Below are 57,481 nucleotides of genomic sequence, written 5' to 3' on the forward strand. Positions count from 1 at the left end.
TTGATGGGGTAAGGCTCCCAGTAGACGACTGGGTTGATAGGCCGGATCTGGAAGCACGGTAACGTGTGGAGGTGACCGGTACTAATAGGCCGAGGGCTTGTCCTCAGTTGCTCGCGTCCACTGTGTTAGTTCTGAGACAACGAACAGTTGTCGGCTTTGAGCAGAACAGACAATTGAAGAGTGTGCTTGTTCGCTCGAAACCATTAGGGTTTCGGTGGTTATAGCGTAGGGGAAACGCCCGGTTACATTCCGAACCCGGAAGCTAAGCCTTACAGCGCCGATGGTACTGCAGGGGGGACCCTGTGGGAGAGTAGGACGCCGCCGAACAATCTTTGGAAGGACCCCTGGTCACCAGCGTTCAGCTGGGACCAGGGGTCCTTTTTTGTTTTGTGCACTGCGCGCCGGTGACCCGGCTGCGCGAGAATGACTTGCGGTACCGAAGACAGGAGTCACCATGTCCACCAACTCTCCCGACGACCGACCGGAGCGCGACCAGCGGCGACGGGAGGGGGACCGGAGCGACCGCGGTGGTCAGCGCGGGGACCGTGGCGACCGTGGCGGGTTCCGCCGGAGCGACCGTGGTGACCGAGCCGACCGCGGAGAGCGTGGCGGCTTCCGGCGTGACGACAGGCGTGATGACCGCCGTGACGACAGCCGGCGGGACGACAGCCGTGGTGGCGGCTTCGGCCGGCGCGACGACCGGGACCGAGGACCGCGCAGGGACGACCGTGATCGCGGCGGGTTCCGGCGTGACGACCGTGGTGACCGTCCTGCTTTCCGGCGTGACGACCGTGGTGACCGTCCTGCCTTCCGACGTGACGACCGAGGAGAGCGCCGGGACGACCGGGGCGATCGCGGCGACCGCGGTGGGTTCCGGCGTGACGACAGGCGTGATGACCGCCGTGACGACAATCGGCGAGACGACAACCGTGGTGGCGGCTACGGCCGGCGCGACGACCGACGGGGCGATGTCCGCCGCGGAGACGACCGTGGCCCCCGCGGTGGCTTCCGAAGGGATGACCGCAGGGACGACCGACGTGATGAGCGTCGAGACGACCGGCGTGACGACCGGCGCGAAGGCGACCGTGGCGGGTTCCCCCGCCGCGACGACCGCGGCGAGCGTCGCGACAGCCGGGACCGCAACTTCCGCGGCGACGACCGGGACCGTGGCTTCCGGCGTGACGACCGCGGCGGGTTCCGCGGACGGGACGAGCGTCGCGGGGACGACCGCGGCGAGCGGGGCGGTTTCCGGCGCGACGACGCCGGCCGTGGCGGGCGTGGCGGCTTCCGCCGTGACGACGGCCCTCGTGGTGAGCGCGGTGACTTCCGGCGGGACGACAACCGGGGCGACGACCGGGACCGTGGCTTCCGGCGGGACGACAACCGGGCCGACGACCGGGACCGCGGTTTCCGGCGTGACGACCGCGGTGGGTTCCGCGGGGGGCGGGACGAGCGTGGCGGGCGTGGACCGCGCAGGGACGACCGTGATCGCGGCGGGTTCCGGCGTGATGGTGACCGGGGCGGGTTCCGGAAGCGTGACGACCGGCGCGACGACCGGCGTGGCGACGACCGGCGTGGCGGCGGCCGGTTCCGTGACGAGCGGGAGCGGGACAGGGAGCCGATCAAGCGGCTGCCGATCCCGGAGGACGTCACGGGTGACGAGATCGACAAGGACGTACGGCAGGAGCTGCAGAGTCTGCCCAAGACGCTCGCGGACGACGTCGCCAGGAACCTGGTGATGGTCGCGCGGCTCCTCGACGAGGACCCCGAGGGCGCTTACGGCTACTCCCGGGTGGCGCTGCGGCTGGCGTCGCGTGTCTCCGCCGTACGGGAGGCCGCCGGGTTCGCCTCGTACGCCAACCAGAAGTACGGCGAGGCGCTGGCCGAGTTCCGGGCCGCCAAGCGGATGACCGGGAACATCGATCTGTGGCCCGTCATGGCCGACTGCGAGCGAGGGCTCGGGCGGCCCGAGAAGGCGCTGGACATGGCCGGAGCGCCCGAGGTGCACAAGCTCGACAAGGCCGGGCAGGTCGAGATGCGGCTCGTGGCGGCCGGCGCGCGGCGGGACATGGGGCAGCTGGACGCGGCCATCGTGACACTGCAGAGCCCGGAGCTGGCCTCGAACTCGGTGCAGCCGTGGACCGCGCGGCTGCGGTACGCGTACGCAGACGCGCTGCTGGCCGCCGGGCGGGAGAGCGAGGCGCGGGAGTGGTTCGCGAAGGCCGTGGAGGCCGACCGGGACGGCAGCACGGACGCTTCGGACCGGCTCGCCGAGCTGGACGGTGTGGAGTTCGTGGACGCCATGGCCGACGACGGCGAGGGTGAGGGCGCAGACGTCGCTCCGGAGGAGCCGGAGGAGCCGGAGGAGAAGGACTGACGTCCCGTAGGGACCCGTAGGGAGTAGAAAGCAGAGGGGGGCGGATTCCAGGAGGGATCCGCCCCCCTTCGTGTGTTCAGCTGCGGGTGTTCAGAGGTCCAGCGCGCGCAGCACCAGCCCCGATGCCGGCTTCGGGCCGAACGACGTCGACTTGCGCGGCATCGTCACGCCCTGCCGGGCCAGGTCGCGGACGACCTCCTCGCGGACCGGGTGCATCAGGACGGCCGTGCCGCCGTCGCGTTCCGCCTTCGCGACCGTGGCCGCCGTGTCGTGGATGTAGGCGATGTGCGCCGGGGAGTCCTCGGGGATGCGCCACACGTGGTCGAGGAGCGTGGCGTGCAGGACCGTCGCGTCCAGGGTGCGCCAGGCCGCGGGACGGTCGGCGGGGATCGTGCGGGCCAGGAGGTCCGGGTCCGGGTGGTCGACGAGATGGAAGGAACCGTCGCCGGCCAGCAGGAACGCGTTGCCCGCGCAGGCCGCGTCCGCCAGCGCCTCCAGGGCCTCGGGCAGGGGGGCGTGCAGACGGCGTACCCGGAACAGGCCGTGCAGGGCGGCCACGGCCCGGTCGACGGGCAGACCGTGGAGGAGCCGGTGGATGGCGCGGACGCGCAGGGGGTAGCGGGCCGTGTCGACCAGGAGCACCAGGCCGTGGTCCCACGGGCTGGGGGAGGGGTGTTCGGTGCGCAGGCGGCGGTAGGTGGCCCAGCGGTGGTGGCCGTCGGCGATGAGGGCCTGGTGCCGGGCCAGGTCGGTCTGGATCGTGGCCAGGTCGGCCGGGTCGGTGACCGACCACAGGCGGTGGCTGAAGCCGTCCTCCGTGGTGGTGGCGAGGAGGGGTGGCCGTCCCGCGGTGCGCTCGACGAGGTCGGCCGTGGCGGTCGTCGAGCCGTCACCGCGGTAGGTGAGCAGGAGGGGCTCGAGGTTCGCCGAGGTGGCCCGCATGAGGGCCGCGCGGTCGGCGACGATGTGCGGCATGACGTCCTCGTGCGGCAGCACCACCTGCTCGGAGGGGTCCGACACCCGCAGGGCGCCGATGATGCCGCGTTGCAGCATGCCGGCACCGTCACGCTGCTCGTAGACGTACAGGCCCGGGTGTGGGTCGGTGGTCAGCACGCCCTCGGACTGCCAGCGGCGCAGGGTCTCGGCGGCCTGCTCGTTGCGTGCGCTGGGGGTGGGGGCCTGGGGGAGGATCAGGCGGACGATGTTGTGCGGGTCCGACGACTCGAGGTGGTGCAGGCCGTCGGGGCGGACCACGACGTCGTACGGCGGAGATGTGACGGCGGCAAGGCTGCCGACCCGGTCGGGGTCGTAACGAAGGCCTCGGAACGGGGTGAGTTCCAGGCCTCGGTGCGCCGTTGCCTCCGAGTGACCTGCTGTGTCCATCCCGGCATCGTACGGCTGTCGGTGGCATGGGGGATGATCGGGGGAAAGCCGTCGAACGAGGAGCGATGCGGGATGAGCCGGAGTGTCAGGACGAGGCCCGAGGGCAGTGGGCAGGCCCTGAGCGAGGCGTACGACACCGCGCTGCTCGATCTGGACGGGGTCGTGTACGCGGGGGGCAGTGCGATCGGGTACGCGGTCGAGTCGCTGGCCGAGGCGCGGGCGGGCGGGATGCGGCTCGCGTACGTCACCAACAACGCGCTGCGCACGCCGGACACCGTGGCAGCGCATCTGACCGAGCTGGGGATCCCCACGGGCGCGGACGACGTCATCACCTCGGCGCAGGCGGTCGCGCGGCTGATCAGCGAGCAGGTGCCGCAGGGCGCCCGGGTGCTGGTGATCGGCGGTGAGGGGCTGCGGGTGGCGCTGCGCGAGCGGGGGCTCGTGCCCGTGGAGTCGGCGGACGACGATCCGGTGGCGGTGGTGCAGGGCTACGGCGGGCCGGAGCTGCCGTGGGGCCGTTTCGCTGAGGCCAGTTACGCCGTGGCGCGCGGTGTGCCGTGGTTCGCCTCCAACACCGACCTGACGATTCCGAGCGGGCGGGGGATCGCGCCGGGCAACGGGGCGGCGGTGGAGGTCGTACGGATCGCCACGGGCGCCGAGCCGCAGGTCGCGGGCAAGCCGCTGCCGCCGATGCACCGCGAGACCATTCTGCGGACCGGGGCGAAGCGGCCGCTGGTGGTGGGTGACCGGCTGGACACGGACATCGAGGGCGCGTTCAACGGGGAGGTCGACTCGCTGCTCGTGCTGACCGGGGTGACCGACGGCGCGCAGCTGCTGGCCGCGCCGCCGCAGCACCGGCCGACGTATGTGGACGCCGATCTGCGGGGGATGCTCAGCGGGCAGCCCGAGGTGCAGGAGGCGGGCGACGGCGGGTTCCGGTGCGGGGGCTGGACGGCGACGGCCGGTGCCGACCGGCTGGAGCTCGACGGGGAGGGTGAGGCACTGGACGGGCTGCGCGCGTTGTGCGCTGTGGCGTGGACGGCCGCCGGCGAGGGCGTGTGTGAGCTGGACGCGGAGAAGGCGCTGGCGCGGCTGGGGCTGTGAGCGCTGGTTGGGACCGGGGGTTCCGGGGCAGGCTTTCGGCCGTGCGTTCGTGGCGGTGGCCGGGCTCCGGAATCGTGATCGGATGCGAGGGTAGGCTAACCTAACCTGCGTGTTGGTCGACAGTCCCCCCGAACAGCGCGCGGAGACCACGTCCGCGCCCCCAACCCGACGTGCGCTCCGTGCCTTTGGGCTGCTTCTGGCCGCCGCGATCCTGGTGCTCGTGGCGCTGGCGAGTATCGCGATCGGAGCGAAAGAGCTGTCCCTCGGGCAGGTCTGGCACGGCCTGTTCGAGGATTCGGGGTCGTACGGCGACGTCGTCGTCGCGGAGCGGCTGTCGCGGACCGTGCTCGGGTTGCTCGCCGGCGCCGCCCTCGGGCTGGCCGGTGCGGTCCTGCAAGCTCTCACGCGCAACCCGCTGGCCGACCCCGGGCTGCTCGGGATCAACGCGGGCGCGTCCGCCGCGGTCGTCACGGCCATCACGTACCTCGGGGTCACCTCGCTCAGTGGCTACGTCTGGTTCGCGTTCTTCGGCGCGGCCGCGGTCGGGGCGCTGGTCTGGTTCCTCGGCGGCAGCCGGGGTGCGACGCCGGTGCGGCTCGCCCTCGCGGGTACGGCACTCAGCGCCGCGCTCTACGGGTACCTCCAGGCCGTGATGATCATGGACGACGCGGCGCTCGGCAAGATGCGCTTCTGGACGGTCGGTTCGCTGTCCTCGGCGACCGACGCGACCATCCGTCAGGTCCTGCCGTTCCTGCTGGCCGGTACGGTCCTGGCGCTCGCGCTGGCCCGGCCGCTGAACGCCATGGCCATGGGCGACGACACCGCCAAGGCGCTCGGCGCCAACCTGAACCGGACGCGGGCGCTGTCCATGCTGGCCGCGACCGTGCTGTGCGGGGCCGCGACCGCCGCCTGCGGTCCGATCGTGTTCGTCGGCCTGATGGTGCCGCACGTCGTGCGCTCCTTCACCGGGCCCGACCTGCGCTGGATCCTGCCGTACGCGGCGGTCCTGTCGCCCGTGCTGCTGCTCGGCGCCGACGTCCTCGGCCGGATCGTGGCCCGGCCCGCGGAACTCCAGGTGGGCATCGTCACCGCGATCCTCGGCGGCCCGGTGTTCATCTTTCTCGTACGACGGCGGAGGACGGCGCAGCTGTGAAGACCACCAACCGTGCCGTGCGGACCCCGGGCGGGCTCTCCGTGCGCCTGGACGTACGCGCCTTCGTCGTCGTACTCCTGCTGCTGGTCGCGGCGCTCGCGGCGAGTGTCGTGCTCATCGGCACCGGCGACTTCCCGATCCCCGCCGCCGACGTGCTGCGCACGCTCGTGGGCCAGGGCAACGCGGGCCAGGAGTTCATCGTCAACGAGCTGCGGCTGCCGCGGGTCCTGGTCGGACTGCTGGTCGGCGCCGCGCTCGGGCTCGGCGGCGCGCTGTTCCAGTCCATCTCCCGCAACCCGCTGGGCAGCCCGGACGTCCTCGGCCTCGGCCAGGGGGCGACGGCCGGGGCGCTCACGGTGATCGTGCTGTTCTCCGGGAGCGCCGAACAGGTCGCCGTCGGCGCGCTCGTGGGCGGTCTGGTGACCGGGCTCGCCATCTACGTGCTCGCCTGGAAGCGGGGCGTGCACGGCTACCGGCTGGTGCTGGTCGGCATCGGCGTCTCCGCGATCGTCACGGCGGTCAACGGCTATCTGCTCACCAAGTCCGACATCGTGGACGCGGCCCGCGCGGTCGTGTGGATGACCGGTTCCCTCGACGGCCGTGACTGGGCCCAGGTCTGGCCGCTGCTCGGGCTGTGCGCCGTGCTCGTGCCGCTCGTCCTCGGCAACGCGCGGGCCCTGCGGATGATGGAGATGGGCGACGACGTGTCGTACGCCCTCGGGGTGCGGGTGGAGCGCGTGAGGCTGCTGCTGATGGTGGCGGCCGTGCTGCTCACCGCCTCCGCGACCGCCGCGGCCGGACCCGTCAGCTTCGTCGCGCTCACCGCGCCGCAGCTGGCCCGGCGCCTGACCCGTTCGCCCGGTCCGAACCTGCTGGCCTCGCTGTCCATGGGCGCCGCCCTGCTGGTCACCGCCGACTGGCTCTCGCAGCGGGCGTTCGGCGCCGAGCAGCTGCCCGTGGGCGTGGTCACCGGCGTGCTGGGCGGTGTCTACCTGCTGTGGCTGCTGGTCAGCGAGCGCCGGGCGGGCCGGATATGAGCGCCGGCGGCACCGCCGGCAGCGGACTGAACAACCGAAGGAGCACCGTGAACCGCCTGTCCGCCGAGAACGTCACCCTCGCCTACGACCAGCGGGTGATCGCCGAGCAGTTGTCGGTGGAGATACCCGACAACTCCTTCACCGTGATCGTCGGCCCCAACGCGTGCGGCAAGTCGACGCTGCTGCGGGCACTGTCGCGGATGCTCAAGCCGAGCGAGGGCCGGGTGCTGCTCGACGGGCAGGTCATCCAGTCGATGCCCGCGAAGAAGGTCGCGCGGACCCTCGGTCTGCTGCCCCAGTCGTCCATCGCGCCCGACGGCATCACCGTCGGCGACCTGGTCGGCCGCGGCCGCTACCCGCACCAGGGCATCCTGCGGCAGTGGTCCACCGAGGACGAGCGGATCGTCAGTGAGTCCATGCGGCAGACCGGCGTCGCCGAGCTCGCCGACCGCTACGTCGACGAACTGTCGGGCGGCCAGCGCCAGCGCGTGTGGATCGCCATGGCGCTCGCCCAGCAGACCCCGCTGCTGCTGCTCGACGAGCCGACGACCTATCTCGACATCCAGCACCAGATCGACGTCCTGGACCTGTGCGCGGAGCTGCACGAGGAGCAGGGCCGCACGCTCGTGGCCGTGCTGCACGACCTGAACCACGCCGCCCGCTACGCCACCCACCTCATCGCCCTGCGCGAGGGCACGGTCATCGCCGAGGGCGCGCCGAACGACATCGTCACGGCCGAGCTGGTCGAGGAGGTCTTCGGGCTGCGCTGCCAGGTGATCGACGACCCGGAGACGGGCACGCCGCTGGTGGTGCCGGCGGCGCGGAAGGCACGCGTGACGGGCGAGACGCGGGTGGAGAAGGCCGCGGACGCTACAGCAGCTTCCTGAGCTGGAGCAGATCCCGGAAACCCGCGTGCAGCTTCACCCGGCCGGAGCCCCAGGCCGTGGCGAAGTTCAGCTCGCCGTCGACCAGGGCCACCAGATCGTCGCCGGTCATCGCCAGCCTGATCTCGGCCCGGTCGGGCGGCGGTCCCTGGACCGTGTCGCGCACCTCGATCCGCCCGCCCCGCATGCGGCCGACGAAGGTGACGTCCAGGTCCGTGATGTGGCAGCTCACCGAACGGTCCAGGGCCGCGGCGTCGCGGACGTCCCCTTCGGCGCGCTGCATGTTGTCCGAGAGCTTGTCGAGTGCGCTGCGGCACTCCTCGATCGTGGCCATCGCCGTCGACGTTACCGCAGGGGTTCGCGGTAGCGTCTGGGCATGGACGACGCAGTGCCCGACCCGCCGGTGGTGGAGGAAGCGCCCGAGCCCGCGTACGACCCGGCCGCTCCCGCCCCGCTGAACGTGCCCCGCACCCCCACCGGCGACGCCGGCGTGGACGCGGCCCTGGACCGGCTCGGTGACGCCGACCACCTCGCCACCGACGGACACCTCGAGGTGTACGAGGATGTACACCGGGGGCTGCGTGAGGCGCTCACCGCGCTCGACGCCCGCCCGGGACCTCCGGCGCCCCCGTCGCAGGCACGGATCTAGGAGCTGAACCGAACGTGGCAGGAGTCGCACGCCGCCGTCTGGACGCGGAGCTGGTCCGCCGGAAGCTCGCGCGCTCGCGTGAGCACGCCGGTCAGCTGATCGCCGCCGGGCGGGTCTCCGTCGGCAAGACCCTCGCGACCAAGCCCGCCACGCAGGTGGAGACCGCGGCCGCGATCGTCGTCGCGGCCGACGACAACGATCCCGACTACGTGTCGCGCGGCGGCCACAAGCTCGCCGGCGCGCTGGAGGCGTTCGTGCCGCTGGGCCTGGCCGTCGAGGGGCGCCGGGCACTGGACGCCGGCGCCTCCACCGGCGGATTCACCGATGTCCTGCTGCGCGCGGGCGCCGCCCATGTCGTCGCCGTGGACGTCGGATACGGACAACTCGCATGGGTGCTCCAGAATGATGAACGCGTCACCGTCAAGGACCGTACGAACGTACGCGAGTTGACGCTTGAAGCGATCGATGGGGAGCCTGTGGATCTTGTCGTGGGGGATCTGTCCTTCATCCCGCTCGGGCTGGTCCTGCCCGCCCTGGTGCGGTGCGTGAAGCCGGACGCCGATCTGGTGATGATGGTCAAGCCGCAGTTCGAGGTGGGGAAGGAGCGGCTGGGCAGCGGGGGAGTGGTACGCAGCACCCGGCTGCGGGCCGAAGCGGTGACGGGGGTGGCCGAGAAGGCCTGGGGACTGGGGCTCGGGGTGAAGGGCGTGACGGCCAGTCCGCTGCCCGGGCCGTCGGGGAATGTCGAATACTTCTTGTGGCTGCGGACCGGGGCACCGGAACTGGACCCGGCCGATGTCGACCGTGCAGTGGCGGAGGGGCCGCGTTGACCGAGAACCGAGCTCGTACTGTTTTCCTGCTCGCCCACACGGGGCGGCCCGCCGCCGTGCGCAGTGCCGAACTCGTGGTGAAGGGGCTGCTGCGCTCCGGTCTCGGTGTGCGCGTCCTGGAGGCGGAGGCGCGTGACCTGCCCCTGCCGGAGGAGGTGGAGCTGGTCAAGGAGGCCACTCCGCAGTGCCTCGACGGGTGTGAGCTGCTCATCGTGCTGGGCGGCGACGGCACGCTGCTGCGCGGCGCGGAGTTCGCCCGGGCCTCCGGGGTGCCGATGCTCGGCGTCAACCTCGGGCGGGTCGGGTTCCTCGCCGAGGCCGAGCGCGACGACCTCGACAAGGTGGTCGACCGGGTGGTGACCAAGGCGTACGAGGTCGAGGAGCGGATGACCGTCGACGTCGTCGTGCACCGCAACGGGGACATCGTGCACACGGACTGGGCGCTGAACGAGGCGGCCGTGCAGAAGGTGTCCGCCGAGCGGATGCTGGAGGTCGTCCTCGAGATCGACGGGCGCCCGGTGACCGGGTTCGGCTGTGACGGGATCGTGCTGTCGACTCCGACCGGGTCGACGGCGTACGCGTTCTCGGCGGGCGGGCCCGTGGTGTGGCCCGAGGTCGAGGCGCTGCTGATGGTGCCGATCAGCGCGCACGCGCTGTTCGCGAAGCCGTTGGTGACATCGCCGGATTCTGTGTTGGCTGTGGAGGTTCTGCCACACATTCCGCCGGGTGTGCTGTGGTGTGACGGGCGGCGGACCGTGGAGTTGCCCGCGGGGGCCAGGGTGGAGGTTCGGCGCGGGGCCGTGCCGGTTCGGCTGGCCCGGCTGCACCATGCTTCGTTCACCGACCGGCTGGTGGCGAAGTTCGCACTGCCTGTTTCCGGGTGGCGGGGGGCTCCTCACTAGCCGTTCGTGGGGGGTGGTTTCGCCTTTGACGGCGGGTGCGGGTGGACTGTGGTTGCTCGCGCAGTTCCCCGCGCCCCCATAAGAAGGGCGTCGCCACTCTCGTGGGTGACAAGAGTGGGCCAGTCGCAATCCCCGGCCCGGACCTCGTAAGGTCGTGTCCGTGTTGGAGGAGATGCGGATACGGTCGCTGGGCGTGATCGACGACGCTGTCGTCGAGCTGTCGCCCGGGTTCACCGCGGTCACCGGTGAGACGGGTGCGGGCAAGACCATGGTGGTCACCAGCCTCGGGTTGCTGCTGGGCGGGCGCGCGGATCCGGCGCTCGTGCGGATCGGGGCCGGCAAGGCGGTCGTGGAGGGGCGGATCACCGTCCCCGACGACGCCACGGTCGCCGTGCGCGCCGAGGAGGCCGGGGCCGAGCTCGACGACGGGGCCCTGCTGATCAGCCGTACCGTTTCGGCCGAGGGGCGCTCGCGGGCGCACCTGGGCGGGCGCAGCGTGCCCGTGGGCGTGCTCGCCGAACTCGCCGACGAGCTGGTGGCCGTGCACGGGCAGACCGACCAGCAGGGGCTGCTCAAGCAGCAGCGGCAGCGGCAGGCGCTCGACCGGTACGCGGGCGACGCGGTCGCCGGGCCGCTGGCCAAGTACGGCGAGGCGTACAAGCGGCTGCGGGCCGTCGCCGCCGAGCTCGACGAGATCACCACGCGCGCGCGTGAACGGGCCCAGGAGGCCGACATGCTGCGCTACGGCCTCGACGAGATCGCCGCCGTGGAGCCCCGGGCAGGCGAGGACGTGGAGCTGGCCGAGGAGGCCGAGCGGCTCGGACACGCCGAGGCGCTGGCGTCGGCCGCCGCGGTCGCGCACGCGGGGCTCGCGGGCAATCCGGAGGACCCGGAGGGCGTGGACGCCGGGACGCTCGTCGCGGGCGCGCAGCGGGCCCTGGACGCCGTACGGTCGCACGATCCGGCGCTGGCCGCGCTCGCCGACCGCATCGGGGAGATCGGGATCCTGCTGCGGGACGCGGCGGGGGACCTGGCCGGGTACGCCGACGACCTGGACGCCGATCCGCTGCGGCTGGCGGCCGTGGAGGAGCGGCGGGCCGCGCTCACCGGGCTGACCCGGAAGTACGGCGAGGACATCGCCTCCGTGCTGGCCTGGGCCGAGAACGGTGCCGCCCGGCTGACCGAACTCGACGGCGACGACGAGCGGATCGGGGAGCTGACCGCCGAGCGGGACGCGCTGCGGACCGAACTGGGCGGGCTCGCGCAGGCGCTGACGGACGCCCGGACGGAGGCCGCCGAGCGGTTCGCCGCCGCGGTCACCGCCGAGCTGGCCTCGCTCGCCATGCCGCACGCGCGTGTGTCGTTCGACATCCGGCAGACCGAGGACCCGGAGGGCGTCGAGGTGGGCGGCCGTGCCGTCGCGTACGGGCCCGCCGGTGCCGACGAGGTCGAGCTGCTGCTGGCCCCGCACCCGGGCGCGCCGCCCCGGCCGATCGCCAAGGGCGCCTCCGGCGGTGAGCTGTCCCGGGTGATGCTGGCCGTGGAGGTCGTGTTCGCGGGGACGGACCCGGTGCCGACGTACCTCTTCGACGAGGTCGACGCGGGTGTCGGCGGCAAGGCCGCGGTGGAGATCGGCCGGCGGCTGGCCCGCCTCGCGAAGACCGCGCAGGTCGTGGTCGTGACCCATCTCCCGCAGGTCGCCGCCTTCGCCGACCGGCAGTTGCTGGTGGAGAAGACCAACGACGGGTCGGTCACCCGTTCCGGTGTGAAGGTGCTGGAAGGGGAGGACCGGGTCAGGGAGCTGTCCCGCATGCTCGCCGGCCAGGAGGACTCGGAGACGGCCCGGGCCCATGCGGAGGAGCTGCTGGCGACCGCCCGGGCGGATGCCTAGCCGAAGCGGCGGTCGTGCGGCGGAACCGGGCGGGTGCGCCGATCTTCACTCGTGTGGGTGACCCGGCCCGGCGCACTCCCCCGACGCCGCGCCCCACTGTCGCGCCGTCGGGGGTCCCGGCGTTCCCGGAACCCCCGTATGTCCTGGCATCCTTGTCCGGAGTACGCGTAGGAAGCTTCGTGACCGCCCGACCCGAACCAGGAGCCCGGCCACGTGACCCCCGTGAGCAGCCACTCACCGCATGGCCAGTCGCCGCTGCGCACCGTGCAGGTGCTGGGCGGAGGCAACGCCGCCAGCAGCGCGCATGTGCGCTCTCTGGCCGCGGGGCTCGTCGCACGGGGCGTGAAAGTCACGGTGTGCGCCCCCTTCGAGGCGGATCGCGCCTACGACTTCAGGGGCGTCGGGGCCGACCACGTGCACGTGCCGCGCAGCAGTGACCCGGTGTCGGTGGCGGCCCTGCGGGCGGCCTGCGCCAACGCCGATCTGGTGCACGCGCACGGGCTGCACGCCTCCTTCCGGACCGTGCTGGCGCTCAGCGGGCGGCGCGTGCGTACTCCGCTGGTCGTGACGTGGCACGACCGGGCGCACGCCGACGGGGCCCGCGCCCATCTGCTCCGGGTACTGGAGCGCCGGGTCGTCAAAGCGGCCACCGTGGTGCTGGGCACGACGTCAGCGCTGGTGGACCGGGCACGGCGGACCGGCGCCCGGGACGCACGGCTCGCCGCCGTCGCGCTGCCCGGCCCCCGCCGCCCCGTGGAACCGGACGACCCCGACCGCCTGCGGTCCAAGGTGCGGGCCGAACTCGGCGCCATCGGGCGGCCGTTGCTGATCGCGGTCGGCTCCCTGGAGCGGCACCGCGGATACGACGTGCTGCTGGACGCCGCGCGCGTGTGGCGCCGTCTCGATCCCGTCCCCCTGGTCGTGATCGCGGGGGAGGGCCCGCTGCGCGGCGAACTCCAGGAGCGGATCGAGCAAGAGGGACTGCCGGTCCGGCTCTTCGGACGGCGCGACGACATCACCGAACTGCTCGCCGCCGCCGATCTCGCCCTGCTGCCCAGCCGTTCGGAGGAGGCACGCTCCGTCCTCGCCCAGGAAGCCCTCCACGCGCGGGTGCCGCTCGTCGCGACCGCCGTCGGCGGTGTTCCCGAACTGGTCGGAGACGCGGCCGAACTCGTCCCGTGCGGGGACGCGGAGGCGCTCGCCGACTCCGTCGTCCGCCTGCTCGGCGAGCCGGAGCGCCGGGAGCTGCTGAGGGAGAAGGGCGCCCGGCAGGCGGCGACCTGGCCGACCGAGGACGAGACGGTCGCCCAGGTGCTCAGCGTGTACGACGAGCTGACCCAGCCCCGGCCCCTCCCGTAGCGCCGCCGTAGCGGGCCCTAGGGCACGTGCCTGCGGGCCCGCAGCGCCAGGCTGAGGGCCAGGACGGTCTGCGGGTCGTCGAGGTCCGTGCCCAGCAACTCCCCGATGCGGGCCAGACGGTTGTACAGGGTCTGCCGGTTGAGGTGGAGCTCCCGGGCCGTCTCCGCCTTGCGTCCCGCGTGCGCGAGGTACGTCGACAGGGTGGGCAGCAGCGGCGGCCGGGAGCGGCGGTCGTGCTCGAGGACCGGACCGAGAGCCCGGTCGACGAACGCGGCCAGGTCCGGATGGTCGCGCAGCCGCCACAGCAGCAGGTCGATGTCCAGGCGGCGCGCGTCGTACCAGGGCCGGTCGGGCAGGCCCTGGGCCGCCGTGGCCGTCTCGGCCGCGTGCCGCAGGCCCGACGCCACCGCCGTCCAGCCGCCGGCCACCCCCACGACCACCACCGGCGGCTGCCCGCCCGGCCGCAGCATCCCCGCCCGGCCCACACCGGCCCGCAGCGCCACCGCGACCCGGTCCGCGACCGTCGCCCGCTCCGGCTCCGCGCGCAGCCCGAGCAGCACCAGCACCCGGCTCTCCACCGGCCGCACCCCGAGCAGCACCGGCACGCCCACCGAGGCCAGTTCCGCCGAGACCGCCCGGGCGAGCACCGCCCAGCCGCCCCCCGGGGACAGGGCGTCCCCCAGCCGCATGACCACCGGCAGCAGCGGACCCTCGCCCGGCCGGAAGCCCAGCACGCGCGCCTGCGCCGGGGCGTCCTCCGCCGTGACCCGGCCCTCGGCGAGGTCCGTGAGGAAGTCGCCGCGCCCGCGCGCCGCCAGCTCCTCCTCCTGCCGTGCCTGCATCAGCACCACGGCCAGGATGCCCGCGGCCCGCTCGGCCGCCATCCGGTGCACCGCAGCCAGCGGAGCCCGTACGGGAAGCAGCACCAGACGTGCCCGGACGCCCCCGATGCCGGGACCGCCGCCCGGCACGTCCACGAGGACCGAGCCCGCCGGCGGCGGCTCGTCCCGGCGCTGGCCGCGCAGCCCCTCCCACACCTGGAGCGGCTCCGCGCCCTCGGGACCGGCCCCGGCGGCGTACAGCAGCTGCCCGTCCGCCGTCTCCAGAAAGACCGGATTGCCGGCGAAATCGGCCAGAATTTCGAGAACTTGAGGGACACCGCCGCCGCCCAGCAGAGCCTCGGTACAGCGCCGGTGCACCTCCTCGGCCCGCTGGAGCAGCGCGTAGTGGCCGTTGACGATCTCGGTGTGGATCTCCTCCGTGACCGCGACGAACGGCACCTCGCGGTGCAGTTGGACGAGCGGCAGTCCGGCGGAGCGTGCCGTGTCGACGAGGGCGGCCGGCAGCCGTGCGAAGCGCGGCCCGAGCTCCACCACCAGGGCGGCGATGCCCCGCTCGGCCAGGGTGCGCACGAACGCGCGCTGCTCGGCCGGTCGGGTGCCGAGGCCGTAGCCCGTGGTCAGCAGCAGTTCGCCGCCCTTGAGCAGCGAGGCGATGTGCGGCACCTCGCCGGCGTGCACCCAGCGCACGGTGCGCCCGAGCCGCTCGGCGCCCGCCAGCACCTCGGGCAGCCCGCCGCGCAGCCCCGGCAGCTCCAGCGCCCGCCGCACGGTGATCCCGGCGCCCTGGGTGCCGTAGCCGCTGTCCGTCCCGCTGTCCATGTGCCGGACGCTACCCGCGCCGGTGCCTCACGGACATCTTCTGAGAGGCGCGGGGGCGATCAGGACACGGGATTACGGCGGCAACGGCCGGGTACGGGCGCCGTCATGGACTTCAGCGTGGTCGCGGTAGGGCGGGAGGACGACAGTCCCGTCGAGGAGCCGTTGCGGGTCGCGGTGCTCGCGGACCGGCTCGGGTACCGGGAGGTGTGGGCGGGCGAGGGCGCCACGTGGGACTCGTTCGTCCTGGCGACGGCGATCGGCGCGGCCACCGAACAGGCCGTGCTGACGGCCGGGCCCGTGCCGGTGAACGTTCGCGACCCGCTCACGATCGTCCGGGGCGCCGCCTCCACCGCGGCCGTCACCGGCCGGCCCGTCGGCGTGGCGCTGGGCACCTCCAGCAAGCGGGTCGTCGAGGGCGTGCACGGCCGGCCGCGGACCCGGCCCGCCGACACCCTCGCGGAGTCGGCGGCGGCCGTGAGCGCCCTCATGCACAGCGTGCCGGGCGAGCCGATCGTGCCCGGCAGCGGCTTCCTGCGCCGGCTGCCGCCGCCCGGCGGCATGGTCACCGTCGCGGCCTTCGGCGAGCGCGCGGTCGCCGCGGCCGTCGAACACGCCGACCGGATGCTGCTCGACATCGTCTCGCCCGAGCAGGTCCGGATGCTGCGGGCCCGGATGCTCGCGGCCGCGGAGAAGGCGGGGCGCACCCCGCCGCGGCTGGCCTCGTGGCTGCCCGCCGCCGTGGACCCGGAGCCCGAGACACTTCAGCAGGTCCTGCGCAGCGTCGTCGGCTACCTCAGGGTGCCGGGCTACAGCGACATGTTCGTCGAAGCGGGATTCGCCGAGGTCGTGGAGCTGGCCGCCAAGGGCGCGGACCCCGACACCCTGCTGCGGGCCCTTCCCCCGGAGGCCGCCGGCACGGTCGCCCTCGTCGGCGACGCCGACACCGTCCGCGCCCGCGTCGAGGCCTACGCCGAGGCCGGGCTCGACGAGATCGCGCTGGTGCCGGCCACGGCGGGCGACCCGGCGGGGGAGCGCACCCTCAGGGCCCTCAGGCCGGCGTGATGTTGTGGTTGAAGCGGAACACGTTGTCCGGGTCGTAGCGCCGCTTCAGCTCCGCCAGCCGCCGGGTGTTCTCGGCGCCCAGACCGGCGACCACACGCTCGTCGCCCTCGTCGCCGATGAAGTTGAGGTAGACGGCGCCGGTGCTCCACGGCCGTGTGCCGGCGCGTACGTCCCGCACCCACTGCCGGCACCGCTCGTCGTCCGCCGGGTCCTCCCAGATGGCGAAGGGATGCACCGCCCAGGGCGCGTCCCGGTAGGGCACCGGGTACTCGGGCGGCCCGGCCGCGATCGCGCCGCCCTGCGGGAACAGCACGTGCTGGGTGCCGGTCGGCACGGGCACGGAGGCGGCGAGGGAGCAGAAGACGTCCACGAAGTCGTCGGGCGCGCCCGTCACGTACTCCGCCGACCAGTAGTTCCGCATCCCCGGCGGGTCGTCGATCATGCACTGGAGGTCGGCGTACGGGATCGCGCCGACGACCTCGGCCTCGTGCGGCAGGGCCAGCAGGGGCTGGGCGACCTTGCGCATGTCGTCCTCGCCGCCGGCGTACGTCAGCAGCGCACCGCACACGAGCCGGCCGACCAGGTGCTCGGGGACGAACTCCTCCGGCGGGCCGGTGAAGTAGATGATGCCGCCGCCCGCCTCGTCGGGCGCGGAGGCGATCACCTCGCGGTAGGTGCGGACGGCGTCCGGGCCGTGCTCCGGGAGAAACAGCAGCAACGCCATGGAGAACTCGGGCAGTTCGTGCAGTCGCAGCGTGAGCGCCGTGGCGACGCCGAAGTTGCCGCCGCCGCCGTGCAGTGCCCAGAACAGGTCCGGATTCTCGTCGGCGCTCGCGTGGACGCGGCTGCCGTCGGCGGTGACGAGCTCGACGGCGAGCAGGTTGTCGACGGCGAGCCCGCACCAGCGGTCCAGCCAGCCGGTGCCGCCGCCCAGCACGAAGCCGCCGACGCCCGTGGTGGAGGCCCGGCCGCCGGTCGTCGCCAGCTTGTACGGCTCGGTGGCCCGGTCCAGATGGCTCATCGTGGCCCCGCCCGCGACCCGGACGGCCTGCGCCGCCGGATCCACGGTCACCGCGTGCATCCGGCGCAGATCGACCACCACACCGCCGTCGTTGACCGCCATGCCCGCCACGCTGTGCCCCCCGCCGCGCACCGCGACGGGCAGGTCCAGCTCCCTCGCGAACCGCACGGCCCGCACCACGTCGTCCGCGTCGGCACACTGCGCGATGACCGCGGGCCGCCGGTCGATCATGCCGTTGAAGACGGCCCGGGCTTCGTCGTAGCCCGCGTCGTCCGGGGCGAACACATCGCCGCTCAGTTCCTCGCGCAGCGCGGCGAGAGCCGCACCCGCCTTCCAGAGGGGAGCCATGGCCGCCCCCTTCCGACCGGGGGGAATCGTCCGATTCCAGCCTAGGCGGCCATGGCACGTCCGGCCCGTTCAGCCGCCGTACGCCCCCGAAGCCGTCAGACGCAGCGCCGTGTCGATCAGCGGCACGTGGCTGAACGCCTGGGGGAAGTTGCCGACCTGGCGCTGGAGGCGGGGGTCCCACTCCTCGGCGAGGAGCCCGAGGTCGTTGCGCAGCGAGAGCAGCTTCTCGAAGAGTTTGCGGGCCTCGTCCACGCGGCCGATCATCGCCAGGTCGTCGGCCATCCAGAACGAGCAGGCCAGGAACGCCCCCTCGTCGCCGGGGAGGCCGTCGACGCCCTCGTCGCCGCCGGAGGTCGGGTAGCGCAGGATGAAGCCGTCCGGCGTGGACAGCTCCCGCTGGATCGCCTCGATGGTGCCGATCACCCGCTTGTCGTCCGGCGGCAGGAAGCCCATCTGCGGGATCAGCAGCAAGGACGCGTCCAGCTCCTTCGAGCCGTAGGACTGCGTGAAGGTGTTGCGCTCCTTGTCGTAGCCCCGCTCGCAGACGTCCCGGTGGATGTCGTCGCGCAGTTCCTTCCAGCGCTCCAGCGGGCCGTCCGCGTCTCCGGACTCGATCAGCTTGATGGTGCGGTCGACCGCGACCCAGGCCATCACCTTGGAGTGCACGAAGTGGCGGCGCGGGCCGCGCACCTCCCAGATGCCCTCGTCAGGGTCCTGCCAGTGGTCCTCCAGGTAGCGGATCAGCTTGAGCTGGAGCAGCGCGGCGTAGTCGTTGCGCGCGAGGCCCGTCATGTGGGCCAGGTGCAGGGCCTCGGTGACCTCGCCGTAGACGTCCAGCTGGAGCTGGTGCGCGGCGCCGTTGCCGACCCGGACCGGGGTGGAGTTCTCATAGCCCGGCAGCCAGTCCAGCTCCGCCTCGCCCAGCTCGCGCTCGCCGGCGATGCCGTACATGATCTGAAGGTTCTCCGGGTCGCCGGCCACCGCCCGCAGCAGCCACTCGCGCCAGGCACGTGCCTCCTCGCGGTAGCCGGTGCGCAGCAGCGAGGACAGGGTGATCGCCGCGTCGCGCAGCCAGGTGTAGCGGTAGTCCCAGTTGCGGACACCGCCGATGTCCTCCGGCAGGGAGGTGGTGGGCGCGGCGACGATGCCGCCGGTCGGGGCGTACGTCAGGGCCTTCAGCGTGATCAGCGAGCGGACCACCGCCTCCCGGTAGGGGCCGTGGTACGTACAGTGGTCGACCCACTCGCGCCAGAAGTCCTCCGTAGCCTCCAGCGACTGCTCCGGCTCGGGCAGCGGCGGCGGCTCCTTGTGCGAGGGCTGCCAGGAGATCGTGAACGCGATCCGGTCACCCGGGGCGACCGTGAAGTCCGCGTACGTCGTGAGCGACTTGCCGTAGGTCTCCGCGGATGTGTCGAACCACACGGAGTCGGGGCCCGCGACGGCCACCGTGCGCCCCTCGTGCTTGTGCACCCACGGCACCACCCGCCCGTAGGAGAACCGCATCCGCAGCGCCGAGCGCATCGGCACCCGGCCGGAGACACCCTCCACGATCCGGATCAGCTGCGGGGCGCCGTCACGCGGCGGCATGAAATCCGTCACCCGGACCGTGCCCCGCTGGGTGTCCCACTCGGACTCCAGGATCAGCGAGTCACCGCGGTAGCTGCGCCGCGCGGCGGTGGGCGGCTGCTGGTCGGAGGCGTACGCGGGGCCGAGCCGCCAGAAGCCGTGCTCCTCGTTGCCCAACAGGCCGGCGAAGATGGCGTGCGAGTCGAAGCGGGGCAGGCACAGCCAGTCGACTGTGCCGTCCCGGCAGACCAGGGCAGCGGTCTGCATGTCTCCGATGAGTGCGTAGTCTTCGATGCGCCCGGCCACGTGCAACTCCAGTCGAACGGCCACGTCACCCCACGAGGGGGCTGTCGCTAGTGCGGTCAAGGGGGGTTTTCAGCAGTCTTGCAATGCGTCGTTGAGCGATAAAGAAGCAAAACAGGTCGCTCAGCCGTGACGCAAAGCGCCAATTGTTGCTCAACGAACTGACGAGCTCACCTTGTTCCGTGCTTACGGGCGGGGGGTGGTGCCGTTGGGCCGGGCGCGCTCGGCAGCGAGTGTCCGAGCAGGATACGACGCACGCAGATGATCTGGGTGCCGCTCCGGGCAAGCCGGGTACGCCGAACGAGTGAGCACCGGGTGAGGGAGCGGTGACCGGGGCCCTCTCCGTGGCGGTCCGTGCGCGGAGCGTGGCCGGAAGCCGGTGCCCCGAGGCGCTGATACGCTGGTAGCCCGTGGACCGGTGGGCCCCTTCCCCGACGGGGAACCCCCGAACCGCAGCGACGGCAACCCCCGGAGATTTCCGGCAGGCAGCCGCACCGCACCCCCAGACCGCGACCACGGGAGCCCCGTCTTGGCCATGCCGCCCGCCGCATTTCGTAATTCGACGACCAAGCACATCTTCGTCACCGGGGGTGTCGCCTCTTCTCTCGGCAAGGGCCTGACGGCCTCCAGCCTCGGCATGCTGCTCAAGGCCCGGGGTCTGCGCGTCGTGATGCAGAAGCTCGACCCGTACCTCAACGTCGACCCCGGCACGATGAACCCCTTCCAGCACGGTGAGGTGTTCGTCACCAACGACGGCGCCGAGACCGACCTGGACATCGGCCACTACGAGCGCTTCCTCGACCGCGACCTCGACGGCTCCGCCAACGTCACCACCGGTCAGGTGTACAACACCGTGATCGCCAAGGAGCGGCGCGGCGAGTACCTGGGCGACACCGTGCAGGTCATCCCGCACATCACCAACGAGATCAGGCACCGCATCCGCCGCATGGCGACGGACGAGGTCGACGTCGTGATCACCGAGGTCGGCGGCACGGTCGGCGACATCGAGTCGCTGCCGTTCCTGGAGACCGTGCGCCAGGTCCGGCACGAGGTCGGCCGTGACAACGTCTTCGTCGTCCACATCTCGCTCCTGCCGTACATCGGTCCCTCGGGTGAGCTGAAGACGAAGCCCACCCAGCACTCGGTTGCGGCCCTGCGCAACATCGGTATCCAGCCGGACGCGATCGTGCTGCGCTGCGACCGCGAGGTGCCCACCGCGATCAAGCGGAAGATCTCGCTGATGTGCGACGTCGACGAGGCCGCCGTCGTGGCGTGCCCCGACGCCCGCTCGATCTACGACATCCCGAAGACCGTGCACGGCGAGGGCCTGGACGCCTACGTGGTCCGCAAGCTGGACCTGCCGTTCCGTGACGTGGACTGGACGACCTGGGACGACCTGCTCGACCGCGTCCACAACCCCGACCACGAGATCACGCTCGCGCTGGTCGGCAAGTACATCGACCTGCCCGACGCCTACCTCTCGGTCACCGAGGCGCTGCGCGCCGGCGGCTTCGCCAACCGGGCCCGCGTGAAGATCAAGTGGGTCACCTCCGACGACTGCAAGACCCCGGCCGGTGCCGCCCAGCAGCTCGGCGACGTCGACGGCATCTGCATTCCCGGCGGCTTCGGCGACCGCGGAGTGCTCGGCAAGGTCGGCGCGATCAAGTACGCCCGCGAGAACAAGATCCCGCTGCTCGGCCTCTGTCTCGGCCTGCAGTGCATCGTGATCGAGGCCGCGCGCAACCTGGCCGAGATCCCGGACGCCAACTCCACCGAGTTCGACCCGGCCACCGGCCACCCGGTCATCTCCACCATGGCCGAGCAGCTCGACATCGTCGCCGGTGAGGGAGACATGGGCGGCACCATGCGGCTCGGCATGTACCCGGCGAAGCTGGCCGAGGGCTCGATCGTGCGCGAGGTGTACGACGGCAAGGAGTACGTCGAGGAGCGGCACCGGCACCGCTACGAGGTGAACAACGCCTACCGCGCCGAGCTGGAGAAGAGGGCGGGCATCCTGTTCTCCGGCACCTCGCCGGACGGCAAGCTCGTCGAGTACGTCGAGTACCCGCGCGACGTCCACCCGTACCTGGTCGCCACCCAGGCGCACCCGGAGCTGCGCTCGCGGCCGACGCGTCCGCACCCGCTGTTCGCCGGGCTCGTCAAGGCCGCGGTCGAGCGGAAGACTTCGAAGTAACACACCAGTTGTACGGTGGCCGGGGTGCATCCCTTCAAAAGGTGTGCACCCCGGTTTCTTTCGGCACCTCGGGTTGGGCACGTGGAAGGACAGGCATGACGATCAAGGACACCCCGGAGGAGTGGGAGATCCGGGCGACGGACACCCCCTTCGTGGGCAACAAGACCTCCGTCCGTACCGACGACGTGGTCATGCCCGACGGCACCGTGGTCGGCCGGGACTACCAGGTCCACCCCGGCTCCGTGGCCGTCCTCGCGCTCGACGAGGCCGACCGCGTCCTGGTCCTGCGCCAGTACCGCCACCCCGTGCGCCACAAGCTGTGGGAGATCCCGGCCGGACTGCTCGACGTCCCCGGCGAGAACCCGCTGCACGCCGCGCAGCGCGAGCTGTACGAGGAGGCGCACGTCAAGGCCGAGGACTGGCGGGTGCTGACCGACGTCTACACCACGCCGGGCGGCTGCGACGAGGCCGTACGGATCTTCCTCGCCCGTGATCTGTCCGAGGCCGAGGGCGAGCGCTTCGCGGTCGAGGAGGAAGAGGCCGACATGGAGCTCGACCGGGTTCCGGTCGAGGATCTCGCCCGGGGTGTGCTGGCCGGCGAACTGCACAACAACTGCCTCGTCGTGGGGGTCCTCTCGCTGCTCGCCGCGCGGTCCGGAGACGGCCTGGACGCGCTGCGCCCGGCCCAGGCACCGTGGCCGGCGCGTCCGTTCGAGGCATGAAGGGGCTCTCCGTCCGGCCCCGCCGACCGCGTGGTGTGAAGATCGGCTGATCCGATCGGGCGAAGTGTCCGCCGAGCCCGCCGTGCTCCGCCCGGAACGTTGCAGAGCGTGAACTAGGCTCTGGAGCACGCCCGGACCGGAGTCCCGGCGGGCTTGTGCGTGGTGGGACGGGAGTGTGGCCCGTGGCGGATCAGGTCGTGGAGGCAGACGACGTGCGGCTGACCGGGCACGCCTCCGGAGAACGCCGGTTCCTGGGCCGCACACGGGAGTTGAAGGAGCTGCGCGCCGACATCGAGCGCGCCGGACTGGACACTCTCGCGGGCCGCAAGGCCCCCCGCGCGCGCGTGCTGCTCATCGCCGGCCGGCCCGGGTCGGGGCGCACCGCACTCGCCGAGGAACTCGTACGGCAGGTCGGCGGAGGATACCCGGACGGCGTCCTGCGCGCCCGGCTGACCGACCCCGACGGCACTCCCGTACCCGTCGAGCGCGTCGCCCGGGACCTGCTCGCCGCCCTCGAGGAGGACGCCCCCGCCGGTGCCTGTGAGGACGACCTCACCGACGCCCTGCGCACCGCCCTGGCCGACCGCCGGGCCTTGCTCCTGCTGGACGACGCGGCCGACGCCGAGCAGGTCGGCGCCCTGCTGCCCGACACCCCGGACTGCCTGGTCGTCGCGGTCTCCGAGGGCCCGCTGACCGGCATCTCCGACGTCCGCCCCTGCACCCTGGGCGGCCTGGACGCCAAGTCCGGCGTGGAACTGCTCTCCCGGTACACCGGCTCGGTCCGCATCACCGTCGACCCCCGGGCCGCCGAGGGCCTCGCCGAGGAGTGCCAGGGGCAGCCGGCCGCGCTGATGCTGGCGGGCGGCTGGCTCGCCGCCCGCCCCAAGGCGGCCGTCTCCGACCTCGCCAAGCAGCTGCGCGCCGAGGACGACGAGGGCACCGCGCTGAGCCGGGTCTTCCGCCTCGCCTACGCCGCCCTGCCCACCACCGCCGCCCGGATGCTGCGCCTGCTCGCCCTCGCCCCGGCCGGACTCGTCGACCCGCAGACCGCCTCCGCACTCGCCGGCTGCTCGGTCGACAGCGCCCACACCGTCCTGGACGACTTCGTCGCCCTCGGCTTCCTGCACGCGGTGGACTCGCCGATCCCGCAGTACGAGGTGCCCGGCTGTCTGTACCCCCTGCTGCGCGTCCTCGTCGAGCACCACGAGCGCCCGGCCGAGCGCCGGCTGGCCGGCGCCCGCATGCTGGAGCGGACCGTACGGCTGCTCCAGTCCTGCCGCGCGATCACCGAGACCGACAGCCCCCAGGCGCGCCAGAGGCTCCTGGACATGCCGCGTGCCCTGCGCTTTCCCACCCCGCGGGCGGCCGCCGACTGGCTGAGGCTGACCCGGCCCGCCCTGCTGGCCTCGGCCCGGCTCGCGGTCCTCGACGGGGAGCTGGACACCCTGGCCCGGCGGCTGATGTCCCAGCTGGTGCGGGCGATGGTGGCGCATGTCGGCACCCAGGCGGCGGCGCCCGACCTGTACGTCATCCACAACCTGGTCCTCGACGTGGCCGAGCGTCTCGACCTGCCCCGCGAGCGGGCCGCCGCCCTGCTCAACCTCGGCGACCTCGACGCCCGGACCGGCCGCACGGCCGACGCGCTGGTGCGCTACCGGGCCGCGCTGGACGCCGGACGCGAGGTGAACGATCCGTACGCGACCGGCCGCGCGATGGAATCCGTAGGGGGCGCGCACCTGGAACTCGGCGACTTCGACCGGGCCGCCGACTGGTTCGGCCGGGCCCTGGCCGAGCGGCTCGCCCGGGGCGAGCGCGAGGACGCCGCCCGGCTGTACGGGCGGATCGCCGCCGCCCACACCTACGCGGGCCGCTACGGCGAGGCCCTGCGGAACTGGCGCTCGGCGATCACCGGCCACCGCAGGAACGGTGACGTGGCCGCCCAGGCGCGGGCCATGAGCGAGTTGGCGCGGGTCCAGGAGTACGCGGGCCGGCCCGAGGAGTCGCTGCGCACCTGCCGGGAGGCCGTGGAGTGGGCCCGTCGGGCCGAGGACGCGCGGTTGCAGGCCGCGCTGCACCTGCGGGTCGCCGACACCCTCGAACGCCTCGGCGACCCCGCGTCGGCCCGGCTGCACCGGGGCGCCGCCGAGCGGCTGCTGGGGGAGCAGCAGGACGGGAACGACCAGCCCCTGGAGGCCCTCTTCGCCGACTCAAACCTGAAACCTGGACCTGACGCCTGCGAAATCCGTAGTGCATCCGACGAAGATTGATGCAATGAAAGGCTAGACAGCGGGAACACCTTCATTAGACTGGCTCCGCCGCACGTTCTCCTGCGGTCTCTCCCGGTGTGCCCGTGCGTGCCCGGGTATGCCTAGTAATGCCCCCATACCCTCTGAGCCAAGGACCGTGATCGACGTGAAGGTCGGCATCCCCCGCGAGGTCAAGAACAACGAGTTCCGGGTGGCCATCACCCCCGCCGGCGTGCACGAGCTGGTGCGTCATGGCCACCAGGTCGTCATCGAGCGCGGCGCCGGTGTCGGCTCCTCGATCGTGGACGAGGAGTACGTCGCAGCCGGTGCCCGGATCCTGGACACCGCCGACGAGGTGTGGGCCACCGCCGACCTGCTGCTGAAGGTCAAGGAGCCCATCGCCGAGGAGTACCACCGCCTCCGCAAGGACCAGACGCTCTTCACCTACCTGCACCTCGCGGCATCCAAGGAGTGCACGGACGCCCTCCTGGAGTCCGGCACCACGGCGATCGCCTACGAGACGGTCGAGCTGCCCGGCCGCGCGCTGCCGCTGCTCGCCCCGATGTCCGAGGTCGCGGGCCGGCTGGCCCCGCAGGTCGGCGCCTACCACCTGATGCGCGCCAACGGCGGCCGCGGTGTGCTGCCCGGCGGCGTCCCCGGCGTCCTGGCCGGGCGGGCCGTCGTCATCGGCGGCGGTGTCTCCGGCTGGCAGGCGGCGCAGATCGCGATCGGCCTGGGCTTCCACGTGACCCTGCTCGACAAGGACGTCAACAAGCTCCGCGAGGCGGACAAGATCTTCGGCACGAAGATCCAGACCGTCGTCTCCAACACCCTGGAGCTGGAGAAGGCCTGCCTGGAGGCCGACCTCGTCATCGGCGCGGTGCTGATCCCCGGCGCCAAGGCCCCGAAGCTGGTCACCAACGAGCTGGTCTCGCGGATGAAGCCCGGAAGTGTCCTTGTCGACATCGCGATCGATCAGGGCGGCTGCTTCGAGGACTCCCGTCCGACCACTCACGCCGAGCCGACCTTCCAGGTCCACAACTCGATCTTCTACTGCGTCGCCAACATGCCCGGCGCCGTGCCCAACACCTCCACCTACGCGCTGACCAACGCCACGCTGCCCTACATCGTCGAGCTGGCCAACCACGGCTGGGCGGGCGCGCTGCGCCGCGACCCGGCGCTGGCCAAGGGCCTCAACACCCATGACGGCAAGGTCGTTTACCGGGAGGTCGCCGAGGCGCACGGCGCGGAGCACGTGGAGCTGTCCTCGCTGCTCGGCTGAGCCCACGCCGCCTTCCGTGGGCCGGTAAGTCAACCAAGTCACCAACCGGTAAAGGCGATACGTCAACACAGGTCGTCAATGCCGCGCACCCGGCCGGACCTTGCCCGCAAGGTCCGGCCGGATGTGTGTATGGTCACTTCGCGGTTCTCGAGCAACTCGCCTCGAACGTAACCCTTCAACCGATTCGCACACCGGTGAAACCTGCCGTGCGACGGCCGTACGCCCTTGACAGCGGGATGTTTCATTGCCGACACATCGGGCCGGGTCCGGCGGATTGTGTTGCTGCGGACGCCCGACACGCCATAGAGTCGCCAACCGTCGGCATGGTGCCACGCTGACCTGTCTAGAAGTTTCCTGGTCACCAAGGAGGTAAGACGACTTGTGAATGAGTCGACATTTACTCCCGGGGGTGGTCAACCAGGAATGCCTGCACGGGACCAGGGTCCCGCGGGGTTCGCTGCTGTCGGCTCCGTCGCTGTGCGCACCTTCTCAGCCCACCAGAGTCAGCAGGCGACTCACACTGCACACCAGAAGATGGATGGCCATCACGTGAACGCCATGGCCGGCGACGGAAGTGGCGCGCCCCACAACCACTTCGCCGACTACGACGAACTGCCCGAGGGGCACTTCTACGACCCCGACGCGGAGTACGAGCCCGACCCCGAGTACGCGGCCACTCTCGCGCCCGACGCGGCCAGACAGCGCCGGGAGCGTATCGGTCCGACCGGGCGTCCGCTGCCGTACTTCCCGATCCCGGGCCCGCTGGGCGACCACGGACCCGCGAAGATCATCGCGATGTGCAACCAGAAGGGCGGCGTCGGCAAGACGACGTCGACCATCAACCTGGGTGCCGCGCTCGCGGAGTACGGACGCCGGGTCCTGCTCGTGGACTTCGACCCACAGGGCGCGCTGTCGGTCGGACTCGGCGTCAACCCGATGGAACTCGACCTCACCGTCTACAACCTGCTCATGGAGCGGGGCATGGCGGCCGACGAGGTGCTGCTGAAGACGGCGGTCCCCAACATGGACCTGCTGCCCAGCAACATCGACCTGTCCGCGGCCGAGGTCCAGCTCGTCTCCGAGGTCGCCCGCGAGTCGACGCTCCAGCGCGCCCTGAAGCCGCTGCTCGACGACTACGACTTCATCGTCATCGACTGCCAGCCCTCGCTCGGCCTGCTCACGGTCAACGCCCTGACGGCCGCGCACAAGGTGATCGTGCCGCTGGAGTGCGAGTTCTTCGCGCTGCGTGGTGTGGCCCTGCTGACGGAGACCATCGAGAAGGTCCAGGAACGGCTCAACCCCGAGCTGGAACTCGACGGGATCCTGGCCACGATGTACGACTCGCGCACGGTGCACAGCCGTGAGGTGCTCGCGCGGGTCGTCGAGGCGTTCGACGACCACGTCTACCACACGGTCATCGGGCGCACGGTCCGCTTCCCGGAGACCACGGTCGCCGGTGAACCGATCACCACGTACGCCTCCAACTCCGTCGGCGCCGCCGCCTATCGCCAGCTCGCCAGGGAGGTGCTCGCCCGGTGTCACGCCGAGTGAGTCTGCCGGGGGCCGACGAACTCTTCCGTACGACAGGGGGGATGGGGCTGCAGTCGTCCACGCCCAGGCGCCAGGCCAACGGCGACGCCAGGGTGCCCGCTCCGGCGGGGGAGGGCGACGCGGCGGCGGCAGCGGCCTCGGAGGACGCGCCGCAGTCGGTGCCGGCGCAGGGCGGCGACGGCGAGGGCGCGGAGCATGTCGCGGCGGACACGGACCCGGCCGAGGCCGGGGAGTCCCGCAGCCGGGGCGCGGAGCGCTCCGGCTCCGCCCGTCGGCAGGCGGCGCAGGAAGGTTCTGCCGCCGGTGCTGCCGGTGCCGCCGCGGCGCCGCGCAAGCGCGGGAGGTCGGCCTCGCGCCGTCCCAGCGGCCGTGAGCGGCACGACGAGAAGATCACGGTCTATGTGTCGGCCGAGGAGCTGATGGACCTGGAGCACGCCCGTCTCGTGCTCCGCGGTGAGCACGGCCTGGCCGTCGACCGCGGTCGCATCGTCCGCGAGGCGGTCGCCGTGGTCCTCGCCGACCTGGAGACCCGCGGAGACGCCAGCATCCTCGTACGACGGCTGCGCGGGCGGTAGCGATAGCCTGCGGGGGCCATGACCTCGAACGCCTCCCCACCACCCACCGGCCAGTCCGGCCGCAGGCGTGCGCTCGGGCGGGGACCGGGGGTTGCACGAGCCGAATCGGCTGCGGACCCGGCGGCGGCTGAGCCCACCTGGCCCGCGTCGCCGGAGGCGGCGCCGGTGGCTTCGCCGGTCGAGTCGGGCGCGCCGATCGCGCCGGTCGAGTCGGATGAGTCGGCCGCGTCGGGTGAGCGGGCCGAGCCGGTCTTGCCGATGGAACCGGGCGGGTCGGCTGAGTCGGGCGAGCGGGTCGAGTTGGCTGAGCCGGGCGAGCCGATGGCGCCGGTGGAACGGGATGAGCGGGCCGAGCTGGTCGAGTCGGTTTCGTCGGTGGGGCCGGCTGTGTCGGCCGGGCTGGGCGAGCGGGTTGAATCGGCCGAGCGGGCCGAGCGGGCCGAGCCGGTCTTGCCGGTGGAACCGGGCGGGCCGGCTGAGTCGGGCGAGCGGGTCGAGTTGGCCGAGCCGGTCTTGCCGGTGGAACCGGATGAGCGGGCCGAGTTGGTCGAGTCGGGTTCGTCGGTGGGACCGGCTGTGTCGACCGAGTTGGGCGAGCTGGCCGAGCCGGTCTTGCCGGTGGAGCCTGCTGCGTTGGCCGAGTCAGGCGAGCGGGTCGAGTTGGCCGAGCTGGGCGAGCCGGTGGCGCCGGTGGAACCGGACGAGCCGGACGAGCCGGGCGAGCCGGGCGAGCCGGACGAGTCGGTCTCGTCGGTGGAAGCGGCTGTGGCCGTCGAGTCGGTGGCGGCGGTCGGACCGGGTGGGTCGCCCGTGGCGGCGGTGGCCGGTTCGGCCGGGGCCGTCGGCCCGGCAGCTGAGTCGCGGGGTGTCGTCCGGGCGCCGACCGGTGACGGCAACGGCGATGGTGAAGGCGCCGACGGCGACGGAGTCTTCAAGGTCCGGCTCGCCAATTTCGAAGGCCCCTTCGACCTGCTGCTCCAGCTGATCTCCCGGCACAAGCTGGACGTCACCGAGGTCGCGCTGTCCAAGGTGACCGACGAGTTCATGGCGTACATCCGGGCGATGGGGCCGGACTGGGACCTGGACGAGACGACCGAGTTCCTCGTCGTCGCGGCCACCCTGCTGGATCTGAAGGCCGCCCGGTTGCTGCCCGCCGCCGAGGTGGAGGACGAGGCCGACCTCGCGCTGCTCGAGGCCCGGGACCTGCTGTTCGCCCGGCTGCTCCAGTACCGGGCCTACAAGCAGATCGCCGACATCTTCAACGGGCGCCTCGACGACGAGGCCCGGCGCTACCCCCGTACCGTCGGGCTCGAACCCCAGCACGCCGAGCTGCTGCCCGAGGTCGTCATCAGCATCGGCGCCGAGGGGTTCGCCAAGCTCGCCGTGAAGGCGATGCAGCCCAGGCCCAAGCCGCAGGTGTACGTCGACCACATCCACGCCCCGCTGGTCAGCGTGCAGGAGCAGGCCGGGATCGTCATCGCCCGGCTCAGGGAGCTCGGCGAGGCCAGCTTCCGGGCCCTCGTCGAGGACACCGACGACACCCTGACCGTCGTCGCCCGCTTCCTCGCCCTGCTGGAGCTGTACCGCGAGAAGGCCGTGGCGCTGGAGCAGGAGGCCGCGCTCGGGGAACTGCTCGTGCGCTGGACCGGCGGGGACGGTGACGAGACCCCGACCGTCACGGACGAGTTCGACCGGCCCCCCGAGCCGCCGAAGGAGGAGAAGACGGAGTGAGTGAGGAAACCAGGGAGCTTCCGGCCGGCCTGCGCACCGTCGCCGACCTCGACCTCAAGCCCGCTCTGGAGGCGGTCCTCATGGTCGTGGACGAACCCGCGACCGAGGAACACCTCGCGAAGATCCTCGACCGGCCGCGCCGGCAGATCGCGGACGCCCTGCGCGAGCTGGCCGACGAGTACACCGTCCAGAGACGCGGCTTCGAGCTGCGGTTCGTCGCGAACGGCTGGCGGTTCTACACCCGCGCCGAGTTCGCGCCCGCCGTCGAGCGCTTCGTGCTGGACGGCCAGCAGGCCCGCCTCACCCAGGCCGCACTGGAGACCCTGGCCGTCGTCGCCTACCGGCAGCCGGTCAGCCGCAGCCGGGTCTCAGCGGTCCGCGGAGTGAACTGCGACGGCGTCATGCGCACCCTCCTCCAGCGCGGCCTGACAGAGGAGGCGGGCACGGAACCCGAAACAGGTGCGATCCTGTACAGGACGACGAACTACTTCCTGGAGCGGATGGGCCTGCGCGGTCTGGACGAGCTCCCGGAGCTCGCGCCCTTCCTCCCCGAGGCGGAGGCGATCGAGGCCGAGACCCAGGAGGGCGTACCGTCGTTCGACCCGGACGCGCCTGATGACGACGTGCCGGGCCGCCCGGGGAACCCGGGGACCCACGACGAAGACGACCAGACGGAACTTTGATGCGAAGCAGCAGCGGCAGGAACAGCAGCGGAAACAACGGCGGGAGCCGTGGTGGCAACAGCGGCGGCCGCGGCGGGAGTGGTGGTGGTCGCGGCAACTTCCGCGGCGCCGGCAACAACCGCGACGACAAGCAGGGCAGCGGCCGTCCGAAGAAGCCGCGCCCGGAGGAGCGGCGCTACGACGTGGGCCCCGGGGCGACGAAGGACGGCCCCAAGGCCGGACGTGGCGGTGCCGCGCGCGGCGGCGCCAAGGGCGGCCCCAAGCAGCCCCAGAGGCAGGGACGTACGACCCCGGCCCGCCCGCGTGAGTACGAGGCGCAGGTCGAGGAGCGCAACCGCGACCGGTACGCAGGGAAGAAGGAGGTCAAGCTCCCGAAGACCTTCCCCGGCGCCGAGCAGGAGGGCGAGCGGCTCCAGAAGGTCCTCGCGCGCGCGGGCTTCGGCTCCCGGCGTGCCTGCGAGGAGCTGATCGAGGAGGCCCGGGTCGAGATCAACGGCGAGATCGTCCTGGAGCAGGGACGGCGCGTCGACCCGGAGAAGGACGAGATCAAGGTCGACGGCCTGACCGTCGCCACGCAGAGCTACCAGTTCTTCTCGCTGAACAAGCCCGCCGGTGTCGTGTCGACGATGGAGGACCCGGAGGGCCGGCAGTGCCTCGGTGACTACGTCACCAACCGCGAGACCCGGCTCTTCCACGTCGGCCGGCTCGACACCGAGACCGAGGGCGTGATCCTGCTCACCAACCACGGCGAGCTGGCCCACCGGCTGACCCACCCGAAGTACGGCGTGAAGAAGACCTACCTCGCGCACATCGTCGGCCCCATCCCGCGCGACCTGGGCAAGCAGCTCAAGGACGGCATCCAGTTGGAGGACGGCTACGCCCGCGCTGACCACTTCCGGGTCGTCCAGCAGACCGGCAAGAACTACCTCGTCGAGGTCACCCTGCACGAGGGACGCAAGCACATCGTGCGCCGGATGCTCGCGGAGGCCGGCTTCCCGGTCGACAAGCTGGTCCGGGTCGCCTTCGGGCCGATCACCCTGGGCGACCAGAAGTCGGGCTGGCTGCGACGGCTGTCCAACACCGAGGTGGGCATGCTGATGCAGGAAGTCGACCTCTAGGCGTCACGCCGGTACGCCGGTACGCCGAGGGCCGTGAGCTCCCCGCACCCCTCAGGGGTGCGGGGAACGGAAGGACGCCTGACATGGCCACGCTCGTCCACAAGCAAGCCGCCACGGGAGCGCTCACGGGCCTCGCGCTGGGGGACGCGTTGGGGTACCCGACCGAGTTCGACAGTGTGTCGTCGATCCTGGCCAAGCACGGGGACTGGCGGCAGCTCGCGCTGCCGACGCCGGCGATCGTCAGTGACGACACGCAGATGACGCTGGCCCTCGGGCAAGGGGTGCGGACGGCGATGGACCGCGGCCTGCTCACACCCAAGCGGATGGAACGGCCGGTGCGCGAGGAGTTCGTCGACTGGTACCAGTCGCCGCAGAACAACCGGGCTCCCGGCCGCACCTGTCTCAAGGCCTGCTCGATACTGAAGGACGAGGCCCGCCCCTGGCAGGACGCCAGCCAGATCCACTCCAAGGGCTGCGGCGCCAACATGCGCGTCGCACCCCTGGGCCTGATCCAGGGCCTGAGTGACGAACAGCGCGCGGGCGCCGCCCAGTTGCAGTCCGGCCTCACCCACGGGCACCCCACCGCGCTCGCCGCGTCCGACCTCACCGCGCACGCCGTACGGCTGCTCGCGCAGGGCGCCGAACCGGCCGGTCTGGTCGGGCTGCTGCGCTCGTACGCCCGGGAGAACCGCAGCCACTACCACGAGCGCTGGCTGGGCGATCTGTGGCGCCGGGCCCAGGACCCGGGCCCCGAGCAGTTCATCGCGCGCGGCTGGGACGAGTGCCTGGCGATCCTCGACCGGCTGGAGCACGCCCTGCGCACCGTCTCGCCCGAGACGGACCCGTGCCTGGCCACGGGGGAGGGCTGGATCGCCGAGGAGGCCCTGGCGACCGGGCTGCTGTGTTTCCTGCTCTTCGCCGACGAGCCGGTGACGGCCCTGCGGCGCGCCGCCTGCACGGCCGGTGACTCGGACTCGATCGCCTGTCTGACGGGCGCGTTCGTCGGCGCGTACCTGGGCGCGGAGGCCTGGCCGACCGAGTGGGCCGACCGGGTCGAGTACCGGACCGACCTGCTGACCCTCGGGGCGCTCTGGGACGCCTGATCAGGCGACCGGCCGGAGGGCCGAGGCGCGGCGGGCGCGGGTGAGGAAGTCCTCCACGCGCCGCCGGTCCGGTTCGGCCGGCAGGGGGCTGTGGCGGGCGGTCCGCTCGGTCTCCCGCTCCAGGCGTGTCATCCAGGAGCCGATCTCGGACCAGGCCACCTCGCCCCGCTTCACCGCGAGCAGCGGCTCGCGGTGGACGCCGACGTCGACCGCGAGCGTGCCCGTGCGCAACAGGTCGCGGGCGCTGATCAGCAGGCGCAGGAGATGCATCGCGTGCTTCCAGCGCGGGGCGCCGTGGATGCGGACGTCGGCCTCCAGCTTGCGGCGCTGCCCATGGGCGTACCGGGTGAACGTCTCCTGGACCCGCCGGGAGAGGAACGCCGCACGCAGGGCGAGCAGCTCGCGGCCGGTGTCGTCGGCGTACTCCACCAGCGGGGAGTGCAGGCACTCCAGGATGTTCGGGTTGGCGCGCAGGGCCAGTTCGCAGAAGCGCTCCAGCTCCCAGCTGAACTGTTCCTCGGCCGGGCCCTCGACGTGCGTCGGCGGCTTGTCGAAGCGCCAGAACAGCGGCGTGGGAGCCAGGAACACGCCACGGCGGTCGGTGTCACTGCCCTCGGTCGCCAGGCCGAAGGCGCGCGAGCCCATCACACAGGCGTAGATCGTGTGGTCGCGCACCAGGGTCTCGGGCTGCATGACCGGGAGCGTACGCGGACGCTCACGTCAGGCGAATCGAGTTTCCCTCCACCGTGATCTGCTCGGCGGGCAGCGGCTGGGTCGCCGGACCATGGGCCACCGAACCGTCGGCGACACGGAACCTGCTGCCGTGACAGGGACAGTCGATCGTGCCGTCGGAGACGGACCCCACCGTGCAGTGCTGGTGGGTGCAGATCGCCGAGAAGGCCTTGAAACTGCCCTGCTCCGGCTGGGTCACCACGACCTTCTGGTCCTTGAAGATCTTGCCGCCGCCGACCGGGATCTCGTCGGTGGTGGCCAGCTCCTGACCGCCCGGGGCGTTCGTCGCCCCCGGGTCGGTGGGGGAGCTCGTCGACGTGGAGCCGCTGTCGCCGCCGCCTCCGCCGCAGGCCGCGACGAACGCCGCCGCGCCCGTCGCGCCCGTCGCGAGGAGAACCGTGCGGCGCGTGGTCTCGTGGGTCATGTCGTCACTCCGAAGACGCCGAAGAGGGGGTGAACCGGAAATTTCCGCATCACGGTTCGAAAATACCCAAGGTGTGGCGATTCCGGTGTCTCATCGGGTGGGCGTCGTGCATCCCGGCCGCACGGGCTGACTAGGCTGGACGGTCGTAGAGCGACACACACGTGAGCAAGGAGCATCGCCGTGGCGGTACGAGCGGTCCGGGGCGCCGTCCAACTCGAACGGGACGAGGCCGGGCACATGGACGAGCAGGTCGGAGCCCTGCTCACAGCCATCCTGGAGCGCAACGACCTCACCGCCGACGACCTGATCAGCATCTGGTTCACGGCCACGCCCGACCTGCACAGCGACTTCCCGGCGGCGGCCGCGCGCAAGCTCGGCATCGTCGACGTCCCGCTGATCTGCGCTCAGGAACTGGACATCGAGGGTGCCATGCCCCGTGTCGTCCGCGTCCTCGCGCACATCGAGTCGGACCGGCCCCGCGCCGACATCGCCCACGTCTACCTCGGCTCCGCCGCGGCCCTGCGCAAGGACATCGCCCAGTGAGGACCGCACTCGTCATCGGCACCGGGCTCATCGGCACGTCCGCGGCGCTCGCCCTGTCCCAGCGGGGTGTCACCGTGCACCTCGCCGACCACGACCCCGAGCAGGCCCGTACGGCGGCAGCCCTCGGCGCCGGCACCGACGAGGCGCCGGACGGGCCCGTCGACCTCGCGATCGTCGCCGCCCCGCCCGCGCACGTGGCGGACGTGCTCGCCGACGTCATGAGCCGCGGTGCGGCGCGCGGCTACCTCGACGTCGCCAGCGTCAAGGGCGGGCCGCGCCGCGAGTTGGAGGATCGCGGCCTCGACCTCGCGGCGTACATCGGTACGCACCCCATGTCGGGCCGCGAGAAGTCCGGTCCGCTCGCGGCGACCGGCGATCTCTTCGAGGGCCGCCCCTGGGTGCTCACCCCGACCCGGGACACCGACACCGAGGTGCTGAACCTCGCCCTGGAGCTGGTCTCGCACTGCCGTGCCGTGCCGGTCGTGATGGACGCCGACGCCCACGACCGTGCCGTGGCCCTTGTCTCCCACATGCCCCACCTGGTCTCCAGCCTGGTCGCCGCGCGCCTGGAACACGCGGAGGAGGCCGCCGTACGGCTGTGCGGACAGGGCATCCGGGACGTGACCCGGATCGCCGCCTCCGACCCCCGGATGTGGATCGACATCCTCTCCGCGAACCCCGGGCCGGTCGCCGACCTGCTCACGGACGTCGCCGCCGACCTGGAGGAGACCGTGCGGGCCCTGCGCGCCCTGGAGTCCTCCGACGAGCACAAGCGCGGCGCGGGCACCACCGGCATCGAGGACGTCCTGCGGCGCGGCAACGCCGGCCAGGTCCGCGTCCCCGGCAAGCACGGGTCGGCGCCGCGGGCCTACGAGGTCGTCGCCGTCCTGATCGACGACCAGCCGGGACAGCTGGCCCGGATCTTCGCGGACGCCGGGATGGCCGGGGTCAACATCGAGGACGTGCGGATCGAGCACGCGACGGGGCAGCAGGCCGGCCTGGTCCAGTTGATGGTGGAGCCGAAGGCGGCCCCCGTCCTGACCGCCGCGCTGCGCGAGCGGGGCTGGGCGATCCGGCAGTAACGCCTGCCGAGTGCGGCCGGCCGACGCGCGGCCGGACGAGTGACGCGAACCCAGTAACCTTGTGCGGGGCAGTCGCGCCCTCACCCCCGCCGACCCGGTTTCAGGAAGGTCCCCACAGTGGAAAGCGCCACGCCAGTGATTGTCGCCATCGACGGCCCGTCCGGCACGGGCAAGTCGAGCACCTCGAAGGCCGTGGCGGCGCAGCTCGGGCTGAGCTACCTGGACACCGGCGCCCAGTACCGGGCGATCACCTGGTGGATGGTGAGCAACGGCATCGACATCGACGACCCGGCCGCGATCGCCGCCGCGGCCGGCAAGCCCGAGATCGTCTCCGGCACCGACCCGCAGGCCCCCACCATCGCCGTCGACGGCGTCGACGTGGCCGGCCCGATCCGCACCCAGGAGGTCACCTCCAAGGTCAGCGCGGTCAGCGCGGTGCCCGAGGTGCGCGCCCGGATCACCGAGCTACAGCGCACGATCGCCGCCTCCGCGGAGCAGGGCATCGTGGTCGAGGGCCGTGACATCGGCACGACGGTGCTGCCGGACGCCGACCTGAAGATCTTCCTCACCGCCTCCCCGGAGGCGCGTGCCGCCCGCCGCAGCGGCGAGCTGAAGGGCTCCGACGTCCACACCACCCGCGAGGCCCTGATCAAGCGGGACGCGGCCGACTCCAGCCGCAAGACCTCGCCGCTCGCCAAGGCGGGCGACGCGGTCGAGGTGGACACCACCGAGCTCACGCTGGCCCAGGTCATCGAGTGTGTCGTCACCCTCGTCGAGGAGAAGCGGGCCGGGAAGTGACCGAGGTGCCTTCGGCGCGCAGCGCCGACGTCGGGCGGCGTATCGGCGTCGGCCTGATGTACGGGCTGTGGAATCCGCGCGTGCTCGGCGCCTGGAAGGTGCCCACGCACGGCCCGGTGATCCTCGCGGTCAACCACTCCCACAACATCGACGGCCCGATGGTCATGGGCGTGGCGCCCCGGCCGACGCACTTCCTGATCAAGAAGGAGGCGTTCGTCGGCCCCCTCGACCCGTTCCTGACCGGCATCGGCCAGCTGAAGGTGGACCGCGACACCACCGACCGCACGGCGATCACCCGTGCGCTCGGCGTCCTGGAGAACGGCGGCGTGCTGGGCATCTTCCCCGAGGGCACCCGGGGCGAGGGCGACTTCGCCTCGCTGCGCGCCGGGCTCGCGTACTTCGCGGTGCGCAGCGGCGCCCCGATCGTGCCGGTCGCCGTGCTGGGAAGTTCCGACAGACCCGGTCGGTTGATAAAGGGGCTGCCCCCGCTGCGGTCCCGGGTGGACGTCGTCTTCGGCGAGCCCTTCGAGGCGGGAGACGGCAGCGGGCGGCGGACACGCACGGCGCTGGACGAGGCGACGGGGCGCATACAGAAGCAGCTCGCCGCCCACCTGGAAAACGCACGGCGCTTCACCGGGCGCTAGGCAACACTGAGTAGTGGATCACCCCGGAACCACGGGTACTCCACCGACCACCACGATGAACTACGAGGTACGGACTTCATGAACGACCACATCCAGCCCGAGGGCTCGGACGCCTCCGCGGGCGCGCACGAGCACGACCACGGGGCGCTCGGCGACGCCGAGTACGCGGAGTTCATGGAGCTCGCCGTGGAGGAGGGCTTCGACCTCGCGGACGTCGAGGGCGCGATCGAGGAGGCCGGGCACGGCCCGCTGCCCGTCCTCGCCGTCGTCGGCCGCCCCAATGTCGGCAAGTCGACTCTGGTGAACCGCATCATCGGGCGCCGCGAGGCCGTCGTCGAGGACAAGCCCGGTGTCACCCGGGACCGTGTGACGTACGAGGCCGAGTGGGCGGGCCGCCGCTTCAAGGTCGTCGACACCGGCGGCTGGGAGCAGGACGTCCTCGGCATCGACGCCTCCGTCGCCGCCCAGGCCGAGTACGCCATCGACGCCGCGGACGCGGTCGTCTTCGTCGTCGACGCCAAGGTCGGCGCCACCGACACCGACGAGGCCGTCGTACGGCTGCTGCGCAAGGCCGGCAAGCCGGTCGTGCTGTGCGCCAACAAGGTGGACGGCCCGAGCGGCGAGGCCGACGCCGCCTACCTGTGGTCCCTGGGGCTGGGGGAGCCGTACCCGGTCTCGGCACTGCACGGCCGCGGCACCGGCGACATGCTCGACCAGGTCCTGGAGGTGCTGCCGGAGGCGCCGCGCGAGACGTTCGGCGGGGCCGGCATCGGCGGCCCCCGGCGCATCGCCCTGATCGGCCGCCCGAACGTGGGCAAGTCCTCGCTCCTGAACAAGGTCGCGAACGAGGAGCGCGTCGTCGTCAACGAGTTGGCGGGCACCACCCGTGACCCGGTCGACGAGCTGATCGAACTCGGCGGCGTCACCTGGAAGTTCGTCGACACGGCCGGCATCCGCAAGCGCGTCCACCTCCAGCAGGGCGCCGACTACTACGCCTCGCTGCGTACGGCGGCCGCCGTGGAGAAGGCGGAGGTGGCGGTCATCCTGATCGACGCGTCCGAGTCGATCTCCGTGCAGGACCAGCGGATCGTCACCATGGCCGTCGAGGCGGGCCGCGCGATCGTCATCGCGTACAACAAGTGGGACACCCTCGACGAGGAGCGCCGCTACTACCTGGAGCGGGAGATCGAGACGGAGCTCGGCCAGGTGGCGTGGGCACCGCGGGTGAACGTCTCGGCGCGCACCGGGCGGCACATGGAGAAGCTGGTCCCGGCGATCGAGACGGCTCTGGCGGGCTGGGAGACCCGGGTCCCGACCGGCAGGCTGAACGCCTTCCTCGGTGAGCTGGTCGCCGCCCACCCGCACCCGGTCCGGGGCGGCAAGCAGCCGCGCATCCTGTTCGGCACGCAGGCGGGCACCAAGCCGCCGCGGTTCGTGCTGTTCGCCTCCGGCTTCATCGAGGCGGGCTACCGGCGCTTCATCGAGCGCCGCCTGCGCGAGGAGTTCGGCTTCGAGGGCACGCCGATCCACATCTCGGTGCGGGTGCGCGAGAAGCGCGGCGCCAAGAAGAAGTAGCGGGAAGCAGCGCGAGGACAGCGGAAGGGCGGCCCCCGACGGGGGCCGCCCTTCCGCTGTCCGGTGCTCGCTCAGACGTCGCCGCGTCGTCCCGGCGGGAGGGCGGCGGGCACGTGGTGCATCCCCGTGCCGTGCGGGCCGACGGTCCCGACGCGCTGCCAGTGCGTTGGCTGCTGGCCGGCGGCGTGGCGGGCGCTCTGGGCTCCCGCGCTGTACGCACTGTACGAGCCGCTGTGCGCGTGGCTGTACCAGCCCGTGCCGTAGGAACCCGTGGTGTAGGAGCCCGTGGCGTACGAGCCAGTGCCGTGCGGGATGTTCCCGAAGGCGGTGAAGCCCAGCTTCTCCTCGCCACTGCGGTCGCCGGGCAGTGCGCGGAAGGACTTGACGTACTCGGCGTAGAGCGCGTCGTAGATCGGCGTGGCCGATGGGCCGCCCTGGGTGTCCTGAGCCGATCGCGCGGAGGGGATCGACGAGAAGGACTGGCGGCGGGGAACGTCGTATGCGTGCACGTATGTCCAAACGACCCCGCGGGGCAAGGGATGCGGCCCGGGTACCGCTTTCGCCGGGATGCGGACCGCGTGGGTGATCCGCCGCTCAGGTGCCGGCCAGCGGCAGCGCCGCGGCGACCAGCCTTCCGTTCGCCGCCGCCTTGTCCAGCGCGTCCCGCAGCAGGTCCTCGCGCGGCTGGCGGCCGATGGAGCCGACGGGCGCGGCGAACATCAGCACCTGCTGGTGCTTGTTGGCGGCCGCGCGCCAGCCCTCGGTGACCTGGAGCGGCTGGTGCGCCTGCCACCAGGCGACCGGCCGGCCGCCGTTCTGACCCGGCTGGAGCACCGCGTGCAGCTGGCCCACGGCGAGCAGCACGGACCAGCCGTGCAGCACGGGCGGTACGGCGGACAGCTCGGCCAGGGGCATGAAGCCCTGCTCCACGAGGAGCGGCAGGAACTCGTCGCCGCCGTCGCCGGTCGTCCCGGGCCGGGCGATGGGCACGGTCGGCTCCACCACGAGGGCCGGGTGCAACTCCCCGCCGATCAGGACGAGTCCGCTGGTCACGCCGAGCACCGCCTGCTCGGGCGCTGCCTGGTCGGGCTCCAGGTCGACGGTGTCGCCGGTGATGGACTTCACGGCGCCCCGCAGCTGCTCCTCGGTGACCTGCACGACCTGGGAGGGCAGGCAGCCGGAGTGGGCGAAGGCGAGGACGGCGGTCTCGTCCCCGATGAAGAGGACGGTGCTGGTGCGCTCCTGCTCGGAGTCGCCCGGAGTGCGGCAGGACGTGCAGTCGTAACTGCCCGGGGCGGTCTCTCCGGCGAGCAGGCGGTCGGCTTCTTCGTCGCCGATCTCGGCGCGTACCTCGTCGCTGACGTCGAGCATGCGCGGCACGGGTGACTCCCTCGGGGATGCGGTGCGTGGCGGGGCCGGGTGGCTCCCGGCCCGTGGTCCGGGTCGGCCCCGGCTCATGAAGAAGACAACGGGCGATCTGTGGCGGGAGTCACGCCTTACGGCGAACGGAATCGAACCATCCAGCGCACAGGGTCACGCTCGGCACGGAATCGGGCACTCACGGTCAAGTCCCTGATTTGTAAAGGGTGTTGGAATGGTGAAGTGGGTCACAGGCCGTCGGGTGGGTTGGTCGACAAATCCGGAAATCCACGAATGAAGTGGGTGTCCGGAAATTGCCGTTACCAGAGGTATCGATGAACTGGCCTGCCCTGACAGGGGACTGGTTGCTGTCGGGCCGTCACCTTCCATACATTCCTCCGCCGTGTGCATCGAGCACCGCTCGGGTACGTCCGCCGGCCGCACGGTTCTCCGGAACCGCGCACAGCACCACACCTGCGGACGGGGCGAGCGCGGCCCACGCGCCCCATGGCGCGGAGGGCGGCGTCCCGCCTTGGGGGACCTCGAGTGCTTCGAGAGGGAACTACATGTCCGAATGTGCCGACACCACTCGCGACAACGCTCGGAAGAACCAGGTTCGTACGACGGCGGTCCTCGCCGGGGCGGCACTGCTCGCGCCCCTCGGACTGCTGGCCGCGACCGGAAACGCCGCGGCGGCTGACAGCGGAGTGTGGGACCGCATCGCCCAGTGCGAGAGCGGCGGCAACTGGCACATCAACACCGGCAACGGCTACTACGGCGGACTCCAGTTCGCCGCTTCCACCTGGAGCGCCTACGGCGGCACCGCCTACGCGGCCACCGCCGACCAGGCGAGCAAGTCCCAGCAGATCGCCGTCGCCACCAAGGTCCAGCGCGCCCAGGGGTGGGGCGCCTGGCCCGTCTGCTCGGCACGCGCCGGGGCGAGCGGCGGCGCACCCGCGGCTTCCGCCGACCCGGTCACCACCACGAAGTCCGCACCGGCGAAGCCCTCGAAGGCACCGGCGCGCCCCACGGGACACGCCGACCGCAGCTCCTCACGCGGTGACTACACCGTCCGCCAGGGCGACACGCTGAGCGGTATCGCCGCCCGGCACGGGACCACCTGGCAGCGCGTCTACACCGCCAACAAGGCCGCCATCGGCGGCGATCCCGACGTGATCGTGCCCGGCCTGAGCCTCGAACTCTGACCGCTGCCCCCTCGCCGGGACACGGGCCCCGTCCGGTCGGCCGACCGGACGGGGCCTCGGCATCTCGGCTCAGTGCCTGAGCTCGCTCGTCTCCCCGGCGAACACGACGGTCCCGCGGCGCAGTTCCCAGACGAGCGCGTGCCGGTCGCGCAGGACGGGCGGCAGCCGTTGCTCGGCGATCACCACGCAGGCGTCGAGCGCGCCCAGCAGCTCGTACGTGCGGGCCGCGACCGAGGGGGACATGCCCTGGACGGGCTCGTCGACGAGGACCACGCGCGCGCGTGCCAGCAGGGCCCTGGAGAGGGCGAGCATGCGCTGCTCCCCGCCGGAGAGGGTCCCGGCGCGCCGCTCCAGCAGGGGCCCCAGCTGCGGGTAGGCGTCGAGTGCCGGGGCGTGGTCCGGGGCGGCGAGGCCGAGGTTCTCGCGCACGGTGAGCGAGCCGAACACGGCCTGCCGCTCCGGCACCAGGCACATCCCGCGCCGGGCCCGCTCGTACGCCGGTACGCGGGTCACGTCGGCGCCGTCCCAGACCACGGCCCCGCCCGACAGGGGCACGGCACCCGCGAGTGCGCGCAGGGCGGTACTGCGGCCGGAGCCGTTGCGGCCCAGCAGCACGGTGAGGCCCGGGCCGGAAGCGGCGAGGGTGATGCCGTGCAGGGCCTCCAGGGGGCCGTAGCGCACGCGCGCGTGGCGCAGGGAGACGGTGGTCATCGGACGCCCCCGGTTTCCGGGACGCCCCCGGCTTCATGGACGCTCCCGGCTTCATGGACGCCGAGGGCGCCCATCGAGTGGCCTTCCGCTCGCGCGGTGTGCCGGGGGCACATGGGGCGGCCGCCTGTTTCGGGGGTGTGCGGGGTGCACGTCCGACGGCCCCCTGTGCCTGCGGTGTGCGGGGTGCGTGTCGCGGGGTGGCCTGTTCCCGTGGTGTGCGGGGCGCACGTCCCACGGGCCCCTGTGCCTGCGATGTGTGGGGTGCACGTCGGACCGTCCCCTGTTCCCGCGGCGTCCAGTGTGCTCATCGGCCGTCCTCCGTCTCCAGGACCTCCAGGACCCGCTCGGGCGGTCCCGAGGCCACGATCCGTCCCGCGGTCATGACATGCACGACGTCGGCGAGGCCCGCGACCAGGTCCAGGTCGTGCTCGACGACGAGGAGGGCCGTGCCGTCGGCGGCCAGGGCCTTCAACACCCGGGCCAGGGCGGCCACTTCGGCTGTGTCGAGCCCGGCGGCGGGCTCGTCCAGCAGCAGCACCCGTGGGCCGCCCGCGAGGACCCGGGCCAGTTCGACGCGGCGCAGCGTCCCCGTGGGGAGCCCGGCGGCGGGCAGCGCCCGTACCGGCCCGTCCAGCCCGAGCAGCCTGAGCGTCCGCTCCACGGCCCCGGCATCGCTCGACCGGCCCTGCTCGGCACCCACCCGGACGTTCTCGGCCACGGTCAGCGACGGGAAGACGGCCAGTTCCTGGAAGGTCCGCGCGATCCCCAGCCGGGTGCGGGCGTGGGCGGGCAGCGCGGTGATGTCCCGCCCACCGAGGCGCACCGACCCGCGGGCGGGCCGCAGCGTCCCGGCCAGACAGTGGAACAGGGTGCTCTTCCCGGCCCCGTTGGGTCCGACGATCGCGGCGATCCGCCCGGGGGAGAGGACCAGGTCGACTCCGTCGAGGGCGATGAAGCCGCCGTAGTGGACGTGCAGGTGACGGGCGGTGAGGACGGGGAGAGCGGGGGGCGCGGGCGAGCCGCGGCGGGCGGGGCCGTCCCCGGCGGCGCCCGGTGGCCCCGGGGGCAGGCGCTCCGTCGTCCCCGGCGGCTCCCGGTCCGCGGGCGCGGGAGCCGCTCGCCGTCCGTCCGCGCCGGAGGCGCGCGCCGTCGCGCCGCTTTCGCCGTCGCCGGCACCGCGTCCGCCCGCCACCCCCGTGCCCCTGCCCTCCGCCGCCACGCGGGTCGGCGTCGCCCCTCTGGGCACCGGCGCTGTCCGGGGTGTTCGCCCTCCCGCCGGGCGCAGCAGCCCGCGCGCCCGGGAGCCCGCCGGTGTCAGGGCCGGGGCGCGGTACAGCCGCAGGCGCTCCGTCGCCGTGCGCAGGGCGTCGTACGGGCCGCCGGGGAAACGCCCCACGAGGACCGCCAGGACGCCGATCAGGGCCGCCGCCACACCACCGCGCGTGCCCGCGTCCAGGCCGACCAGGAGGGCCGCGGCGGCGAGCGCGCCGAGGGTGCTGTCGGCGCCCAGCACCACGACCGCGGCGAACCACAGCAGGCCGCGCACCGGGTCGAACGCGGCGGGGTCGAAGGCGCGCAGGCCCATACCGAGCATGCCGCCGCCCAGTGCGGCGAGTGCGGCGCCCGCGACGAAGGCGAGCAGCTTGAGCGAAGGCACCTGGACGCCCGCCGCCCGCGCCCCCGCCTCGTGGTCCCGCATGGCCGCGAGGGCCCGGCCCGTACGGCCCCGGCGCAGGGCGTGTGCCGCCAGCAGCGCGACCGCCAGCAGAAGCAGCTCCAGGACGTAGTACGCGCGGTCCCCGTCGAAACCCGCCGGGCGGCCCAGCGACAGGCCCGCGGTGGCGTACGGCTGGTCGAAGACGAAGCGGCTCACCCCCACGCCGACCGCGAACGTCGCCAGTGCCAGTGCCAGCCCCCGGCGGCCGATCGCCGGCCAGCCGGTGAGCAGGCCGAGCGGTGCCACCAGGACGACCGACAGCGCGAGCGCCGGCAGCTCCGGCATGTCCGGCAGGCCGGGGAAACGGCCGGCCGCCAGCAGCGCGGTGAACAGGGCGCCCAGCCCCGCGTACGCCGCCTGCCCCAGCGAGATCTGGCCGCCGCGGCCGGTGACCACCACCAGGGACAGCAGGATCACGGCCAGCGCCGGCACCTGGATCGACGTGTGCAGGTCCTGGCCCGCCAGGCCCAGCGGCAGCAGGAACAGCACACCCGCCACGATCCACGCGCCCGGCGGTGTCGGCACCCGGGCGGTGGCCGTACGCGGCAGCGCGTCCCGCGTGCCCACCCCCGGCAGCACCAGGGCCGCCACCAGCAGGGCGACGACGAAGAGGTTCGTCCCGGCCGCCTGGAGCAGCGACTCGCCCCACCCGGACGGGTGCAGCCGCGTCAGCTGGCTCTGCGCCACCCCGAGGCCCAGCGCCACCATCACCGCGACCCACAGGCTCCGCATCCGCGCGGCCACCGCGACCGCCACGACCTCCATCACGAGCAGCGGCAGCCCGTACGGGTCGAGCCGCACGTACGGAGCCAGCAACACGCCCGTCAGGCCCGCCGTGAACGAACCGAACGCCCAGCCCGCCGCCGCGACCCGGTCCGCGTCGATGCCGCCCAGCACCGCGAGCCGCCGGTCGTCGACCACGGCGCGCAGCTCCCGCCCGAAGCGGGTCAGGCGCACGACCGCCGAGACCCCGGCGGCCAGCACCAGCACCACCGCCAGCTGCCCCCACGGCTCGTCCGGCACCAGCTCCGGCGCGTCGTCCCGCGCCCCCTGACCCCACAGCAGCGCCGCCCCGCCCACCAGCAGGACGAACACCCCGATGGACGCCACCAGGGTCTGCGCGGGGTCCCCACCGAGGACCGCGAGCGGCCGGAACACGAACCGTTCCAGGACGACACCCAGCCCCGGCGCCAGGACCAGCAGCGTCACCGCGGCCCCCAGCCACAACGGCCAGCCCCACTCGACCACGCACTGCCGCAGCCCGTACGCGCACACCATCGCGATCGCCCCGTGCGCGAAGTTCAGCACGCCGGTCGCGCGGTACGTCACGATCAGGCCGATCCCGGTCAGCGCCGCCGCACTCCCGACCGACAGGCCGGCCAGGGTGAGGTCGTAGGTCAGCGAGGACATCGGCCGGTCTCAGCCGGTCTCTTCGGCGGGTTCGCAGATCGGGCAGGGGCTCAGCTCCCCGCTCGCCACCAGCCCGGAGTCCACCGCGACCGCCTCCGCCCTGCCCGCGACCAGCGGGCAGTCCGCGCGGTGCCACAGCGTGCCGCCCGGCACCATCAGCAGCTCGCCGCTGACCGCGAGCGGTGCGAGCGCGGCGCGTCCGGTCTCGTCCCCGTCGGCAGGCTCGGCCGTGACCAGCAGGCCGTACAGCTCCTCCACGCGCGCGGCGGCGATCGAGCCCCGGCCGTGGGCCAGCAGCACGGCCCCGGAGACGATCAGTGCCACGCCGGGGATGGTGCAGGAGGCGAGGTACGGCAGCTGCCGTTCGGCGAAACGCTCCCCGGAGACGCCGTACCAGCCGACGACGCACAGCACCGCGCCGGCGGCCACCGCGGCCCAGCCGGCCCAGAGGACGGGATGCACGGTCCGCAGTCGGTTCGTCCGCATCGCTGGCTCCCACACGTCGGTTGTCCGGGCACGTGTCTGGCTGCCTGTTCAAGTCCGCCGATCGCTTGCACTATGCCCCTTGGAAGCTGACCCTGAAAGCACCGGGCGCACATGGCCCGGACCGACACCCGGTGGTGAGCCAGATGGTTCTCGGCAGCGACCTCAGGCGGGGGAACGCGAAGCGGGGCCCACGAGCCGCGGGACGGGGCACGGCGATCGCGGCCGCCCTGGTCCTGGCCGTCGCACCGGTCCTCGCGGCATGCAGTGACGACAACGGCGGCGGCAGCGCGAGCACGCCCCCCACACCGACCGCGGAGCAGACCACCAGCGCGCCGGCGGACCCGGCCGCGGCCGAGTCGCAGATCAAGCAGAACTGGCAGAAGTTCTTCGACCCGAACACCTCGACCGAGGACAAGCTGGCTGTCCTGCAGAACGGCGAACAGATGGCACCCGTCCTCAAGGCCTTCAGCGGTGACGCCCGCGGCGGGCAGGTCGAGGCGAAGGTCACCAAGGTCCGGTTCACCTCGGCGACCGAGGCGGACGTGACATACACGCTCACCCTGAAGGGCGCCACCGCTCTGCCGAACGCCTCCGGGACCTCGGTCGAGCAGGACGGCGTCTGGAAGGTGTCCGTCAAGACCCTGTGCTCGCTGGTGCAGATGAGCGGTAATGGGTCGCCGGTCCCGGGTTGCTGAGATCCTCACCGCGGTGCTGCTGCTCGCCCTGAGCGCGGCCTGCGGCAGCCGGCTCCCGGAGAGCGACTTCGAGCACGCCGACCGCACCACGCCGCCCCGTGACTCCGGGCCCCTGCGGGTCGGCATCATCACCAGCGCCACCAGCCCCGTCGGCGGCAGCGCGTTCACCGGCCCGCGCGACGGCGCCAGGGCCTGGTTCGACCGGCTCAACGCGCGCGGCGGCATCGACGGCCGCCGCGTGGAGGTACGCGAGTGCGACGACGGCGGCAGCGGAATCGGCGACAACGAGTGCGTGCACAAGCTGGTCGAGGAGGACAAGGTCGTCGCCCTGGTCGCCACCACCGTCCTGGACTACGCCGGCGCCTCCCGCGTCTCACGCGCGCGGGTGCCCGACATCGGCGGCCAGCCCATCGGCAGCGCCTACGACACCTACCCGCACCTCTACGGCATCTACGGCAGCCTGGCGCCCCGCGACGGCACCACCGGCTGGGACGGCGAGCTGTACGGCGGCACCGAGGTCTACCGCTACTTCAAACGCGAGCACGGCGCCCGCACCGCCGCCGTCGTCTCCTACAACCAGTCCGCCTCCGCCGCCTACGCCCGGCTCGTCGAGCGGGGCCTGCGCGCCGAGGGCTACAAAGTCGTCACCGAGCAGGTCGACTTCGCCCTGCCCAACTTCCGCGCCGTCGCGGCCGACCTGAAGGAGCAGGGCGCCGACCTGGTCTTCGACGCCATCGACGGCCACGGCAACGCCCAGCTCTGCCAGGCCATGGACCAGGTCGGCGCCCACGTCACCGCCAAGGTGACCAACGTGCAGAACTGGACGTCCACCGTCCCCGAGGACTACAAGGACGCCCCGCGCTGCCGCAACGCCCTCTGGGCGACCGGCTCGAGCCGCAACTACGAGGACACCGGCGAGGCGGCCGTACGGGAGTTCCGCGAGGCGACGAAGGGCCTGAAGACGCACTCCCAGTGGCAGCTGGAGGGGTGGGCGGCCGCACGGTGGTTCACGGACGCCGCGAAGTCCTGCGCACGGACGGGCATCACGCGCGCGTGCGTCGACGCCTTCATGAACCGCAGCGAGGGGTACACCGCCGCCGGCCTGCTCCTGCCCGTGGAGTTCGCGCGGCTCCCCGAGCCGCCGCAGACCCGGCGGACCTGCCTGTCGGTGGCCCGCTGGCAGGACGGCAGGGGCTGGGTGGGCCAGGGCGACATGAACCGCACCTGCTTCACCGTCCCGCAACTGGCCTACTCGCCTTGAGGACAGCAGGTGTCCGCAAGGGCTGGCAGACTCGCCCCATGTCGGAGACCTCGGCCCGCCTGCTGCGTCTGCTCTCCCTGCTCCAGGCCCACCGCGAGTGGTCCGGTGCCGACCTGGCGGAGCGGCTCGGCGTCAGCGCCCGCACCCTGCGCCGGGACGTCGACCGGCTGCGCGGACTCGGCTACCCGGTCAACGCCAGCCCCGGCACGGGCGGCGGCTACCAGCTGGGCGCCGGAGCCGAACTGCCGCCGCTGCTCCTGGACGACGACGAGGCCGTGGCGGTGGCGATCGGACTGCGCACGGCCGCCGGGCAGGGCATCGAGGGCATCGGCGAGACCTCGGTGCGGGCCCTCGCCAAACTGGAACAGGTGCTGCCGAACCGGCTGCGCCGCCGCGTGGGCGCCCTGAACGCCTTCACCGTGCCGATGCTGCGCGGGCCCTTGCCCGACGCCGTCGACCCGGCCGTGCTGACCGAACTCGCCCACCTCTGCCGGGACGCCGAGCGGCTGCGCTTCGAGTACCGCGGACACGACGGCACCCTCAGCCGCCGCAGCGTCGAACCGCACCGCCTGGTGTGCACCGAACGCCGCTGGTACCTGGTCGCCTGGGACCTGGACCGGGAGGACTGGCGCACCTTCCGCGCCGACCGCGTCACGCCCAGGCCGCCGCACGGCCCGCGCTTCGTGCCGCGCGAGCCGCCCGCCGAGGACCTCGCCGCCTACGTCTCCCAGGGCGTCTCCACGCGGGTGTACGCCACCCACGCCGTGGTACGGCTCCTGGCGCCCCTGGAGGAGGCCGCCGCGCACATCTCGCCCTCCGCCGGGGTGCTGGAGGCCGAGGGCCCGGACAGCTGCCTGTTGCGCTGCGGAGCCGGCAGCCTCGACGTGATGGTGATCCACGTGGTCATGCTGGGCTTCGAGTTCGAGGTGCTGGAACCGGTGGAGCTGGTCGAGGCGGTCAGGAGGACTCGCGACCGGCTTGATGCCGCTCTGGCTCGGGCTGCGACGTCACCGCCGCGTACTGCGGATGGTGCAGGTCGAACGCCGGCGACTCCGACCGGATCCGGGGCAGCGTCGTGAAGTTGTGCCGGGGCGGCGGGCAGGAGGTCGCCCACTCCAGGGAACGGCCGTAGCCCCAGGGGTCGTCGGTCTCGACCTTCTCGCCGTACTTGGCGGTCTTCCACACGTTGTAGAGGAACGGCAGGGTCGAGATGCCGAGCAGGAACGCGCCGATCGTCGAGACGGTGTTGAGCGCGGTGAACCCGTCCGCGGCGAGGTAGTCCGCGTACCGGCGGGGCATGCCCTCGGCGCCCAGCCAGTGCTGCACCAGGAAGGTGGTGTGGAAGCCGACGAAGAGCGCCCAGAACTGGATCTTGCCGAGCCGTTCGTCGAGCATCTTCCCGGTGAACTTGGGCCACCAGAAGTAGAAGCCGGCGAAGATCGCGAAGACGACGGTGCCGAAGACGACGTAGTGGAAGTGCGCGACCACGAAGTACGAGTCCGTCACATGGAAGTCCATCGGCGGTGACGCCAGGATCACCCCGGTCAGCCCGCCGAACAGGAACGTCACCAGGAAGCCCGTCGCCCACAGCATGGGCGTCTCGAACGACAGCGAGCCCTTGAGCATGGTGCCGGTCCAGTTGAAGAACTTCACGCCCGTCGGCACCGCGATCAGGAAGCTCACGAAGGAGAAGAACGGCAGCAGCACCGCACCCGTGGCGAACATGTGGTGCGCCCACACCACCACTGACAGGCCGGTGATCGCCATGGTGGCGCCGACCAGCGTCAGGTAGCCGAACATCGGCTTGCGGCTGAAGACCGGGATGATCTCCGTGATGATCCCGAAGAACGGCAGCGCGATGATGTACACCTCGGGATGGCCGAAGAACCAGAACAGGTGCTGCCACAGGATCGCCCCGCCGTTGGCCGCGTCGAAGACCTGTGCGCCGAACCGCCGGTCCGCCTCCAGCACCAGCAGCGCCGCCGCGAGGACCGGGAAGGCCATCAGGATCAGGATCGACGTGAACAGCGTGTTCCAGGTGAAGATCGGCATCCGGAACATCGTCATGCCGGGGGCGCGCATCCCGATGATCGTGGTGATGAAGTTGACCGCGCCGAGGATCGTGCCGAAGCCGGACAGCGCCAGCCCCATGATCCACAAATCGGCCCCGATCCCCGGGGTGCGCTCCGCGCTGTTGAGCGGGGCGTAGGCGAACCAGCCGAAGTCGGCCGGCCCGGAGGGCACCACCAGGGAGCCGAGCACGATCAGCCCGCCGAAGAGGAACAGCCAGTACGAGAGCATGTTCAGCCGCGGGAAGGCGACGTCGGGGGAGCCGATCTGCAACGGCATCAGCTCGTTCGCGAAGCCCGCGAAGCTCGGTGTCGCGAACAGCAGCAGCATGATCGTGCCGTGCATCGTGAACAGCTGGTTGAACTCCGTGTTGTCGAGGAGCTGGAGGCCGGGACGGGCCAGCTCTGCGCGCATCAGCATCGCCATCACACCGGCGATCAGGAAGAACACGAACGACGTGATCAGGTAGAGGTGGCCGATCTTCTTGTGGTCCGTCGTCGTCAGCCAGTCGACGACCACCCGGCCGTGCTTCGTTCGCGGCACGGGCCGCGCCGTCGCCTGTACGGTCTGCGTCCCCATCGCTCGCTCGCCCCTTCGCTCATCGCGTGCCGGGCCCGCCGAAGCCCGCGCCACACGTACCCGCGAGCCCACGTCATGATGCTCGCGTCACCGCGCGCTCCGACAGGGGGCGTACCGGCCTCTTCGGGCCGAAGCCATGCATTTCCCGTGCCGCGCCGGCCGCGCGGGCCCGGTCCGGCACCGGAATGGAACGGGCTCCGGAGGCACTTCTCCCGGAACTTTCCGCCGGGCTTTTCCATGGCCTCATGTGACACGCGGAATTCCCGATCGAATGCCTGCGGAAGGCCTACAGAACCGCTCGTCCGTGTGACGGACAACGCCCGAAACTCCTGCCATGATCTTGTGACAGAAGCGTGACAGGCGAGGGACGGAAGGGGACGGAACGGGGCTGTGTGACCTTGCTTACCGGCCCGGACTTCCCGGCTCCCCGGGCAGGACATAGCGTGGCGGTATGGCACCGAATCCGACACCTTCCGCGGAACCCGACGACAGCCCGGACACCTATGTCGGCCTGGAGGCAGGCCGTGCCGAACACCTCGCGCGCGAGCGCGGCTGGCCGACGGTGCGCTCGCTGCCGCCGGGGGCGATCATCACGATGGAGTACCGCGTGGGGCGGCTGAACTTCGAGGTGAAGGGCGGCCGGGTGGCGCGGGCCTGGAAGGGCTGAGACACGGCGAGGGCCCCGGTTCCGGAAGGGAACCGGGGCCCTCAACGTGTGCCGTCAGCCGCCCGTCAGGGGCGGGCCGAGGAGGCCGAGCCGCGTGGGTGCCGCTCCGGGTGCCGCTCCGCGTGCGGCGGACGGCGGCTGCCGGCCGGGGTGATCGGAGTGCGCTCCGAGCGGGTGGTGTGCGGGCCCGGGGCCAGATAGGCGGGGGCCCGGGGCGAGCGGGCCGCGACGTCGTCCCGGTCGGGCAGCGGCGTGACCACCACGGGCGGCGCGCCGCCGACGGCGGCAGCGGACGCCGAGCGGCTCCGCCAGCGCTCGCGCAGGTCGAAGATCGTGGCCTCGGCACGGGCGATCAGCGGCTCGAACCACGGCAGGCCGAGCATGATCAGCAGGCCGGCGGTCCAGCCGAGGAGGACATCGCTCAACCAGTGCGTACCGAGGTAGACGGTGGCCATGCCGACACCGAGCGAGGTCACCGCGGAGACGGCGGACAGCCAGCGCTGCGCTCTCGCGCCGGAAGCCAGGTAGGCCAGGATTCCCCAGGTCACGACGGCGTTCGCGGTGTGACCGCTCGGAAATATATCGCCGCCGCGCCACATCTCGTTCGAGCCGATGACGGTCGCGTAGTGCGGCCCCAGGCGGCCCATGCCGTACTTGGCGGCGCCGACCGTGATGTTCAGCAGCAGCAGCGAGACGCCGAGGGCGAGCAGCGGGCGCAGGGTGTGCTGCCGCCAGGAGCGCCAGCCCAGCCAGGCCGCGACCATCACGGCGGTCGGGCCGCGCTGGCCGAGCACCACGTAGTAGTCGACGAACCAGTGGATCCCGGACCACTGCTGGTACGGCCGGAAGAACATGACCTGCCAGTCGAGCCGGACCAGCCAGGACGTGATCACCACGGCCCACACGATCGCGCCGTAGAAGGCCAGGGTCGCCGCGAAGAGCACGATGCGGTGCCTGCTCATCTTCGGCACATCGATGTGGGCCGGTCGTTCCGGCTCACGATCCAGCCGGGCGAAGACCCGGTCCAGACGGGTGAGCTTCGGTTCGGTACGCACCCAATCGACGTTACAGCGAGTGAGCTGAGATCCCGCTCGAATCAACGGCTTTGTGATGACGATGTGATGTGGGATTCCTCTCAGAAGGAGGTTTATTTCCACTGAATCTGTAATCGTCGGCCGCTGCGGCCTTCAATTCGTTTGATCATTCCGGGTGACGGTTTTATCGCGCTTTTGAATTCGTTCACCGGAGCATGGCGCGGAATTCTCCCGGTGCTCACAGCGGGTCAGGGCGGACCCGAGCCGTTCAGCCAGAACGCCCCGTACACCGCCGAGGCGATCGCCACGGCCCCGAGCACCAACGCTGACCTGCGCGGACGCAGCCGGGCGAGGGCCAGGGCGAGGGGCAGCAACAGCGGGAAGGCGGGCAGCAGCAGGCGCGGTTTCGAGCCGAAGTAGCTCGACGCGCACAGGGCGAGCGCGACGACGACGCCGGTGTAGACCAGCAACGGGAGCGGCTGCCGCCCACGTACCCCGGCCACATACAGCCAGACGACTGACGCGACCCCGAGGATCAGCCCCATGCCGGCCAGGGCCGACGGGAACGACGCGAACTTTTCGCCGACGAACCGGGCGAAGGCATAGCCCCCGTCGAACCCGTTGCGCCATCCGGCCTGCACGTCGAGATAGCCGAGCGGCCCCTTGCCGGTCCGGTGGCCGACCCACAGGACGTACCCGGCCGCACCGAGGGGGGCGAGCAGCATGCCGAGCACGCGGCGGGCGACGTCGGCGCCGGCCGGGGCGGGGGCGCGTAGCGCGTCACGGGCGCCGTCCGGCCCTGCCGCGCGTCGATCCCGCACGAAGGTGGCCATGCCCGCCGCCCACACCGCGGCCACCACGGCCAGCCCCACCGGGCGGGTCAGCCCCGCCAGCAGGGCCAGCGTGCCCGCGGACACCCAGCGGCCCGTCAGGACGGCGTACAGCGCCCACGCGGCGAGCGCCGTGAACAGGGACTCGCTGTACGCCATCGACTGCACGATCCCGACCGGGAGCACCGCCCACAGCAGCACCGCGCACACCCCGGCCCGGCGGCCGTACACATGGTCCGCGACCGCGAAGATCCCCCAGGCGGCGGCGACCGACGCGCACAGGCTGACGACGAAACCGCCGTCCGCGTACGACAGCGGGGACACCGCCGCCACCAGCCGCTCCAGCCAGGGCAGCAGTGGGAAGAACGCGAGGTTGGAGTGCACGTCTCCGTCGGGCAGGCGCACTTCGTAGCCGTAGCCGAGTTCGGCGACCCTGGTGTACCAGAGCGCGTCCCAGCGGGCGGTCAGCAGCGTGTACGCGCTCTTGTCCCGCGCCGCGCTCCACACGGCCAGGGTGACGAGGCCCAGGGCGCGGACGGCCGCGTACCCGGCGAGCGCCGGGGCCGCCCGGCGCAGCGCCCCGGCGCGGGGCGGGGCCGCGCGCGTCTCGAGATCGATCACGGGCCCGATTATCGACCCGGGGCGGAACCGGCCGGTCGTCCGGGGCGTGGTCGACCGAGAGGGGAGTGGCGTACGCCACATCGTTCCGGCGGAACCGTGAGAGGTCCGCCACTCGGCTTGCGCGCGGACTCGCGTACTCTGACGTGTCACTCGCTTTTTCGTTTGCGCGGGCCGGGGACCACCGCTCCTCTCCGGCCGAGTCGCGGGGGCGTCCCCCACCCCGTGAGCCCGCCGATCGCGAGGGAACATCTGGGAGGTACGTGCATGTCCGGGACGACCACGGCCGCCGCCGCGCTGCGCCGTCGGGCGGCCGGGTCCGGTGCCAACCGCTGGGTGGTCCTGGTCGTCCTCTGCGTCAGCCTGCTGCTGGTCGCCGTCGACGCCACCGTGCTGCACGTGGCGGTCCCCGCCGTCACGGAGGACCTGAAGCCCGGCGGGATAGAGCTGCTCTGGATCGTCGACGTCTATCCACTGGTCTGTGCCTCGCTGCTGATCCTGTTCGGCACGCTGGGCGATCGCGTGGGGCGCAGGAGGATCCTGCTCCTCGGGTATGCGCTGTTCGGCGTCGCCTCCGGGATGGCGGCCCTGGCCGACAACGCCCAGGTCCTGATCGTGGCGCGGGCGCTGCTCGGCGTGGGCGGCGCGATGATCATGCCCGCGACGCTGTCGATCCTGCGGCAGGTCTTCCCCGACCGACGTGAGCGGGCGCTCGCGATCGGCATCTGGAGCGCCGTGGCCGCGGTCGGCGCGGCGGTCGGACCGTTGCTCGGCGGCTTCCTGCTGGAGCACTTCTGGTGGGGCTCGGTCTTCCTCGTCAACATTCCGTTGATGCTGGTCAGTCTCCCGGTGGGGCGGCTGCTGCTGCCCGAGTCGAAGGGCGAGGGGGACGGCCCCTGGGACGTCGTCGGTGCGCTGATGGCGGCGGCCGGGTTGTTCGGCGTGGTGCTGGGCGTCAAGCGGCTCGGCGGCGGCGAGTCGCTGGGGAGCCTGCTCACCGTGCCGCCGCTGGTGGTGGGAGCGCTGCTGGTGATCGGCTTCGTACGACGGCAGCGGCGGCGGACGCATCCGCTGGTGGACCTGAAGATGTTCGCGCGGCCGGCGTTCAGCACGTCCGTCGGGTGCATCGTGCTGGCGATGCTCGCGCTGGTCGGACTCGAACTGATCGCGGCGCAGTACCTCCAGTTGGTGCTCGGGCTGTCTCCGCTGGAGACGGGGCTGCGGCTGCTGCCGCTGACGTTCGCCGCGATGGCGGCGGGGCTGGCGGGGGCGCGGATGCTGCGGCGGTTCGGGCCGCGGCGGATGGTGTGCTTCGGCTTCTGCCTGACGGCGTTCGCCGTGGTGCTGCTGACCGCGATGGGCCGGACGGACGACTGGGCGCTGATGGTGGCCTCCTTCGTGCTGCTGGGCTTCGGACTGGAGACGACGCTGTTCGGGGCGTACGAGTCGATGCTGAGCGAGGCGCCGCAGGAGCAGGCCGGTGGGGCGGCGGCGATCGGGGAGACGTCGTACCAGCTGGGGGCGGGGATCGGGATCGCTCTGCTCGGCACCGTGATGAACGCGGCGTACGCGCCGGGGTTGTCGGGTGTGCCGGGTGTTCCGCAGTCGGCTTCCGCCTCGGCGGGGCATTCGCTGGGGGAGGCGTACGAGGTGGCCGCGCGGCTGGGCGGGAGCGCGGGGGTCGCTCTGCGTCATGCGGCCCGGGACTCGTTCGTGCACGGGCTGCATGTGACGTTGCTGGTGAGTGCGGGGTTGTTGGTGTTGGGGGCGGTGATGGCGTTGCGGTTGCCGCGGGTCATGCAGTGCGAGGAGGAGGGCGCTGGGGCCGGGGCCGGGGAGGGCACGGTGGAGGTGCCCGCACAGAGGGACGCCGCGGAGTCGCGGGTCTCCGCGTAGCTCGCCCACTCACGCACCGCCCGCGGTGGGGGTGGGCGGGGGGTTCTGGGTCAGGGGGATGGCGTCCGGCCGCCGGCCGCCAGGTGTCCGGCCCCCAGCGCCAGTGCGGATGCGGGGGCCTTGGGTGCCGGGGTCGTGCCCGCAGGCGCCGATGGTGATGCGTCCCCGCGGGCGACCTTTCCTCGTTGGTTGGCAGCTACGGGTGGTGCGGGGGTGGGCGGAGGTCGTAGCTTCTTTATTAGCAGTGCTAGTTAAAGAGCCTCGGAGGGTGTCGTCATGTCCGTGTCGTCCAAGCTGCCCCCCTTCGACCCCGTCGACCCCCTCGGCCTCGACGACCTGCTGGAGCCGGAGGACCTCGGGATCAGGGACACTGTGCGGGCCTGGGCCGCGGACCGGGTGCTGCCGTATGTCGCCGAGTGGTACGAGAAGGGGGAGCTGCCCGGGATCCGGGAGCTCGCGAAGGAGCTCGGCGGCCTCGGAGCCCTCGGGATGTCCCTCGACGGGTACGGGTGCGCCGGCGCGTCCGCCGTGCAGTACGGGCTGGCGTGCCTCGAGCTGGAGGCCGCCGACTCGGGGATCCGGTCCCTCGTCTCCGTGCAGGGCTCTCTCGCCATGTACGCGATCCACCGGTTCGGCAGCGAGGAGCAGAAGCAGCAGTGGCTGCCCCGTATGGCCGCCGGTGAGGTCATCGGCTGCTTCGGGCTCACCGAGCCCGACCACGGCTCCGACCCCGCCTCCATGCGGACCCACGCCAAGCGTGACGGCACCGACTGGGTGCTGTCCGGCCGCAAGATGTGGATCACCAACGGGTCCGTGGCCGGGGTGGCCGTGGTGTGGGCGCAGACGGACGACGGGATCCGGGGGTTCGTCGTGCCGACCGACACCGCCGGGTTCTCCGCACCCGAGATCAAGCACAAGTGGTCCCTGCGGGCCTCCGTCACCAGCGAACTCGTCCTCGACGACGTACGGCTGCCCGCCGACGCCGTCCTGCCGGAGGGCACCGGCCTGCGCGGGCCGCTCAGTTGTCTGTCGCACGCCCGGTACGGGATCGTCTGGGGCGCCATGGGCGCCGCCCGCAGCAGCTTCGAGGCCGCGGTCGACTACGCGAAGTCTCGGGAGCAGTTCGGGCGGCCCATCGGCGGCTTCCAGCTCACCCAGGCCAAACTCGCCGACATGGCGGTCGAACTGCACAAGGGGATTCTGCTCGCCCACCATCTGGGGCGGCGGATGGACGCCGGCCGCCTGCGCCCCGAGCAGGTCAGCTTCGGCAAGCTCAACAACGTACGGGAGGCGATCGAGATCTGCCGTACGGCCCGCACCATCCTCGGGGCGAACGGGATCTCCCTCGAATACCCCGTGATGCGGCACGCGACCAACCTCGAGTCGGTGCTCACCTACGAGGGCACCGTCGAGATGCACCAGCTCGTGCTGGGCAAGGCGCTCACCGGGCTCGACGCCTTCCGGTGAACCCCGCGCGGAGGCAGGGCCGGTGAGCGGCCCTGCCTCAGCTCTGGTTGAAGAAGCCGTCCGTGCGGTGCCCGGTCGGGTCGCCGTTCACGATCTCCGTGTTGGCGGGGGTCAGCAGGAACACGCGGGTCGACACCCGCTCGATGGAACCGCGCAGGCCGAAGATCAGCCCTGCCGCGAAGTCCACCACGCGCTTGGCGTCGGCCGCGTCCATGGCCGTGAGGTTCATGATGACCGGCACGCCCTCCCGGAACAGCTCGCCGATGGCGCGTGCGTCCCGGAAGCTGTCCGGGGTCACCGTGCCGATGCGGCGGCCCTTCTCCTCGGCGACGTCCGAGGCCACCTTGACGCGCGGATCGGTGACCCAGGCGTCCCCGGGCTCGGTCCCGTCGGAGTAGTCGTCGTCGTAGTAACGCTCGTCTTCGTTGTCGTCGACGAGGCCAAGCCAGGCACTTGCCTTGCGTACCGATCCCATGGACGCCTCCTCTCACAGCGGTCTTTCTGCTTTCCGCACCCCTATGGTCGTCCATGATGCGGATGGCGCGCCAAGTGGATAGACGCCGCGCGGGGGGTTTGTGACGGTACTGGTGCACAGCGAATCCGTCGAGAGTCCGTGTGTCCCAAGGGTCGTTTCCCAAACGGCTGCTGACTGTGAGTGAAATACGATTCTTCCCGGCGTCCGGGTGACGGCCGGGGCGTACGGGTGAACACCCGCCTCGGTACGATGCCGCAGCTCAGCGTCGTAACGAAGCCCGGGGGAACGTCGTGTTCGGAATCGTCAGGCCTTGCAGGCACCGGCTCGGAGAGAAGTACACGAGCCAGTGGATGGCGCATTTGTGCGGACTGTGCCTCGCACTGCGCGGTGACCACGGACAGTTCTCTCGAATAGTGACGAACTATGACGGTCTACTCATATCAATTTTGACGGAGGCTCAGGCGCGGC

Annotated in this window: 50 protein-coding genes, 2 rRNA genes and 1 pseudogene (1 of these 53 cut by a window edge); 37 read left to right on the forward strand and 16 right to left on the reverse strand. The window is 72.2% G+C overall.

The features are described from left to right. The 4 genes from ABEA82_RS36690 to ABEA82_RS36705 all read left to right on the forward strand — a co-directional run. Positions 1–105: ribosomal RNA gene (locus tag ABEA82_RS36690) — 23S ribosomal RNA — on the forward strand; the annotation flags it as partial. A gap of 105 nt (positions 106–210) precedes the next feature. Further along, positions 211–327 (forward strand): 5S ribosomal RNA (gene rrf / locus ABEA82_RS36695). Positions 328–581: 254 nt separating this feature from the next. Next, positions 582–1,739 (forward strand): hypothetical protein, encoded by a 1,158-nt coding sequence (locus ABEA82_RS36700; protein ID WP_345666179.1) that lies wholly within the window; start codon positions 582–584, stop codon positions 1,737–1,739. Continuing rightward, positions 1,631–2,377 carry a hypothetical protein gene (locus ABEA82_RS36705; RefSeq protein ID WP_345666174.1) on the forward strand — a complete coding sequence of 249 codons (747 nt, stop codon included), beginning with the start codon at positions 1,631–1,633 and terminating at the stop codon, positions 2,375–2,377. Before ABEA82_RS36700 ends, ABEA82_RS36705 begins: the two co-directional genes overlap by 109 nt. A 90-nt stretch (positions 2,378–2,467) precedes the next feature. Here ABEA82_RS36705 and ABEA82_RS36710 read toward each other — a convergent pair whose 3' ends face one another. Further along, entirely contained in the window at positions 2,468–3,760 is a 1,293-nt protein-coding gene (locus ABEA82_RS36710) for a DUF1015 family protein (protein WP_345666097.1), read from the reverse strand. Positions 3,761–3,832: 72 nt separating this feature from the next. On the opposite strand from ABEA82_RS36710, the gene ABEA82_RS36715 reads away from it, so the two are divergent. The 4 genes from ABEA82_RS36715 to ABEA82_RS36730 all read left to right on the forward strand — a co-directional run bounded on the left by ABEA82_RS36715 (position 3,833) and on the right by ABEA82_RS36730 (position 7,941). Continuing rightward, positions 3,833–4,864, forward strand: coding sequence for an HAD hydrolase-like protein (locus ABEA82_RS36715; RefSeq protein ID WP_345666098.1), 1,032 nt, complete (start codon positions 3,833–3,835; stop codon positions 4,862–4,864). A 109-nt stretch (positions 4,865–4,973) separates the two neighbouring features. Next, positions 4,974–6,017 (forward strand): FecCD family ABC transporter permease, encoded by a 1,044-nt coding sequence (locus tag ABEA82_RS36720; protein ID WP_345666099.1) that lies wholly within the window; start codon positions 4,974–4,976, stop codon positions 6,015–6,017. Continuing rightward, complete coding sequence (locus ABEA82_RS36725) at positions 6,014–7,054, forward strand: FecCD family ABC transporter permease (RefSeq protein ID WP_345666100.1); 1,041 nt, start codon at positions 6,014–6,016, stop codon at positions 7,052–7,054. Before ABEA82_RS36720 ends, ABEA82_RS36725 begins: the two co-directional genes overlap by 4 nt. Then, positions 7,051–7,941, forward strand: coding sequence for an ABC transporter ATP-binding protein (locus ABEA82_RS36730; protein WP_345666101.1), 891 nt, complete (start codon positions 7,051–7,053; stop codon positions 7,939–7,941). Before ABEA82_RS36725 ends, ABEA82_RS36730 begins: the two co-directional genes overlap by 4 nt. Here the strand turns inward: ABEA82_RS36730 and ABEA82_RS36735 are convergent. After that, positions 7,925–8,272, reverse strand: coding sequence for an SCP2 sterol-binding domain-containing protein (locus tag ABEA82_RS36735; protein WP_345666102.1), 348 nt, complete (start codon positions 8,270–8,272; stop codon positions 7,925–7,927). The genes ABEA82_RS36730 and ABEA82_RS36735 overlap by 17 nt on opposite strands. Before the next feature lie 42 nt (positions 8,273–8,314). Between ABEA82_RS36735 and ABEA82_RS36740 the strand changes: the two genes are divergently transcribed. From ABEA82_RS36740 to ABEA82_RS36760, 5 genes are all read left to right on the forward strand, one after another. Then, positions 8,315–8,587 carry a hypothetical protein gene (locus ABEA82_RS36740; protein WP_345666103.1) on the forward strand — a complete coding sequence of 91 codons (273 nt, stop codon included), beginning with the start codon at positions 8,315–8,317 and terminating at the stop codon, positions 8,585–8,587. Positions 8,588–8,601: 14 nt separating this feature from the next. Next, positions 8,602–9,417 carry a TlyA family RNA methyltransferase gene (locus ABEA82_RS36745; protein WP_345666104.1) on the forward strand — a complete coding sequence of 272 codons (816 nt, stop codon included), beginning with the start codon at positions 8,602–8,604 and terminating at the stop codon, positions 9,415–9,417. Then, positions 9,414–10,319 carry an NAD kinase gene (locus ABEA82_RS36750; protein WP_003989274.1) on the forward strand — a complete coding sequence of 302 codons (906 nt, stop codon included), beginning with the start codon at positions 9,414–9,416 and terminating at the stop codon, positions 10,317–10,319. Before ABEA82_RS36745 ends, ABEA82_RS36750 begins: the two co-directional genes overlap by 4 nt. Positions 10,320–10,491: 172 nt before the next feature. Next, positions 10,492–12,210 (forward strand): DNA repair protein RecN, encoded by a 1,719-nt coding sequence (gene recN, locus ABEA82_RS36755; RefSeq protein WP_345666175.1) that lies wholly within the window; start codon positions 10,492–10,494, stop codon positions 12,208–12,210. Between the two features lie 213 nt (positions 12,211–12,423). Continuing rightward, a complete protein-coding gene (locus ABEA82_RS36760; RefSeq protein WP_345666105.1) occupies positions 12,424–13,569 on the forward strand; it encodes a glycosyltransferase family 4 protein in 1,146 nt (381 codons plus the stop codon). A 17-nt stretch (positions 13,570–13,586) separates the two neighbouring features. Here ABEA82_RS36760 and ABEA82_RS36765 read toward each other — a convergent pair whose 3' ends face one another. Next, positions 13,587–15,230: a PucR family transcriptional regulator gene (locus tag ABEA82_RS36765; RefSeq protein ID WP_345666106.1), complete on the reverse strand. Its 1,644-nt coding sequence runs from the start codon at positions 15,228–15,230 to the stop codon at positions 13,587–13,589. Positions 15,231–15,335: 105 nt separating this feature from the next. On the opposite strand from ABEA82_RS36765, the gene ABEA82_RS36770 reads away from it, so the two are divergent. Next, entirely contained in the window at positions 15,336–16,292 is a 957-nt protein-coding gene (locus tag ABEA82_RS36770) for an LLM class F420-dependent oxidoreductase (RefSeq protein WP_345666107.1), read from the forward strand. Here the strand turns inward: ABEA82_RS36770 and ABEA82_RS36775 are convergent. Together ABEA82_RS36775 and ABEA82_RS36780 are read right to left on the reverse strand one after the other, a co-directional pair. After that, positions 16,279–17,661 (reverse strand): FAD-binding protein, encoded by a 1,383-nt coding sequence (locus ABEA82_RS36775; protein WP_345666108.1) that lies wholly within the window; start codon positions 17,659–17,661, stop codon positions 16,279–16,281. The genes ABEA82_RS36770 and ABEA82_RS36775 overlap by 14 nt on opposite strands. 69 nt (positions 17,662–17,730) lie before the next feature. Beyond that, positions 17,731–19,533, reverse strand: a complete 1,803-nt coding sequence (locus ABEA82_RS36780; protein ID WP_345666176.1) for a glycoside hydrolase family 15 protein — start codon at positions 19,531–19,533, stop codon at positions 17,731–17,733. Positions 19,534–20,065: 532 nt separating this feature from the next. Between ABEA82_RS36780 and pyrG the strand changes: the two genes are divergently transcribed. From pyrG to ABEA82_RS36830, 10 genes are all read left to right on the forward strand, one after another. Continuing rightward, positions 20,066–21,724, forward strand: coding sequence for a CTP synthase (pyrG, locus tag ABEA82_RS36785; protein WP_345666177.1), 1,659 nt, complete (start codon positions 20,066–20,068; stop codon positions 21,722–21,724). Positions 21,725–21,819: 95 nt separating this feature from the next. Further along, positions 21,820–22,446, forward strand: a complete 627-nt coding sequence (locus ABEA82_RS36790) for an NUDIX domain-containing protein (protein ID WP_345666109.1) — start codon at positions 21,820–21,822, stop codon at positions 22,444–22,446. Positions 22,447–22,628: 182 nt separating this feature from the next. After that, the gene (locus ABEA82_RS36795; protein ID WP_345666110.1) at positions 22,629–24,713 is read left to right on the forward strand and encodes a tetratricopeptide repeat protein; all 2,085 of its coding nucleotides are present in this window, start codon (positions 22,629–22,631) and stop codon (positions 24,711–24,713) included. Between the two features lie 136 nt (positions 24,714–24,849). Further along, positions 24,850–25,974, forward strand: coding sequence for an alanine dehydrogenase (gene ald, locus ABEA82_RS36800; protein ID WP_345666111.1), 1,125 nt, complete (start codon positions 24,850–24,852; stop codon positions 25,972–25,974). A gap of 423 nt (positions 25,975–26,397) precedes the next feature. Next, a complete protein-coding gene (locus tag ABEA82_RS36805; protein WP_345666112.1) occupies positions 26,398–27,525 on the forward strand; it encodes a ParA family protein in 1,128 nt (375 codons plus the stop codon). Beyond that, positions 27,510–28,100 (forward strand): hypothetical protein, encoded by a 591-nt coding sequence (locus ABEA82_RS36810; RefSeq protein WP_345666113.1) that lies wholly within the window; start codon positions 27,510–27,512, stop codon positions 28,098–28,100. Before ABEA82_RS36805 ends, ABEA82_RS36810 begins: the two co-directional genes overlap by 16 nt. Before the next feature lie 753 nt (positions 28,101–28,853). Then, positions 28,854–29,831 carry a segregation and condensation protein A gene (locus ABEA82_RS36815; RefSeq protein WP_425588590.1) on the forward strand — a complete coding sequence of 326 codons (978 nt, stop codon included), beginning with the start codon at positions 28,854–28,856 and terminating at the stop codon, positions 29,829–29,831. After that, the gene (gene scpB / locus ABEA82_RS36820; RefSeq protein WP_345666114.1) at positions 29,828–30,514 is read left to right on the forward strand and encodes an SMC-Scp complex subunit ScpB; all 687 of its coding nucleotides are present in this window, start codon (positions 29,828–29,830) and stop codon (positions 30,512–30,514) included. Before ABEA82_RS36815 ends, scpB begins: the two co-directional genes overlap by 4 nt. After that, the gene (locus ABEA82_RS36825; RefSeq protein WP_345666115.1) at positions 30,514–31,632 is read left to right on the forward strand and encodes a pseudouridine synthase; all 1,119 of its coding nucleotides are present in this window, start codon (positions 30,514–30,516) and stop codon (positions 31,630–31,632) included. The genes scpB and ABEA82_RS36825 overlap by 1 nt, the downstream gene beginning before the upstream one ends. Positions 31,633–31,715: 83 nt before the next feature. After that, positions 31,716–32,735 (forward strand): ADP-ribosylglycohydrolase family protein, encoded by a 1,020-nt coding sequence (locus ABEA82_RS36830; protein ID WP_345666116.1) that lies wholly within the window; start codon positions 31,716–31,718, stop codon positions 32,733–32,735. Here the strand turns inward: ABEA82_RS36830 and ABEA82_RS36835 are convergent, their stop codons facing one another. Next, a complete protein-coding gene (locus ABEA82_RS36835) occupies positions 32,736–33,428 on the reverse strand; it encodes a nucleotidyltransferase domain-containing protein (RefSeq protein WP_345666117.1) in 693 nt (230 codons plus the stop codon). Between the two features lie 22 nt (positions 33,429–33,450). Next, complete coding sequence (locus ABEA82_RS36840) at positions 33,451–33,891, reverse strand: Rieske (2Fe-2S) protein (protein ID WP_345666118.1); 441 nt, start codon at positions 33,889–33,891, stop codon at positions 33,451–33,453. Positions 33,892–34,071: 180 nt separating this feature from the next. Here ABEA82_RS36840 and aroH point away from each other — a divergent pair, with 180 nt between their 5' ends. The 5 genes from aroH to der all read left to right on the forward strand — a co-directional run bounded on the left by aroH (position 34,072) and on the right by der (position 38,533). Beyond that, complete coding sequence (gene aroH / locus ABEA82_RS36845; RefSeq protein ID WP_345666119.1) at positions 34,072–34,434, forward strand: chorismate mutase; 363 nt, start codon at positions 34,072–34,074, stop codon at positions 34,432–34,434. Beyond that, on the forward strand, positions 34,431–35,516 hold the full coding sequence (locus ABEA82_RS36850; protein ID WP_345666120.1) for a prephenate dehydrogenase: 1,086 nt from the start codon (positions 34,431–34,433) through the stop codon (positions 35,514–35,516). Before aroH ends, ABEA82_RS36850 begins: the two co-directional genes overlap by 4 nt. A 135-nt stretch (positions 35,517–35,651) precedes the next feature. Then, positions 35,652–36,314, forward strand: a complete 663-nt coding sequence (gene cmk / locus ABEA82_RS36855) for a (d)CMP kinase (protein WP_423659245.1) — start codon at positions 35,652–35,654, stop codon at positions 36,312–36,314. Next, complete coding sequence (locus tag ABEA82_RS36860; RefSeq protein ID WP_345666122.1) at positions 36,311–36,958, forward strand: lysophospholipid acyltransferase family protein; 648 nt, start codon at positions 36,311–36,313, stop codon at positions 36,956–36,958. Before cmk ends, ABEA82_RS36860 begins: the two co-directional genes overlap by 4 nt. A 78-nt stretch (positions 36,959–37,036) precedes the next feature. Beyond that, positions 37,037–38,533: a ribosome biogenesis GTPase Der gene (gene der / locus ABEA82_RS36865; RefSeq protein ID WP_345666123.1), complete on the forward strand. Its 1,497-nt coding sequence runs from the start codon at positions 37,037–37,039 to the stop codon at positions 38,531–38,533. A gap of 71 nt (positions 38,534–38,604) precedes the next feature. Here der and ABEA82_RS36870 read toward each other — a convergent pair whose 3' ends face one another. Together ABEA82_RS36870 and ABEA82_RS36875 are read right to left on the reverse strand one after the other, a co-directional pair. Next, entirely contained in the window at positions 38,605–39,042 is a 438-nt protein-coding gene (locus tag ABEA82_RS36870; RefSeq protein ID WP_345666124.1) for a hypothetical protein, read from the reverse strand. Positions 39,043–39,127: 85 nt separating this feature from the next. Then, a complete protein-coding gene (locus ABEA82_RS36875; protein ID WP_345666125.1) occupies positions 39,128–39,913 on the reverse strand; it encodes a hypothetical protein in 786 nt (261 codons plus the stop codon). Between the two features lie 545 nt (positions 39,914–40,458). Between ABEA82_RS36875 and ABEA82_RS36880 the strand changes: the two genes are divergently transcribed. Beyond that, a complete protein-coding gene (locus tag ABEA82_RS36880; RefSeq protein WP_345666126.1) occupies positions 40,459–41,097 on the forward strand; it encodes a transglycosylase family protein in 639 nt (212 codons plus the stop codon). Positions 41,098–41,166: 69 nt separating this feature from the next. On the opposite strand, the gene ABEA82_RS36885 is transcribed toward ABEA82_RS36880, so the two are convergent. The 3 genes from ABEA82_RS36885 to ABEA82_RS36895 all read right to left on the reverse strand — a co-directional run bounded on the left by ABEA82_RS36885 (position 41,167) and on the right by ABEA82_RS36895 (position 45,421). Then, entirely contained in the window at positions 41,167–41,808 is a 642-nt protein-coding gene (locus tag ABEA82_RS36885; RefSeq protein ID WP_345666127.1) for an ATP-binding cassette domain-containing protein, read from the reverse strand. Positions 41,809–42,112: 304 nt separating this feature from the next. After that, on the reverse strand, positions 42,113–44,935 hold the full coding sequence (locus tag ABEA82_RS36890) for a branched-chain amino acid ABC transporter permease/ATP-binding protein (protein ID WP_345666128.1): 2,823 nt from the start codon (positions 44,933–44,935) through the stop codon (positions 42,113–42,115). 9 nt (positions 44,936–44,944) lie between these two features. Then, positions 44,945–45,421: a hypothetical protein gene (locus ABEA82_RS36895; RefSeq protein WP_345666129.1), complete on the reverse strand. Its 477-nt coding sequence runs from the start codon at positions 45,419–45,421 to the stop codon at positions 44,945–44,947. A 143-nt stretch (positions 45,422–45,564) separates the two neighbouring features. Here ABEA82_RS36895 and ABEA82_RS36900 point away from each other — a divergent pair, with 143 nt between their 5' ends. From ABEA82_RS36900 to ABEA82_RS36910, 3 genes are read left to right on the forward strand one after another with little or no spacing between them, the layout of a single operon-like run. Then, positions 45,565–46,116 carry an MTB12 C-terminal domain-containing protein gene (locus ABEA82_RS36900; RefSeq protein ID WP_345666130.1) on the forward strand — a complete coding sequence of 184 codons (552 nt, stop codon included), beginning with the start codon at positions 45,565–45,567 and terminating at the stop codon, positions 46,114–46,116. Next, positions 46,091–47,377 carry an ABC transporter substrate-binding protein gene (locus ABEA82_RS36905; RefSeq protein ID WP_345666131.1) on the forward strand — a complete coding sequence of 429 codons (1,287 nt, stop codon included), beginning with the start codon at positions 46,091–46,093 and terminating at the stop codon, positions 47,375–47,377. Before ABEA82_RS36900 ends, ABEA82_RS36905 begins: the two co-directional genes overlap by 26 nt. Before the next feature lie 38 nt (positions 47,378–47,415). After that, complete coding sequence (locus tag ABEA82_RS36910; RefSeq protein WP_345666132.1) at positions 47,416–48,456, forward strand: helix-turn-helix transcriptional regulator; 1,041 nt, start codon at positions 47,416–47,418, stop codon at positions 48,454–48,456. Here the strand turns inward: ABEA82_RS36910 and ctaD are convergent. After that, positions 48,455–50,026 (reverse strand): annotated as a pseudogene (ctaD, locus tag ABEA82_RS36915) (aa3-type cytochrome oxidase subunit I); the annotation flags it as partial. The gene ABEA82_RS36910 and the pseudogene ctaD overlap by 2 nt on opposite strands. Positions 50,027–50,477: 451 nt before the next feature. Between ctaD and ABEA82_RS36920 the strand changes: the two are divergent. Beyond that, positions 50,478–50,693: an I78 family peptidase inhibitor gene (locus tag ABEA82_RS36920; RefSeq protein WP_003989240.1), complete on the forward strand. Its 216-nt coding sequence runs from the start codon at positions 50,478–50,480 to the stop codon at positions 50,691–50,693. Positions 50,694–50,758: 65 nt separating this feature from the next. Here the strand turns inward: ABEA82_RS36920 and ABEA82_RS36925 are convergent, their stop codons facing one another. Both ABEA82_RS36925 and ABEA82_RS36930 read right to left on the reverse strand, forming a co-directional pair. Beyond that, positions 50,759–51,748 carry a phosphatase PAP2 family protein gene (locus ABEA82_RS36925; protein WP_345666133.1) on the reverse strand — a complete coding sequence of 330 codons (990 nt, stop codon included), beginning with the start codon at positions 51,746–51,748 and terminating at the stop codon, positions 50,759–50,761. Positions 51,749–51,975: 227 nt separating this feature from the next. After that, entirely contained in the window at positions 51,976–53,178 is a 1,203-nt protein-coding gene (locus ABEA82_RS36930) for a mannosyltransferase family protein (RefSeq protein ID WP_345666134.1), read from the reverse strand. A gap of 264 nt (positions 53,179–53,442) precedes the next feature. Here ABEA82_RS36930 and ABEA82_RS36935 point away from each other — a divergent pair, with 264 nt between their 5' ends. Both ABEA82_RS36935 and ABEA82_RS36940 read left to right on the forward strand, forming a co-directional pair. Then, positions 53,443–55,071: an MFS transporter gene (locus ABEA82_RS36935; protein WP_345666135.1), complete on the forward strand. Its 1,629-nt coding sequence runs from the start codon at positions 53,443–53,445 to the stop codon at positions 55,069–55,071. A gap of 276 nt (positions 55,072–55,347) precedes the next feature. After that, a complete protein-coding gene (locus ABEA82_RS36940; RefSeq protein WP_345666136.1) occupies positions 55,348–56,538 on the forward strand; it encodes an acyl-CoA dehydrogenase family protein in 1,191 nt (396 codons plus the stop codon). A 37-nt stretch (positions 56,539–56,575) separates the two neighbouring features. On the opposite strand, the gene ABEA82_RS36945 is transcribed toward ABEA82_RS36940, so the two are convergent. Further along, positions 56,576–57,013, reverse strand: a complete 438-nt coding sequence (locus tag ABEA82_RS36945; RefSeq protein WP_003989235.1) for a cell division protein SepF — start codon at positions 57,011–57,013, stop codon at positions 56,576–56,578. Positions 57,014–57,303: 290 nt separating this feature from the next. On the opposite strand from ABEA82_RS36945, the gene ABEA82_RS36950 reads away from it, so the two are divergent. Continuing rightward, positions 57,304–57,481 carry the 5' portion of a DUF5685 family protein gene (locus tag ABEA82_RS36950; RefSeq protein WP_345666137.1) on the forward strand. Its footprint extends 1,055 nt past the window's final position, so the window shows 178 of its 1,233 coding nt (coding positions 1–178); the start codon lies at positions 57,304–57,306; its stop codon lies beyond the right edge, outside the window.

Source organism: Streptomyces venetus (assembly GCF_039540295.1).
Classification (GTDB): domain Bacteria; phylum Actinomycetota; class Actinomycetes; order Streptomycetales; family Streptomycetaceae; genus Streptomyces; species Streptomyces venetus.

Bases quoted from the DNA above. Each gene is read 5' to 3' on its own strand.
- ABEA82_RS36710 (WP_345666097.1), bottom strand. From the start codon at position 3,760: ATGGACACAGCAGGTCACTCGGAGGCAACGGCGCACCGAGGCCTGGAA.
- ABEA82_RS36715 (WP_345666098.1), top strand. From the start codon at position 3,833: ATGAGCCGGAGTGTCAGGACGAGGCCCGAGGGCAGTGGGCAGGCCCTG.
- ABEA82_RS36730 (WP_345666101.1), top strand. From the start codon at position 7,051: ATGAGCGCCGGCGGCACCGCCGGCAGCGGACTGAACAACCGAAGGAGC.
- ABEA82_RS36735 (WP_345666102.1), bottom strand. From the start codon at position 8,272: ATGGCCACGATCGAGGAGTGCCGCAGCGCACTCGACAAGCTCTCGGAC.
- ABEA82_RS36740 (WP_345666103.1), top strand. From the start codon at position 8,315: ATGGACGACGCAGTGCCCGACCCGCCGGTGGTGGAGGAAGCGCCCGAG.
- recN (WP_345666175.1), top strand. From the start codon at position 10,492: ATGCGGATACGGTCGCTGGGCGTGATCGACGACGCTGTCGTCGAGCTG.
- ABEA82_RS36765 (WP_345666106.1), bottom strand. From the start codon at position 15,230: ATGGACAGCGGGACGGACAGCGGCTACGGCACCCAGGGCGCCGGGATC.
- ABEA82_RS36770 (WP_345666107.1), top strand. From the start codon at position 15,336: ATGGACTTCAGCGTGGTCGCGGTAGGGCGGGAGGACGACAGTCCCGTC.
- ABEA82_RS36775 (WP_345666108.1), bottom strand. From the start codon at position 17,661: ATGGCTCCCCTCTGGAAGGCGGGTGCGGCTCTCGCCGCGCTGCGCGAG.
- pyrG (WP_345666177.1), top strand. From the start codon at position 20,066: ATGCCGCCCGCCGCATTTCGTAATTCGACGACCAAGCACATCTTCGTC.
- ABEA82_RS36790 (WP_345666109.1), top strand. From the start codon at position 21,820: ATGACGATCAAGGACACCCCGGAGGAGTGGGAGATCCGGGCGACGGAC.
- ABEA82_RS36805 (WP_345666112.1), top strand. From the start codon at position 26,398: ATGCCTGCACGGGACCAGGGTCCCGCGGGGTTCGCTGCTGTCGGCTCC.
- ABEA82_RS36825 (WP_345666115.1), top strand. From the start codon at position 30,514: ATGCGAAGCAGCAGCGGCAGGAACAGCAGCGGAAACAACGGCGGGAGC.
- ABEA82_RS36830 (WP_345666116.1), top strand. From the start codon at position 31,716: ATGGCCACGCTCGTCCACAAGCAAGCCGCCACGGGAGCGCTCACGGGC.
- ABEA82_RS36835 (WP_345666117.1), bottom strand. From the start codon at position 33,428: ATGCAGCCCGAGACCCTGGTGCGCGACCACACGATCTACGCCTGTGTG.
- ABEA82_RS36840 (WP_345666118.1), bottom strand. From the start codon at position 33,891: ATGACCCACGAGACCACGCGCCGCACGGTTCTCCTCGCGACGGGCGCG.
- der (WP_345666123.1), top strand. From the start codon at position 37,037: ATGAACGACCACATCCAGCCCGAGGGCTCGGACGCCTCCGCGGGCGCG.
- ABEA82_RS36880 (WP_345666126.1), top strand. From the start codon at position 40,459: ATGTCCGAATGTGCCGACACCACTCGCGACAACGCTCGGAAGAACCAG.
- ABEA82_RS36885 (WP_345666127.1), bottom strand. From the start codon at position 41,808: ATGACCACCGTCTCCCTGCGCCACGCGCGCGTGCGCTACGGCCCCCTG.
- ABEA82_RS36890 (WP_345666128.1), bottom strand. From the start codon at position 44,935: ATGTCCTCGCTGACCTACGACCTCACCCTGGCCGGCCTGTCGGTCGGG.
- ABEA82_RS36895 (WP_345666129.1), bottom strand. From the start codon at position 45,421: ATGCGGACGAACCGACTGCGGACCGTGCATCCCGTCCTCTGGGCCGGC.
- ABEA82_RS36900 (WP_345666130.1), top strand. From the start codon at position 45,565: ATGGTTCTCGGCAGCGACCTCAGGCGGGGGAACGCGAAGCGGGGCCCA.
- ABEA82_RS36905 (WP_345666131.1), top strand. From the start codon at position 46,091: ATGGGTCGCCGGTCCCGGGTTGCTGAGATCCTCACCGCGGTGCTGCTG.
- ABEA82_RS36910 (WP_345666132.1), top strand. From the start codon at position 47,416: ATGTCGGAGACCTCGGCCCGCCTGCTGCGTCTGCTCTCCCTGCTCCAG.
- ABEA82_RS36920 (WP_003989240.1), top strand. From the start codon at position 50,478: ATGGCACCGAATCCGACACCTTCCGCGGAACCCGACGACAGCCCGGAC.
- ABEA82_RS36935 (WP_345666135.1), top strand. From the start codon at position 53,443: ATGTCCGGGACGACCACGGCCGCCGCCGCGCTGCGCCGTCGGGCGGCC.
- ABEA82_RS36940 (WP_345666136.1), top strand. From the start codon at position 55,348: ATGTCCGTGTCGTCCAAGCTGCCCCCCTTCGACCCCGTCGACCCCCTC.
- ABEA82_RS36945 (WP_003989235.1), bottom strand. From the start codon at position 57,013: ATGGGATCGGTACGCAAGGCAAGTGCCTGGCTTGGCCTCGTCGACGAC.